Origin of the sequence: Streptomyces sp. NPDC057623 (assembly GCF_042800355.1) — a bacterium.
Taxonomy (GTDB): Bacteria; Actinomycetota; Actinomycetes; order Streptomycetales; family Streptomycetaceae; genus Streptomyces.
This window is the reverse complement of the sequence record NZ_JBHVGZ010000017.1, coordinates 97108-152234: the sequence shown is the minus strand read 5'-3', so window position 1 is coordinate 152234 and position 55127 is coordinate 97108. Positions and strand designations below refer to the sequence as shown.

The window sequence follows — 55127 nt, the reverse complement described above, 5'->3', positions numbered from 1 at the left end:
GCGTTTGTGCAGGAAGCACCCGTGTCCCCCGACGGACAGCGAGCGACCTCCGCGCTATTCGAAGAGGTCCCACTGCCATGCTCAAGAACACCAAGAACCGTCTCAGTCGTACGCTGACCAACCGGCACAAGATCGCGATTGCCGGTGTCGGCACGCTCGGTGCCGCCGCTCTGGCCCTGTCCGCCGTCCCCGGCAACGCCCAGACGACCACGGCCGAAGCCCCCACTGCCAAGGTCGCGTACAGCAATGAGCAGATCAAGGACGTCAAGGGCAACGTCACCGACCAGCTCGCTTCCGCCAGCGTGAAGGCCGAGGAGATCGCGGCGAAGAAGGCGCAGGAGGCCGCGGCCAAGAAGAAGGCCGCCGACGCCGCCGCGAAGAAGAAGGCCGCGGACGCCGCCGCGAAGAAGAAGGCCGCCGCCGAGGCCGCGAAGAAGAAGGCCGAGGCGGCGCGCAAGGCGAAGGAGGCCGCGAGCCGGTCCGCCAAGCGCGTCCAGGTCAAGCAGGTCGCCGCCAAGACCTACGCGAACAACCTCGACGGCTGGATCCGCGAGGCGCTCGACATCATGAAGAAGCACGACATCCCGGGCACGTACAACGGCCTGCACAAGAACATCATCCGGGAGTCCTCGGGTAACCCGAACGCGATCAACAACTGGGACATCAACGCCCAGAACGGCGTTCCGTCGATCGGTCTGCTCCAGGTCATCAAGCCGACCTTCGACGCGTACCACGTCCCGGGCACGGCCTGGAGCCAGTACGACCCGGTCGCCAACCTCACCGCCGCCGCCAACTACGCGGCCGACCGGTACGGCTCGATCGACAACGTCAACAGCGCGTACTGAGCGAGGTAGGCGCGGGCCTCTGATCCGTACGCCGAAGGGCGGCACCCTCCTGACGGGGTGCCGCCCTTCGGGCGTCGTACGACAGCCTCTACTTGCGCATGACCTCGGGCTCGTGGCGGCGCAGGAAGCGGGCCACGAAGAAGCCGCAGATCACGCCCAGGACGATCAGGGCGATCATGTCGAGGCTGTAGGCGCCGACCGTGTGGTCCCACAGCGGGTCGGTGTCGCCGGCCTCCTTGGGCGGGCTGATGTTGTTGAAGTCCAGCGTGGCACCGGCGGCGGCGACCGCCCAGCGCGACGGCATCAGGTACGAGAACTCGTTGACGCCGGGGCTGCCGTGCAGCGCGAAGAGGCAGCCGGTGAAGACGACCTGGACGATCGCGAACATGACCAGCAGCGGCATCGTCTTCTCGGCGGTCTTCACCAGCGAGGAGATGACCAGGCCGAACATCATGGACGTGAAGCCGAGTCCCATGATCGGGACGGAGAGTTCGAGCATCACGGCGAACTTGCCGTCACCGAAGATCAGCGCCTCGTCCGGGATCGTCCGGCTGGAGAACCCGATCGCACCGACCATCGCGCCCTGGAACAGGGTGACCGTGCCGAGGACGATCACCTTGGACATCAGGTACGCCGAGCGGGACAGGCCGGTGGCCCGCTCCCGCTCGTAGATCACCCGTTCCTTGATCAGCTCTCGGACGGAGTTGGCGGCGCCCGCGAAGCACGCGCCCACCGCGAGGATCAGCAGCACCGTGGTGGCGGTGCCGTTCGGGACGGGCAGACCGGTCGCCTTGTTCACCCCCCGCACCAGCAGGTCCTTGTCCGGGTCGATGAGCAGGCTCACCGCGCCGAGGACGGCCGGCAGGAGCACCGTCAGCGCCAGGAATCCCTTGTCCGAGGCGATGACGGAGGTGTAGCGCCGGACCAGGGTGCCGAGCTGGGACATCCAGCCCTGCGGCTTCGGCGGCTTCATCGCCTGCATCGGCGGCATCTGTACGGACTGCGGCGCGACGGCGTCGATGTCCGCGGCGTACATCTGGTAGTGCTGCGAGCCCTTCCAGCGTCCGGCCCAGTCGTAGTCGCGGTAGTTCTCGAAGGCGGAGAAGACGTCGGCCCAGGTGTCGTAGCCGAAGAAGTTCAGCGCCTCCTCCGGCGGGCCGAAGTAGGCGACCGCGCCGCCCGGCGCCATGACGAGGAGCTTGTCGCAGATCGCCAGCTCGGCCACGGAGTGGGTGACGACGAGGACCGTACGGCCGTCGTCGGCGAGGCCGCGCAGCAGCTGCATGACGTCGCGGTCCATGCCCGGGTCGAGGCCGGAGGTCGGCTCGTCCAGGAAGATCAGCGACGGCTTGGTGAGCAGCTCCAGGGCCACCGAGACGCGCTTGCGCTGGCCGCCGGAGAGGGAGGTGACCTTCTTCTCCTTGTGGATGTCCAGCTTCAGCTCGCGCAGCACCTCGTCGATGCGGGCCTCGCGCTCCCTGGCCGTGGTGTCGGCGGGGAAGCGGAGCTTGGCCGCGTACTTGAGAGCCTTCTTGACGGTCAGCTCCTTGTGCAGGATGTCGTCCTGCGGGACCAGACCGATGCGCTGGCGGAGCTCGGCGAACTGCTTGTACAGGTTCCGGTTGTCGTAGAGGACGTCGCCCTGGTTGGCGGGGCGGTAGCCGGTGAGGGCCTTGAGCAGGGTCGACTTGCCGGAGCCTGACGGTCCGATGACCGCGATGAGCGACTTCTCCGGGACACCGAAGGAGACGTCCTTGAGGATCTGCTTGCCGCCGTCGACCGTGACGGTCAGATGGCGGGCGGAGAAGGAGACCTCACCGGTGTCGACGAACTCCTCAAGTCGGTCGCCGACGATCCGGAACGTGGAGTGACCGACGCCGACGACGTCCGCCGGGCCCAGCAGCTGCGAGCCGCCCTTGGCGATCGGCTGGCCGTTGACGTAGGTGCCGTTGTGGGAGCCGAGGTCGCGGATCTCCATGCGGCCGTCGGGCGTCGAGTGGAACTCGGCGTGGTGCCGGGAGACCTGGAGGTCGGAGACGACCAGCTCGTTCTCCAGGGCACGGCCGATGCGCATGACACGGCCGACGGCGAACTGGTGGAACGTGGTGGGGCTGCGGTCGCCGTAGACCGGCGGCGCCCCCGCGCCACCACCGGGGCCCTGCTGCTGCGGGATGTGCGCGGCGGCCTGCTGCGGCTGCTGCCAGCCGGCCTGCGGGGCCTGCTGCGGCTGGGCATGCTGCTGCGGCGCCTGCTGGGCGGGGGCCTGCGGGGCCCAGCCGGGGTTCGCGCCCTGCGCGGCGTACGGCTGCTGCTGCGGCTGGGCCTGCGGCGAGGCGACGCCGGCCGCGCTGCCGGTCAGGCTCAGGCGCGGTCCGTCGGTCGCGTTGCCCAGGTGCACGGCCGCCCCGGGGCCGATCTCCAGGTGGTGGATCCGCTGGCCCTGCACGAACGTGCCGTTGGTGCTGCCGTGATCCTCGATGACCCAACTGCGGCCGCTCCAGCTGATCGTAGCGTGCCGCCAGGACACTCTGGCGTCGTCGAGCACGATGTCACCCTGCGGATCGCGTCCGAGGGCGTAGGGCCTGGACGCGTCGAGCGTCCAGGTCCGTCCATTCAATTCCAGTACGAGTTCCGGCACTCCATGCCCCACTGAGTAGTCCCCCGAGTTACCCCCAACACAGGGAGTCTAGGGATGTCGAACATCGTCGGGAACTATTTCAGGCTCCGCCCCCTGACCGAAAGTCGGGCCTTGTGAGGAGCACGCGTACACGCTTCGACTGGTTCCGTTGACGGGGTTGAAATCAGTCCGGAGAGTGGTAATCCACGCGAGGGGGACATTGCGCGGCGAACAGTCGCCGCGCCGCGGATCGGGGGGTCTGCCATGAGCGCGTCCACGAACATCGAGACCGCGAAGCACGGCACACGGCTGCCGTGGGGGGACATCCTGTTGTCCGCGATCGCCTGCGTGAGCTGGGCTTTGATCGGGATGGCGGGCACGGCGGCCCTCGGACTGCATCTGCTGGAGGCGGACACCACGAGTTCGCTGGGCCCGATGACCGCGGCGGTGGTGGCCCTTGGGGCGGGTGGTTCTGTCACACCGTCCGGCGATGTGTCCGCTTTCGGTCTGACGGGCGCGGAGGCGGCCACCGCCATCGAGATCACGCCACTGGGAGTGAGCCTGGTCGGCGCCGTGCTGCTGTCGTGGTTCTTCCTACGGTCCTTGCGGGGCGCGGGAGTTGTGATCGCGCCGGTCGAACTCCTCGCGCGCGGGGGCGCGGTGGTCACGCTGTTCGTGGCGACCCTGGGCGGACTGGCCTGGGCGGGGCACGACGTCATCACGATCGACGGGAGCTCGCTGGGGCTCGACGACCTGCCGGGAGGCGGTGGGGGCGGCGGGGGCGGTCTGGAGATCCCCGGGGTGGGGGACATCGGGGACATCGGCGGACTGCTGCCCGACCAGATCGGCGACCTCATCGACGCCGAGGCGGCGGTCGGCTTCACGGTGGACACCGCGCCGACGCTGCTCGGCGCCCTGGGTTGGTCCGCCGGCATCCTGCTGATCGCCCTGCTGGCCTCCCGCCGCACCCCTCTGCCGCGCGGCTGGGAAGCCGTGCACCGCGTCGTACGGCCCGCCGTGTCCGCCCTCGTCACGGTGCTGCTGGTGGCGGTCGTGGCCGGCCTCGCGGCGGCTGCCTACGCCGCGTTCGGCGACGCCCACCCCAAGCGGATCGCGGGCGCCGCCCTCCTCGGCGCCCCGAACGGCGTGTGGCTCGGCATCCCGGTCGGCCTGTTCGTACCGTTCGACGGCAAGGCGACGGGGGTGCTGGTGGGCCTGTTGCCGGACCCTCTGGACGACCTGCTGAACAGCGACGCCGACCAGTCCGTGACGCTGGGCGGGCTGGCGGAGCTGGACGGGCGGGTGTGGCTGCTGGGGGTCGCTGCGGCGTTGATGATGCTGCTCGCGGGGGTGCTGACCGCGGTGCGGACGCCGGTGGGAAGCCCGGGGGGCTCCGGGGACGTACGGGATCCGGGCGCCCTCCGCTTCGCCGGCCGGTGTGCGCTGCGGCTCGGGATCGCCACGGCGTTGGCGCTGCCGCTGCTCGCGTGGCTGACGGAGCTGTCCGTGGACGCCTCGCTGTCGGTACTGGGCTTCGACGCGTTCGGCGCCGGGGTGGAACTGCGGGGGAACCTCGGTATGGCGCTGGTTCTCGGGGCGGTATGGGGCGCGGGGGCGGGTGCCCTGGGGGCGCTCCTGGCTTGGGCGACCGGAGCGGCGGGGCAGCGGGCGACGGCACTGGCTCTGGGCACGGCGGTGAGCGCGGGACCGGGTGGGGGCGGAGCGGCGGGGACTACCGGGGTTGCGGGATCTGCGGGACCTGCGGGATCTGCGGCCCAGGGTGCCGGTGCCTCGACGCATGCGAACCTGTCCGGGCCGTACACGCCCGGGACGCCGTACCGGCCGCCGAACCCGGCGACGAACCCGTATCTGCGCGTGCCGGACCGGCTGCGCGAGCCTGAGGACGCGCGGCCGCCCGGCGCGGCGCCGCCTCCCGGAGGTACGCGGCCGCCGGAGGACGCGCCGGCGCCTGATGCGGGACGGGGGCGCGACAGCGCACGACAGCCACGTGACCCACAATCCAGCGGCCCGCGGTCCGCCGAGCCGACGCACGACGAGCCGACGCACGACGAGGTGCCGCCGAGCGCCGGTGGCGACGACATGTACGGCGCTCCCACGGTCGTCCGGCCGATCGGGCCACCCCCGAGGTCGCCCCGGCCTCCTCGGCGGCGTGGGGGCCGGTCCCCCTCCGGAAGGGACGACGGGCCACCACCTCCGCCCCCGCCGCCCCCGCCTCCTCCCCCGCCCCCGGGGAGGCCGAAGGGGCGTTCCTGATCCACGAGCGGGATCCGCGGGCCTGATCCACCAGGGGGACCACAGATGCAGCCGTGGCCGGAGCGTAAGGCTCGCGCCACCGGAGCGACACCCAGTGTTCCGTGTCCGCTAGACGGACCTCAGGGGCGGCAGGCACTGGGTGCCGGATACGGTGGAAGCACCATGAGCGCTTCGCAGACCTCCGACATCCCCACTCTTCTCGTCAAGATCTTCGGGAAGGACAGGCCGGGCATCACGGCCGGCCTCTTCGACACGCTGGCCGCCTACTCCGTCGAGGTGGTCGACATCGAGCAGGTCGTCACCCGTGGCCGGATCACGCTGTGCGCTCTCGTGACGCAGCCTCCGGCCGGCATGGAGGGGGATCTCCGGGCGACCGTCCACAGCTGGGCCGAGTCGATGAAGATGCAGGCGGAGATCATCTCCGGCCTGGGCGACAACCGGCCGCGCGGCCTCGGCCGCTCCCTGGTGACCGTGCTCGGACACCCCCTCACCGCGGAGGCCACGGCGGCGATCGCCGCGAAGATCACGAAGTCGGGCGGCAACATCGACCGTATCTTCCGGCTCGCCAAGTACCCGGTGACGGCGGTGGAGTTCGCGGTGTCCGGCGTGGAGACCGAGCCGCTGCGCACCGCCCTGGTGACCGACGCGGCGGCACTGGGTGTCGACATCGCGGTCGTCGCGGCCGGGCTGCACCGGCGTGCCCAGCGTCTGGTCGTCATGGACGTGGACTCGACCCTCATCCAGGACGAGGTCATCGAGCTCTTCGCGGCGCACGCCGGCTGTGAGGACAAGGTGGCCGAGGTGACGGCGGCCGCGATGCGCGGGGAGCTGGACTTCGAGCAGTCGCTGCACGCGCGCGTGGCGCTGCTGGAGGGGCTCGACGCCTCGGTGGTGGAGAAGGTGCGCAGCGAGGTGCGGCTGACGCCGGGCGCGCGCACGCTGATCCGTACGCTGAAGCGCCTCGGCTACCAAGTGGGGGTCGTCTCGGGTGGGTTCACGCAGGTCACCGATGACCTCCAGGAGCGGCTCGGGCTCGACTTCGCCCAGGCGAACACGCTGGAGATCGTCGACGGGAAGCTGACGGGCCGGGTCACCGGCGAGATCGTGGACCGGGCGGGCAAGGCTCGGCTGCTGCGCCGGTTCGCCGCCGAGGCGGGGCTGCCCCTGTCTCAGACAGTGGCGATCGGTGACGGCGCCAACGACCTGGACATGCTCAACGCGGCCGGCCTGGGGGTCGCCTTCAACGCCAAGCCGGTGGTGCGGGAGGCGGCGCACACGGCGGTGAACGTGCCGTTCCTGGACACGGTCCTGTATCTGCTGGGTGTCACCCGCGAAGAGGTCGAGACGGCGGACAGCCACGACGAGGGCTGACGACCGGCCGCTTTCGCGCCTTACGCGCACAGGGGCCCGGCACCGCGACGGTGCCGGGCCCCTTGGTGTACGTCGGTCACTCGGAAGGGGCCCAGTAGTCGAGCAGGGTCGCCACGCCGGGCTCCAGCGTCTTCCAGCTGCCGCTGAAGGAGAGGACGGCGAAGGCGGCGGCCGGGAAGCCACGGCGGCTCATCCGCTCACGCGCGTCGCCCTCGGCCGAACCGGAGAGGACTTCGGCGAGGCCCTGCACGCCCGGGTTGTGGCCGATCAGCAGGACGTTCTGCGCGTCGTCGGGTGTCTCGTTGAGCACGGCGATCAGCTCGCCGGGCGAGGCCTCGTAGACCCGCTCCTCGTAGATGGTTTTCGGCCGGTGCGGGAACTCGTGGACCGCGAGCTTCCAGGTCTCCCGGGTGCGGGTCGCGGTGGAGCACACGGCCAGATCGAAGGGGACGTGGGTGTCGGCCAGCCTGCGTCCGGCCTCTGCCGCGTCCATTCGGCCCCGGTCAGCGAGCGGCCGCTCGTGGTCGTTCACCTGTGGCCAGTCGGCTTTCGCATGCCGGAAGAGGACAATCCTGCGGGGTTCTGCGACGCTCATGAGATCCAGCTTCGCATGAAACACGCCACGGGGCGCAGGGAGTTGACGGGCGGCCTCCGCGGTGCTCAGCGCGTGATCAGCTGCTGTATGCGCTCGAAGAGCTGCGTGATCGCGGGCTCGGCGGTCGCGGCATGCGCGTCGGCCGGGTTGATGATCAGCGTCAGCAGCGTGACGAAGGCGAGCGTCGGCAGGGCGAGAGCCCACCAGGGCAGCCGGATGTCGGCACGGCCCGTGGACGCCGGGTGGGGCGGGGTGTGCGTGTGGGCCGACATGTCGCCTCCGTGGGCTTCGAGTGTCCGTGTCCGCCTCTCGCGGTCACACTTCGAAGTTACGGACTCCTCGGCCTTCAACCCATCCGGTGATCCACCCAGTTGACCCTGACACTCGCCCCCTAGGGGATGGTGGTGCTAGCCCCACCATCGACAGGACGGCCCGCGTCAGGAGCGGTGCTTCGTCCTGCTCGGCGGCCGGCGGTTCGTCCCGGCGCGGGGACCGGTGACTGTCCCGCCTCAGGGAGCGGCGATCGTCGCCACGATGGCGATGATCACGAAGATGGCGAAGAAGGCCCCGAAGACGAGCAGCATCTTCTTCTGGCCGTTCTGGGGGTTCGGGTCGAGCACTGGCATGCGGCAAGTCTCGCACCCGCCCTCCCCCGCGCGCCCGCCGGGGTGGCCCTCAGCGGGCCGCCTCCTCCTCGACCGTGCGGTCGCGTCCCGCCAGGACGCCCACCGCCATCTGCGGGATCATCAGGCCTGCCATGAGCGCGATCGGCAGTCCCCAGCCGCCGCTGTGCTGGTAGAGCACGCCCACCAGGAGCGGGCCGGGGATGGAGATCAGATAGCCGGTGCTCTGCGCGAAGCCCGACAGCTGGGCCACGCCCGCGCTGCTCCTGGCCCGCATGCCGACCATGGTGAGGGCGAGCGGGAACGAGCAGTTGGAGACGCCCAGCAGCAGGGCCCAGGCCCAGGCGCCGGAGACCGGGGCCAGGTACAGCCCGGCGTACCCGACGAGCCCGCAGGCGCCCAGCGCGAGCACGATCGGCCCCTGGTGCGGCAGCCTGGTGGCGAGGCGCGGGATGACGAAGGCCAGCGGCACGCCCATCACCATGGTGACGGCGAGCAGCAGCCCGGCCGTGCCGGCGTGCACGCCCGCGTCCCGGAAGATCTGCGCCATCCAGCCCATCGTGATGTAGGCGCCGGTGGCCTGGAGCCCGAAGTAGACGGCGAGGGCCCAGGCGGTGCGGCTGCGGGTGATCCGCAGCCGGGGTGCCTCCACGCGCGCGTGGGTCTCCCGAGCGGAGACCGCGGGCGCCGCTCCCCGGTCCCGCACGAAGGGGATCCACGGCAGTACGGCCAATGCCGCGACGGCGGCCCACACCGCGAGCCCGGTCTGCCAACTGCCGCCCAGCACATCGGTCATGGGCACCGTCACCGCCGCCGCTGACGCGGTACCGAGGGCGAGGGCCATCGAGTACAGGCCGGTCATGGAGCCGACCCGGTCCGGGAACCAGCGCTTGACGATGACCGGCATCAAGACGTTGCTGACCGCGATGCCCATGAGGGCGAGCGCGCTGGCGGCCAGGAAACCGGCCGTGCTGCCGACGTACGGGCGCAGGAGCAGGCCGGCGGTGATGGCGACCATGCCGGCGCACACCACAGCGCCGGGGCCGAAGCGGCGGGCGAGCCGGGGGGCCATGACGCCGAAGACGGCGAAGCAGAGCGGGGGCACCGAGGTGAGCAGTCCGGCCAGGGTGCCGCTCATGCCGAGCCCGTCGCGGACCTCTTCGAGGAGGGCGCCCAGACTGGTGATGGCGGGGCGGAGGTTCAGCGCCGTCAGCACGATGGCGAGCACCAGCAGCCGCATCGTCCACACGCGCGTGGCGGGCTGTGTGCGGGTGTCCGCCTCGGCGGTGCGTGCCTCCGGGGTGCGTATGTGCGGGGTGCGTATGTGCGGGGACGTCGCCGTCCGGGTTTCCTCGCATGCCATGAGGCCCATCATAGAATCATGGGATGATTGGTTGTCCACCTCCGGGCCGTCCGGTGCCCGTCCTCCCGTGCGAAGGTGTGCCATGCCCTTGAGCCACCCCCGTCGCTCGGCACTGTCCGAGCAGGTCATCTCGACGCTGCGCAACCAGATCACCTCAGGCGAATGGCCGGTCGGCGCGCGCATCCCGACGGAGCCCGAGCTGGTCGAGCAGCTGGGCGTGGCCCGCAACACGGTCCGCGAGGCCGTCCGCGCGCTCGCGCACAACGGCCTGCTGGACATCCGCCAGGGTTCCGGCACCTATGTGGTGGCCACCAGCGAGCTGGCCGGCGTCATGCACCGCCGCTTCGCCGACGCCGACCCCCGGCACATCGCCGAGCTGCGCTCCACGCTGGAGTCCGCCGCCGCGAAGCTGGCCGCCGAGCGGCGCACGGAGAAGGACCTCAAGCAGCTGGACGCGCTGCTGGTGCAGCGCGAGGAGGCCTGGGAGTCGGGCGACGCGGAGGCGTTCGTGGCGGCCGACGCGACCTTCCACCTGGCGGTGGTGGCGGCCTCCCACAACGACGTGATGACCACGATGTACGCCGACCTGGGCGAGGTGCTGCGGGACTGGCTGCGCGAGGACATCGGCCAGGAGCTGACACCGGAGACGCACATGGACCACGCGCGGCTGGTCGACGCGATCCGCGAGGGCGACGCGACGGAGGCGGCCAGCTATCCGTTCCTGTGCCGTCCGGGGCGCCTCAGCTCTCCTGCCGGTGACTGACCCACACCGAGGCGACCTCTTTCCAGCAGCGCCCGGTCAGCCGCACGGTCTGCGCGGGCCCGGCGTCCACCGCGGAGCCGTCACTGTCGAGGTCCCACCAGCGGGCGCACTCGACGTGCAGGCTCACCCGGTCGGTCTCCGGATAGGGGTTGTGGCAGTACGCGGTCACATGGGAGCCGGTGACGCGGATCCGGCAGGCGGCGCCGAACAGCGCCTCGGGCTCGGCTTCCGCTTCCGCGGCGTGCACGCGTGCGTGGGCTATCGCGTCGTACGAGAGAGGCAGTACGAGAGCGACGGCGACGGTCGTTGAGGCCAGGCGGCGGGACAAGCGCACAAGGGGACCTCCTCGGCCGTGATGGGGAGGGGCTCGCGTAGTGAACGCGTACTCCAGAGTGCGCGGTTGAGTGCCCGGCCCGCCCGGCCGGATAGGCCGAACGGGTGACGCCCCGCTCCCCGCGCGCGGCGGGAAACGGGGCGTCGAACGGCGTACGGGAGATCAGGCGCCGATGGCGTGCAGGCCGCCGTCCACGTGGATGATCTCGCCCGTGGTCTTCGGGAACCAGTCGCTCAGCAGGGCGACGATGCCGCGGCCGGCCGGCTCCGGGTCCTTCAGGTCCCACTCCAGCGGGGAGCGGCTGTCCCAGACGGCGGCCAGGTCGCTGAAGCCGGGGATGGACTTGGCGGCCATCGAGCCGAGCGGGCCCGCCGAGACAAGGTTGCAGCGAATGTTCTGCTTGCCCAGGTCACGGGCCATGTAGCGGCTGGTGGCCTCCAGGGCGGCCTTGGCCGGGCCCATCCAGTCGTACTGCGGCCAGGCGTACTGCGCGTCGAAGGTGAGGCCGACGACCGAGCCGCCGTTCTGCATCAGCGGCAGGCAGGCCATGGTCAGCGACTTCAGGGAGTACGCCGACACGTGCATGGCCGTGGCGACCGACTCGAACGGCGTGTTGAGGAAGTTGCCGCCGAGCGCGTCCTGCGGGGCGAACCCGATGGAGTGCACGACGCCGTCGAGGCCGCCGAGCTCCTCGCCGACGATGTCGGCCAGGCGGCCGAGGTGCTCGTCGTTGGTGACGTCGAGCTCGATGACCTTGGTGGGCTTCGGGAGCTTCTTGGCGATGCGCTCGGTCAGCGTGGGCCGCGGGAACGCGGTGAGGATGACCTCGGCGCCCTGCTCCTGGGCCAGCTTGGCGGCGTGGAAGGCGATGGATGCCTCGGTCAGCACCCCGGTGATCAGGACGCGCTTGCCCTCGAGAATTCCGCTCATGGTGATCAGTGACCCATTCCCAGTCCGCCGTCAACAGGGATGACGGCTCCAGTGATGTACGAGGCGTCGTCCGAGGCGAGGAACCGCACCGTCGCGGCGATCTCCTCCGGCTGCGCGTAACGACCGAGCGGCACCTGCTTCACGATGCCCGCACGCTGCTCGTCGGTGAGCACCTTGGTCATGTCGGTGTCGACGAAGCCGGGCGCGACGACGTTGAAGGTGATGTTGCGCGAGCCCAGCTCACGGGCGAGGGAGCGCGCGAAGCCGACCAGGGCGGCCTTGGAGGCGGCGTAGTTGGCCTGGCCGGGACCGCCGTACAGCCCGACGACCGACGAGATCAGCACCACGCGGCCCTTCTTGGCGCGCAGCATGGCGCGGTTCGCGCGCTTGACCACGCGGAAGGTGCCCGTGAGGTTGGTGTCGATGACCGAGGTGAAGTCCTCCTCGGTCATGCGCATCAGGAGCTGGTCCTTGGTGATGCCGGCGTTGGCGATCAGAACCTCGACCGGGCCGTGCTCGGCCTCGATCTCCTTGTAGGCCTGCTCCACCTGCTCGGTGTCGGTGATGTCGCACTTGACGGCCAGGAAGCCGGCCGGCGGCTCACCCGAGCGGTACGTGATCGCGACCTTGTCGCCGGCGTCGGCGAAGGCGCGGGCGATGGCGAGGCCGATGCCCCGGTTACCTCCGGTGACGAGAACCGAGCGGCTCAACGGATCACCCTTTCGATAGGGGTCTGACACACCCGCCCGAACAGCTGGATGACAGGCGGCTTCTCCGAAAACCTATCGGGCCGGTCCCCTCCGGGGACATTCGGGCACCGACAGTGGCGTACGGGTGTCACTGTCGGGTCCCTACAGAAAGGTGCGGACTCCAGCCGGAAACGTGTGGTCCGCGGCACCACCGGCGCGACATGATCGGTGCCGACAGGCCACGACAGCAGGGAGACCTCCGTGCCTCATACGATCGACGAAGCCTTTACGGCGCTTCCGCTACGCGCCCTGGCCGACGCCGCGCTCGCACGCGCGCGTGCGCTGGGCGCCGAGCACGCGGACTTCCGGTTCGAGCGGGTGCGCAGCGCGTCCTGGCGGCTGCGGGACGCCAAGGTCGCCGGGTCACAGGACACCACCGACCTCGGGTACGCGGTGCGGGTGGTGCACGGCGGCACCTGGGGGTTCGCGTCCGGGGTGGACCTGACGCTGGACGCCGCCGCCAAGGTCGCCTCCCAGGCGGTGGCGATGGCGCAGCTGTCCGCCCAGGTGATCAAGGCCGCCGGGTCGGACGAGCGGGTGGAGCTCGCCTACGAGCCCGTGCACAGCGAGAAGACGTGGATCTCGTCGTACGAGATCGATCCGTTCTCGGTGCCCGACGAGGAGAAGTCGGCGCTGCTGGCGGACTGGAGCGCGCGGCTGCTGGCGGCGGACGGGGTCAATCACGTCGACGCCTCGCTGCTCACGGTCCACGAGAACAAGTTCTACGCCGACACCGCCGGCACCGTGACCACCCAGCAGCGGGTACGGCTGCATCCGCAGCTGACCGCGGTGTCGGTCGACGAGTCGAGCGGCGAGTTCGACTCCATGCGCACCATCGCACCGCCGGTCGGGCGCGGCTGGGAGTACCTGACCGGCACCGGCTGGGACTGGGATTCCGAGCTCGCGCGGATCCCCGAGCTGCTCGCCGAGAAGATGCGCGCGCCGAGCGTCGAGGCGGGCCCGTACGACCTTGTCGTCGACCCCTCCAACCTGTGGCTGACCATCCACGAGTCCATCGGCCACGCCACCGAGCTGGACCGCGCCCTCGGCTACGAGGCCGCCTACGCCGGCACCTCCTTCGCCACCTTCGACCAGCTCGGCAAGCTCAGGTACGGCTCCGACCTGATGAACGTCACCGGTGACCGCACCGCCGAGCACGGCCTCGCGACGATCGGGTACGACGACGAGGGCGTCGCGGGCCAGTCCTGGGACCTGGTGAAGGACGGCACCCTGGTCGGCTACCAGCTCGACCGCCGCATCGCGAAGCTGACCGGGTTCGAGCGCTCCAACGGGTGCGCGTTCGCCGACTCCCCCGGCCATGTGCCGGTGCAGCGCATGGCCAATGTGTCGCTGCAGCCGGATCCGGCCGGGATGTCGACCGAGGATCTGATCGGCAGCGTCGACCGCGGCATCTACGTCGTGGGCGACCGGTCGTGGTCGATCGACATGCAGCGCTACAACTTCCAGTTTACGGGTCAGAGGGCATACATGATCCGGAACGGCCGCCTTGCGGGGCAGGTTCGGGACTTTGCATATCAGGGGGTAACCCCCCAGTTCTGGGGTGCCATGGAAGCTGTTGGAGGCCCCCAGACCTACGTGCTCGGAGGGGCTTTCAACTGCGGAAAGGCCCAACCTGGGCAGGTCGCCGCCGTGTCCCACGGGTGCCCGTCAGCAATGTTCCGGAGTGTGAACATCCTGAACACCACGACCGAGGCGGGCGGCGCCTGAGGCCGAGCCCAATCCGGCCCGAAGTCTGCACCAGGTCGACACGCGATCACAGCGAACCTTCTATGCCACGTCGTCCCAGTCCTCGATGTCGTCCTCCGATGGCGTCAGCGAGGGCGGGACGATGAGGCCCTTGAAGGGCTCCAGCTTCAGCCCCAGGCGGTTGTGCATGGTGCGGGCGCCTCGGTCCATCGCCCGGCGGACCAGATGGCCGTAGACCAGCTCTGTCGTCCTGGTGGTCCGGTGCCCGACCCAAGCCGCGACCTCGAAGAGCGGGATATCGGCGTGGATCGCTTCGGAGACGAAGAAGTGCCGGAAGCTCTTCGGGGTGTACTGCGGAGTCCCCGCCAGCTTGGCCGCCGCCTTGAACTGATCCAGGAACCAGTCATAGGACGGGTGGCGGTCGTTCAGCCGAGGCGACTCGAAGAACCAGCCCCGCTGTCCCCAGGTACCGAACACGTCGATGTGATCGTTGAAGATCTCGTTGATCGACTCGGGCACTGGCGTGCGCCGCGCCTGATCGAACGTCCGGTGCTTCGTACCTCGCTTCACTCCACGCCGGTAGCCGGAGATCTCCTGACTGCCGAATGCCGAGACCTGGTGATCCACGGCGAGGATGCTGCGCTCCCAGTCCATTGACTCGTCAGCCAGCGCCAACGACTCCCCCGGACGCGTCCCACAGCCCGCCATCGCCCAGAAGCCCGCACGGATCAGCTTGGGGGCCTCGGCGATGATCCCCAGCACCTCTTCCATGGTCGGGATGTCGTCGGCGGTTACTGGCGTGACCTGCTGTCCCGAGCGCCGACGGGGGTTCGCCTTCTTGCACGGATTGCGGCCGATGATCTCGGCCGCCACCGCGTAGTTGAAGACGGACGAGAGGACGTTCTTCCGTCCGTTGATGCCGGTCTCCTTGTAGCCCCGTTCCTTCTGGTCCGCCTCCCATTCCTGGATAGTCGTCGGGGTGATGCTGGCGATCGGCTTACTCCCGAAGAACGGGCCGTAGTGGTTGTCGTACACGCTCTGGTAGTTCCTCTTCGAGGACTCTTCGAGCGTTCCCGCCGCAACCCACTCGTTCCAGATCTCGGCGAACGTCCGCTGCCCCGCCTTGGGGTTGATGTACGTCCCGAGGTCCTTGTCCCGCTCGACCTTGACCGCGAACGCTTCCGCGTCTTCGAGCTTCTTGAAGGACACCTGTCGGGGCTTGCCTGCCCTGCCCCCGGGCTCCCGGTACGACACCCGGTACGGCTTGTGGGGGCAGGTGGGCTTCTTGCGCCGGGGGCAGGTGCAGTCTTCCTTCTTGATGGTCGCCACGCTTGTTAATCCTCCACATGTTGATTGGTCAGTGACTGATCGTCAGCCTAACTGTGCTGCATACGCGCCTCAACCCAGTTGTGTAGATCGCGAGTTCGGAAACGGACATGCTTGCCGACCTTGAGGAACGGGATGCCCCAGCGTCGGTACGAGTCCATGAGGACTCTCTTCGTGACACCGAGTTCGGTGGCCGCCTCATCAGGCGTCATGAGCAGGTTGCTTCCGCCTCTCACGACCACTCACCCCATTGCTCTTCGTCCTCTCGTGCTTCGCGGGCCAGTTGGCGGTTTATGGCGATGTCCTCGGCGATTCCGGCGGCGAAGAGGGCGGCGCCGGGGGTGTGGCCGGATCCGGCGTATCGCCAGTTCGACTCTGTGATGACGGCCGGGTTGCCGGTCGGCTCGGGAGTGCCGCGCTGGTATTCGGCTCGCTCCTCGCGCAGTGCGCCGTAAGTGGTGGAGTAGCGGCGGGATTTGGTGAGGATGTGGCCTCGGTAGCCGAGGCTGTGGGCCCAGGAGCGGAGTCGGAGGTGTTCCAGTTCGGGCAGGCCGCCCAGGCGCCAGCAGGTGCCCATCAGGGCGCGTACGTGATGGGTGACGACGGCCGCGTGGATGTCGTCCAGGGTGGTGACGCGGTAGTCGAGCCCGGCGCCGGTTTCGGCGGTTCCCTTGGACACGTACTTGGCCACGTAGGCGGCGACCGCCTCATCGGTAGGCCCCTCGTCGTCGGCGAAGGACCAGATCGGCCGTACCGCCAACTGCCCGCCGAACAAGAGGAGTTCGGTCCCGTAGGCGTCGGATTCCGGGACGCGCACGTTCGCCGCTGCGGCAGCCGCGTGCACGGCGGCGGCGAGCAGTTCGGCCGTGGCCCAGTCCGGGGAGGGGGTGCCGGGACCGGCCGGACCGTCGAGGCGCACCACCGCGTGGAAGTGGATCGCTGCCCGTTTCTGGTACTCGGCGACCTTGGCGAAGGACACCACCAGGTGGTCACGCAGCTTCGAACGGGCTACGCCTCCCGCAGAGGCCAAGTGGCGCCGTACGGCGGTGGTGAACCGGTCCCACAGCCGCCCGGCGTGCGCGTGCCACAGCACATGGCCGACGTAGTCATAGCAGTCCGGGCACAGCGGCAGACCGGCCAGCGGGTCACCCTCGGTGTGCACCAGGCCGCAGCCGAGCCGCCGCCCGTGCTCGCAGCGCGGATCATCCCGGCGGGGTCGGCAGTACTCCCCGTCGCGCACCCGGTGCACCGGACCGAAGGAGGGGGCCGTCAGGGTGACGAACAGGCGGGGCTGCCCCCGCACCGTAGCGGGAACGTTCTTGCCACCGGACAGGCCCGCGCGAATCAGCTGGAAGGTGTCGCCCGCGTGCAGGTAGGCGCACGGCTCGCAGACCGAGGCCCGCCGGTTACGGCAGCGCACAGCCAGCCGTTCACCGGGTTCCCCGGCCGTCGAGTAGGACGAGATCACCTCACCCGTGACGGCATCGCTGGTGACGGTGGAGCCGGACAGGTAGACCGGATGGGCACACCCCCCGATGGCCTTGATCTGCTCTTTCCAGCGCGCGAACAGGGGATCTTTCACCAGGCGGCTGATGTCCCGATCAACGTCGGACATCGTCCGCAGACGCTTCACGCGCTCCAGCTCGGCGGAGCGGTCATGCGACGTGGTCACCTCAGACGAGGAACGGGACACAAGGCACCTCCAGAACACACCCACCGGACCACTTATCCGGATGAATTAGGGGCGGCCAGGATCACCTACCTCGCCCGCCAGGTCAACCACTTATCCGGATGAGTTGCGGGCTGTGCTCGGAGGAGTTACGGGAGCGCAGGTGAACTCCGGTCGAATGCCAGGAACTTGGAGCAGGCACGGAGAGGAGTCGGTGTCGCCTCATCGGGTTGCCAGGGGGACGCTGTCCGACCCGGTTGCGCTCCGGACCATGTGCCCACCGGGAGACGGGAGCGGGCAGCGGTGTGGGGCAGGTGTCGGAATCTGTCTTCACTTTCTCCAGGCGCGCCTTCGGCGCGCCGCCGGATGCGGCTTGCCGCACCCCGGCCCGGCATGCGGCCTTCGGCCGGTCCGGTCCGGGGCGCCGCCGCCCCGGCGCGGACGAGGCGACCTGAGATCGTGCGCCAGCTCCACCACGCCAACCCTGCCCGCCCCTGTTCCGTGGACTATGGCCCGAGGCTCACGGCCTCCAGCGCCCACGGCACCGATACGGCCCCGCGACACTCACCGGCCAGCCTTCGTTCCAGCACCGGCCAGCCTGCCCGCCCTGCGCTGGCGCCCGGCGCACACCCTCTGTGGCTGGGGCCGACGGCCTACGAGGCTTTAGGCAGCCACCATGGGGCGAGCCTCTAAGAACAGGGGGCCGATCGGGCTATTGCGGGCAGGCTCCAAGAGACTGCCCGATCCGCAGGGCAGCGTAAGGCCCCCTGTTCACTCGCCCCATGGCAGCTCCCGCCCAAAGCCCCTACGGCCGGCGGCGTGCCCACACCGCGCCACAACCAGGGCAGAACCCGCCCCCGCCAGGGCTTCTTCAGAGTGGGGGAACACCTCGATTCAACTACATCCGGCGGGGACGGGAGATCTACGGCGCAGTACCGGAAGCAGCAGCCACGCCCAGGACGAAGCCGCACGAGGCCGAGATCATGATGATCATCAGAGGGCCCGTGAAGCGGGCTAACCAGTCCACCGCGCGGCGCATCACGTGTGCCGCCAGGTACGCCATGGCCGGGTGATGATCTCCCGGAAGGTGTGGTGCGACGGGTTCTTGCCGCAGTGCTTCAGCACCCAGCTCTGCCCGTCCGCGAAGTCCTCACTACCGTCCGAGGACTCACCGCACACCGCGCACTTCATCGCGAAGATGGTCGGTTCCGCGTCCGGCTCACGGTCCGGCTCCAGCGTCCACGTCTCCTCAGTGATCACCGACCGCACGCTCACCGGCCCCGCCCCGATCGCACGTTGGCCGCCTTCACACCCGCACTCAGTCGCTCCTCAGGGGTGGCCACACGGATCAGGGCCGGGTCTGCCTGCCACTCACGACCACCACCGACCGGACGCAGCATGGCGTACGGACCGGCTATGTCCCGGTACTCCCCAACCTTGAGGGTCGCCGGGTCGTACATCACCGTTCCGACTTCAGGGGTTGTCGTCTCTGGTGCTCTGCCTTGAGTCGCCATGCCAATGACGCTACGTAGCGAGAGGAACACACCTCAATGGCACTTTGCCGGGGCGCCAGCCCGAAGTGCCACACCGCGTTACAACGGGACGCCGATCGCGTCTGCAAGGCTCCGCATCTCGGGCGTGAGGGTGCGCCGACGTGCAATGACCCGACCGAAGATGTCCCGCGCGTACCGCTGGTTGGGCAGCCACTGAGGGGCGTCCGCCCGGATGCCCTGCAAGACCTCCACCGTCTTCGCGTAGTCACGCGAGCGCACATGTGCCTCTGCCACGTCCAGGAGGTGACGGTTGCGGTTGTTGGACGTGGGTCGCATGCCTCCGGTCGGGATGCGCGCCGAGAGCTTGAGCACGAGGTCCGGCTTGTCGACGATCATCGCGTTCTCGGCACGCTTCAGAGCCACCGTGACCGGCCCGAATGCCTGCAAGAAGTCGTCGCGGGGGGCGAACTCCCGCCCCATCGCAACCGCAGCCGAGTTGGCGTAGCGCAAGGCGTCCTCGGCCTCCCCAGGCCGGTTGTCCCGGATCGCAGCGGCGGAGGAACGCAACAGCAGCCAGCCCCACGCGCTCAGCTCGGCCGGAGTCGCGCGCGAGATACGCGGCTCGACCTCATCCGCCCACCGGGTTGCCAGCTCCCGCGCCTCAGCCAGCCGACCGCGCCGCAGCAACAGCCAGCACTGGGTATTCACCGTCGCTGCCGCCTGAAGCCGGTCCGAGGACTCCTCCAAGGACCGGGACAGCGCAGTGTCGGCTGCCTCAAACTGCCGAGTCTGGGTGAGCAGCCAACCGGTGAGCTGCGAGAGCCGGACGCGTACGGCCCGCCCTTCTGGGCCATGCTCGGCCACGAGATCAGCGTCGCGCAGCAAGGGCGGAAGGATCACGCTCAGCTCTGCGAAACGATCACCGGAGAAGAGCGGCAGTGCCGATTCCACGGCGTCTCGTACACCATCCACGGTCGGCTCCTCGGCCAGCCCCTCCGCCCGGACCGGAGCCACAAGCGCCCGACGGACAGCCTCCCAACGATCATCAGCCCCAGGCGCCGCCTGTCGCTCCTCCTCATGTCCAGCGATGAGGTACGTCGTCGGTACTCGCAGGGCCAGCGCCAGTCGGCGCACAGTCTCCAGCCGCGTGTCTGCCCGCTCCCCCTGCTCCAGCTTCCGGATCAAGGACAGGGACACGCCGGATTCGCTAGCTAGCTGACGCTGCGTCATGCCGCGCCGCTTGCGCACTTCCTGAAGCCGCTTGCCAATGTCGGCACTCATGATTCGAGCGTACGGCGCACGCCGCCCGTCCGTGCGACCTTCTGCGCCCATCACTCCCCCGAGAGGTGATCTCATAAGACCGCCGAGAGCTCAGGTCAGGGCGATATTTCGCATCCCCGTCCGGGCGACCGATGGGTAGTCTCTGATCCGATCAGGGACCAGCCTCCAGGACCCGCGTCAGCCAGTCCCGAAGCAGGCCCCGGAGGTCGACACCAGGTCATCACCAGACCCCGTACCGTCCGGTTTCAACCCGTGTGAACAGGGATTGAGGGTAGACCGTGAATAACCGCCTGACCTGCACAAACGCCGATCAGAGAGGTATGCCCCCTGACCCTACGGAGAACTTCCAGTTCACCGGGCAGCGCTTCTTCAAGATCGAGAACGGGCGGATCACCGGCCAGCTGCGGGACGTGGCCTACCAGGCGACGACCACGGACTTCTGGGGCTCGATGGCGGCCGTCGGTGGTCCCCAGACGTATGTGCTCGGCGGCGCCTTCAACTGCGGCAAGGCCCAGCCGGGCCAGGTCGCGGCGGTCTCGCACGGCTGCCCGTCCGCCCTGTTCAAGGGAGTCAACATCCTCAACACCACGCAGGAGGCCGGTCGATGAGCGCTCACTCCACCAAGGCGCACAAGCCGCACGAGATCGTCGAGCGGGCTTTGGAGCTGTCCCGGGCCGACGGGTGTGTCGTCATCGCCGACGAGCAGTCGACCGCCAATCTGCGCTGGGCGGGCAACGCGCTGACCACGAACGGCGTCACGCGCGGGCGGACGCTCACCGTCGTCGCGACCGTGGACGGCAAGGAGGGCACGGCCTCGGGGGTCGTGTCGCGGTCGGCCGTCACCCTGGACGAGCTGGAGCCGCTGGTCCGGGCCGCCGAGGCCGCCGCGCGGGGCGCCGGGCCCGCCGAGGACGCGCAGCCGCTCGTGCCGGACGCACCGGCGTCACCGGACTTCACGGACACCCCGGGCGAGACGTCGTCCCACGTGTTCGCCGACTTCGCCCCGGCGCTCGGTGAGGCGTTCGCACGCGCGCGTGCGGGCGGGCGGGAGCTGTACGGCTTCGCCAACCACGAGCTGGTGTCGACGTACGTGGGCACGTCCACCGGGTTGCGGCTGCGGCACGACCAGCCCAACGGCACGCTGGAGCTGAACGCCAAGTCGCCGGACCGTACGCGTTCGGCCTGGGCGGGGCGCTCCACACGGGACTTCAAGGACGTGGACCCGACCGTGCTGGACGCCGAGCTGGCCGTACGCCTCGGCTGGGCCGAGCGGCGCCTGGAGCTGCCGGCGGGCCGCTACGAGACGCTGCTGCCGCCCACCGCCGTGGCCGACCTGCTGATCTACCAGATGTGGTCGGCGTCGGGGCGGGACGCGGTCGAGGGCCGGACGGTGTTCTCCAAGCCCGGCGGCAAGACGCGTGTCGGCGAGAAGCTGAGCGAGCTGCCGCTGACGCTGCGCAGCGACCCGAACGAGCCGGGTCTGGAATCCGCGCCCTTCGTGATCGCGCACTCCTCCGGCGGCGACCAGTCGGTGTTCGACAACGGGTTGCCGATCACGGCCACCGAGTGGATGCGCGAGGGCGAGCTGAAGCACCTCATGACCACTCGCCACAGCGCCGGGCTGACGGGGCTGCCCGTGGCACCCGGCGTCGACAACCTGATCCTGGACGGCGGCGAGGACCGCTCGCTGGAGGAGATGGTCGCGAACACCGAGCGCGGGCTGCTGCTGACCTGCCTCTGGTACATCCGCGAGGTCGACCCGGCGACGCTGCTGCTCACCGGCCTGACCCGGGACGGCGTCTACCTCGTCGAGAACGGTGAGGTGACCGGCGAGGTCAACAACTTCCGGTTCAACGAGTCGCCGGTCGGCCTGCTGGGGCGGGCGACGGAGGCGGGACGGACCGAGAAGACGCTGCCGAGGGAGTGGAGCGACTGGTTCACCAGGGCGGCGATGCCGGCGCTGCGCGTCCCCGATTTCAACATGAGCTCTGTCAGTCAGGGCGTATAACCTCGTAGGCGGCTGTCACCCGACTGCCCGAGATCATCAAGGAGACACGAGAACCGTGACGGACATCGTCGACGAGCTGAAGTGGCGTGGCGTGATCGCCCTGTCCACTGACGAGGACGCATTGCGCAAGGCGCTCGCGGACGGTCCCGTCACGTTCTATTGCGGTTTCGACCCGACCGCGGCCAGCCTGCACGTCGGCCACCTGGTCCAGGTGCTCACCATGCGTCGCCTCCAGCAGGCGGGCCTGCGCCCGCTGGCGCTGGTGGGCGGGGCGACGGGCCAGATCGGCGACCCGCGCCCCACGGCCGAGCGCACGCTGAACGACCCGGAGACGGTCGCGAACTGGGTGAACCGTCTGCGCGGGCAGATCCAGCCGTTCCTGTCCTTCGAGGGCGAGAACGCCGCCGTGATGGTGAACAACCTGGACTGGACGGCCGGCCTGTCCGCCATCGAGTTCCTGCGGGACATCGGCAAGCACTTCCGCGTCAACAAGATGCTGACCAAGGACTCGGTCGCCCGCCGTCTCCAGTCCGAAGAGGGCATCAGCTACACGGAGTTCAGCTACCAGCTGCTCCAGGGCATGGACTTCCTGGAGCTGTACCGGCGGCACGGCTGCACGCTCCAGCAGGGCGGCAGCGACCAGTGGGGCAACCTCACGGCGGGTCTGGACCTGATCCACCGGCTGGAGCCGCACGCGGGTGTGCACGCGCTGGCGACCCCGCTGATGACCAAGGCGGACGGCACCAAGTTCGGCAAGACCGAGGGCGGCGCGATCTGGCTCGACCCGGAGATGACGACGCCGTACGCCTTCTACCAGTTCTGGCTGAACGCGGACGACCGGGACATCTCGACGTACATGCGCATCCTGTCCTTCAAGTCCCGTGTGGAACTGGAGGAGCTGGAGAAGCAGACGGAGGAGCGTCCGCAGGCCCGTGCCGCGCAGCGTGCGCTGGCCGAGGAGCTGACGACGCTGGTGCACGGTGCCGACCAGACGGCCGCCGTGATCGCCGCGTCCAAGGCCCTCTTCGGCCAGGGTGAGCTGGCGGAGCTGGACGACCGGACGCTGGCGGCGGCCCTTTCCGAGGTGCCGCACATCCGGGTCGAGCAGCTCGGCCCGGTCGTCGACCTCCTCGCCGAGGTCGGCCTGGTCGCCAGCAAGTCCGCGGCCCGGCGCACCGTGAAGGAGGGCGGCGCCTACGTGAACAACGTCAAGGTGGCCGGCGAGGACGCGGTGCCCGCGAAGGAGGACCTGCTGCACGGGCGATGGCTGGTGCTGCGGCGCGGGAAGAAGAACCTGGCGGCTGTGGAGGTCACAGGGGCCTAGCGTTTTCGGGATTCGCCGTAGGGGTGCGGTGATCTGCGGGGTACGGCTGCGTTGTGGCTGGTCGCGCAGTTCCCCGCGCCCCTTCAGAAGGCGTCCGACGAGGGCGCTGATCGCTCACGTCCGCTGCTTCCTCTTGCCCAGCGTCGACATGTACAGCATGTCCCCCGCGTACACGATGATCACCGCGGCGACGACCTGGAAGATGTGCCGGCTCCAGTCGATGCCGCTGGTCTCCTCGACGCCGAACCCGCGGGCGACGGCGTTGCCGACGACGGCGCCCAGCATGCCGAAGATGGTGGTCAGCCAGAGGGGGCTGTGCTGCTTGCCGGGGATGATCGCCTTCGCGAGCAGACCCAGCACGAATCCGACGATGATCGCCCACAACCAGCCCATGGCTGCCTCCTCGTACGGCTCGGGGTGAGCAGTACGCCCAGTCTTCGCGCGGGCGCGGTACGCCGCATGTCGGGTACGGCCGTACGCGTTAGGGCTCACAGCGTTCCCCCAGGTGGCAGGGGCCCCGGTCTCGTAGGCGGCGGAGGCGAGGCGTACCGTGGGAGATGTCCCGGCCCGGGGCCCCGACCGGGGGCGGGCCGGTGCGGGCGGGGGAGAGTCCGATGCGGGCGGATGGTGGAATGTGATGCGGAAGCTGCACGCGAGCGGCAACACCGAGGTGTTCCGGATCACCGGAGCCCGGGCGGGTCTTCAGGACGATGTGCGTTCCCGGCAGCGCCGGTACATCATCTCGATGTCGGTCCGCACGGTGTCGGTGATCCTCGCGGCCACACTGTGGAACGTCGAACGGCACGTCGCGATCGTGGCGTTGGTGCTCGGTGGGATCCTGCCGTATATCGCGGTGGTGATCGCCAACGCGGGGCGGGAGAACGCGCCATCGCTGCCGTCGACGTTCGTGAGCGCGCCGACGCGGCCGATGATCACGCCGCCGCGCACGAATGACGGTTTCGCGGAATCGGCCCCGGAAGATGTCGCGGGCGACTCCGCGCCCGGCGCACAAGGCAAACCTCGCGACGGGGCGTGATTCCGCGGACCGGTGCCCTCCGGAAGCCGACTCCGCGCCAAGCTCAGGAAAAGCTCAGATCAATAGTGTTGTTCCGGTGCCGGGCGACGGGTTACCCGTGACATACTTCGTAAGCGCTCCGCATCCCCCGTCGGAGCGACGGACCGACGCCGGGCAGCTCCCCCCGTGGCTGCTCGGCGTCGCCTTTTTGTGCGCACCTCTGTGAGACGAACCTGTGAGTGACACGCCCATCTGTTCTGCAAAGGGTTGCCGTGCCGACGCCGTGTGGGTGCTGGCGTGGAACAACCCGAAGATTCATACGCTGGAGCGGCGCAAGACGTGGCTCGCCTGCGAGGAGCATCGCGAGCATTTGTCGCAGTTTCTCGGGGTGCGCGGGTTTTTGAAGGACGTGGTCCCGCTGAAGGAATGGGAAGAGGCTTCTTCAGCCACCGATGGCTGACATCGGGCGGTCCGGCTGCACAAAGGACGGGTCGTCCAGGCCGGCTCCCGCCTTCTTGCCCCACATCGCCAGGCGCCAGATGCGGGCGATCTCCTCGTCGGGGGCTCCCGAGCGCAGGGCCGCTCGCAGGTCCGTCTCCTCCGTGGCGAAGAGGCAGGTGCGTACCTGACCGTCGGCCGTCAGGCGGGTGCGGTCGCAGGCCGCGCAGAACGGGCGGGTGACGGAGGCGATGACGCCCACCACATGCGGGCCGCCGTCGACCAGCCAGCGCTCCGCGGGGGCCGAGCCGCGCTTCTCCTCACCCTCGGCGGTCAGCTCGAAGCGGGTGCGCAGCGAGGTCAGGATGTCCCCGGCGGTGATCATGCCGTCGCGCTTCCAGCCGTGCTGGGCGTCCAGGGGCATCTGCTCGATGAAGCGCAGTTCGTAGTCGTGCTCCACGGCCCAGGCGAGGAGGTCGGGGGCCTCGTCGTCGTTGAGACCCGGCATCAGCACCGAGTTGACCTTGACCGGGGTCAGGCCGGCGTCACGGGCGGCGTGCAGGCCCTCGATGACGTCCTTGTGGCGGTCACGGCGGGTGAGGGTCTTGAAGACGTCGGGGCGCAGGGTGTCCAGCGAGACGTTGACCCGGTCCAGGCCCGCCGCCTTCAGGGCGGACGCGGTGCGCCGCAGGCCGATGCCGTTCGTCGTCAGGGACATCTGGGGCCGGGGCTCCAGGGCCGCGACCCGCTCCACTATGCCGACCAGTCCGGGGCGCAGCAAGGGCTCACCGCCGGTGAAGCGGACTTCGTCGATGCCGAGGGAGGTCACGGCGATGTCGATCAGGCGGACGATCTCGTCGTCGTTGAGCAGGTCGGGCTTGGCCAGCCACTGCAAGCCCTCCTCGGGCATGCAGTAGGTGCACCGCAGGTTGCAGCGGTCGGTCAGCGAGACCCTCAGGTCGGTGGCCACGCGGCCGTAGGTGTCGATGAGCACTGGGCCCCCTCCCTCGTCACGACCAGATTCGACTTCTGTCACCTGTGAGCCTACGTGACCGCACTGACAGCGACACCGACCCGATCCCACGACGTACGACGCGGCCGCGTCGTAGATCCCTACGACGCGGCCGCTCGGTGGATGTGCCCGGTGGGCGTGCTCAGTGGGCGCCGGTGCCGGTCAGGGACCGGACCTCCAGCTCCGCGTACTTGCCCGCGTCGGGCTCTTCCTTCGACAGGACCGTGCCGAGCCAGCCCATGAGGAAGCCGAACGGGATGGAGATGATGCCCGGGTTCTTCAGCGGGAACCAGGCGAAGTCGACGTCGGGGAACATCGCCTTCGGGTCGCCGGAGACGACCGGCGAGAACAGCACCAGGCCGACGGCGACGATCAGGCCGCCGTAGATCGACCACAGTGCGCCCTGGGTGGTGAACCTCTTCCAGAACAGGCTGTAGAGGATCGTCGGCAGGTTGGCGGAGGCCGCGACCGCGAAGGCCAGGGCGACCAGGCCGGCGACGTTCAGGTCGCGGGCGAGGGCGCCCAGGAGGATGGAGACGGCGCCGATGCCGATGGTGGCGAGGCGGGCGGCCCGGATCTCCTCCTTCTCGGTGGCCTGGCCCTTCTTGATCACGTTCGCGTAGATGTCGTGCGCGAACGACGAGGACGAGGCCAGCGTCAGGCCGGCGACGACCGCAAGGATCGTCGCGAAGGCCACCGCCGAGATCGTGGCGAGCAGGATCGCGCCCCAGGCCGAGTCCACGCCGCCGAGGTGCAGGGCGAGCAGGGGTGCCGCCGTGTTGCCGGACGGGTTGGAGGCGATGATCTCGTCCTGGGAGATGAGCGCCGCGGCGCCGAAGCCCAGGGCGATGGTCATCAGGTAGAAGCCGCCGATGATGCCGATCGCCCAGTTCACGGACTTCCGTGCGGCCTTGGCGTTGGGCACCGTGTAGAAGCGGATCAGGATGTGCGGCAGGCCGGCGGTGCCCAGGACCAGGGCGATGCCGAGGGAGATGAAGTCCAGCTTGGAGGTGCCGGTGGCGCCGTACTGCAGGCCGGGCTCCAGGAAGGCGGCGCCCTTGCCGCTGTTCTCGGCGGCCTTGCCGAGCAGGTCGGAGATGTTGAAGTTGAACTTCAGCAGGACCAGGAAGGTGATCAGGATGGTGCCGGTGATGAGCAGCACGGCCTTGACCATCTGGACCCAGGTCGTGCCCTTCATGCCGCCGATCGAGACGTACACGATCATCAGGACGCCGACGAGGCCGACGATGAGGATCTTGCCCGCGTCGGAGGTGATGCCGAGCAGCAGCGAGACGAGGACGCCCGCGCCCGCCATCTGGGCCAGCAGGTAGAAGATCGACACGACGATCGTCGAGGTGCCGGCGGCCGTGCGCACCGGGCGCTGGCGCATGCGGTACGCGAGGACGTCACCCATCGTGTAGCGGCCGGAGTTCCTGAGCGGCTCGGCCACCAGGAGCAGGGCGACCAGCCAGGCGACGAGGAAGCCGATGGAGTAGAGGAAGCCGTCGTATCCGAAGAGGGCGATGGCGCCGGCGATGCCGAGGAAGGACGCGGCGGACATGTAGTCGCCGGAGACGGCGAGTCCGTTCTGGAAGGCGCTGAAGGACCGGCCGCCCGCGTAGAAGTCGGCGGCGTCCTTGGTCTGGCGGCCCGCCCAGACGGTGATGAAGAGGGTCGCGACCACGAAGAGCGCGAACAGGGTGATGATCAGTGGCCGGTGCTCGCTGGCCTCGTTGGCGGCGAGCTGCACCTGGGTCATCGCGGGGCTCATGCGCCGCCCTCCATACGGGTCTTGATGGCCTCGGCCTTGGGGTCGAGCTTGGCACCGGCGTGCCGCGCGTACCACCAGGCGATGAGGAACGTGGTGACGAACTGGGCGATACCGAAGACGAACGCGATGTTGATGTTGCCGAACAGCTTGGTGCCCATGAAGTCGCCCGCGTAGTTGGAGAGCAGGACGTACAGCAGGTACCAGAGGATGAAGGCGATGGTCAGCGGAAAGGCGAAGGAGCGGTAGGAGCGGCGCAGTTCAACGAACTCCGCGCTCTTCTGCACCTCCGTGAACTCCTCGGTGGAGGGGAGTTTGTGTGTCTCTTTCGAGGGGGGCGGTGCGTCGGTAGCCACGGAGTCTCCTCGCGTTGCGGGCGCTGTTGCGACGGTGGACGGGGACGGTTGGGGGGTTGGGGACGGGTCGGTCGGGGACGGATCGGATACGGGCATGACGGCTCTGTTCCTCGTGGTGACGTGGATCACTTGAGCCGGCTGGCGATGTTAGGGCCCCGGCGCGTGATCCGACAGGGGGCTCGATCGTGCTCGCGCCTCCTGACGAAGGTCACGGCGCCACGCGTGGACCGGTTCAACTCCCTGGGCATCTTTCCGAAGTCGCCCGGATCAGCGATTGCTGACCAGTGGGTTCGGGGTTAGCTTCGCCCCACTGCACCACGCGTCATGCACCTGCCCGAGCGCCCCTCCGCGGCTCGGGCGGTCTCGTTCCGGATGATGTGGAGTTCCCATGACTCATCTGCGTTCCAGACGCCGGCTGGGTCTCGCCGTCCCCCTCGCTCTGTCGTTGACGGCCTCGCTCGGCCTCCTGCCGGCGGTGGCCTCGGCCGGGCCGCCGGCGGAGCACGTCGCCCGGGCCGTGGACGCGCCGGCCCTCGCGTACGTCGTCAACACCACCCGACCGGACCACCGCACGATCGGGTCGGTGAGGAAGGCGATCGCCGCGGCCGGCGGCACGGTCGTGGTCGTGTACGAGCGGATCGGCGTGATCGTCGTCCACTCGGCGCAGCCCGGCTTCGCGAAGGCGATACGTGCGGTGCGCGGCGTCCGGTCGGCGGGTGCGACGCGTACGGCGCCCCTGACCGCCGCCGGTTCGACGGACGAGGGCCCGGTCCAGCTCATGTCGGAGCGGCAGGCGGCACGGACGAGGGGCGCGTCCGCCGGTGCGGCCGGCAGTGAGCCCCTGGAGGCCGACCAGTGGAATCTGCGCGCGATCGGCGCCGACCGGGCCGCGAAGATCAACCCGGGCAGCGGCAGGGTGACCGTGGCCGTGATCGACAACGGGGTCGACGACACCCATCCCGACCTCGCGCCGAACTTCTCCGCCGCCCAGTCCGCGAACTGCGCCGGCGGCAAGGCCGACACCAGGGCGGGCGCCTGGCGGCCGTACACGAGCGCCGACTCCCACGGCACCCATGTGGCGGGCGAGATCGCCGCGCCCCGCAACGGCGTCGGTATCGCCGGTGTCGCCCCCGGCGTCAAGGTCTCCGCCATCAAGGTGAGCGACCCGGTCAACGGTCGCTACTACCCCGAAAGTGTCGTGTGCGCCTTCGTGTTCGCGGCCGACCACGGCGTCGAGATCACCAACAACAGCTACTTCGTCGACCCTTGGCTGTACAACTGCATGGACGATCCGGACCAGCGAGCGGTCGTCCATGCGGTCAACAGGGCCCAGCTGTACGCCCAGCACAAGGGTGCGCTCAACGTGGCGTCGTCCGGCAACTCCAACCACGACCTGGACTCCGACGCGATCGTCGACGACACCGGCCCCAACGACTCGACGCCCGTCGAGCAGACCGTCGACCCGCACGAGTGCTTCGACGTGCCGACGCAGCTGCCGGGTGTCGTCACGGTCGGCGCGACGGGCGTGCAGAACGTCAAGTCGTACTACTCCTCGTACGGTTACGGCGTCGTCGATGTCGCGGCCCCCGGCGGCGACCGGCTCTACCAGGTCCCGCAGACCCCGTCGAGGAACGGCCGGATCCTCTCCACGCTCCCGGGCGGCGCGTACGGCTTCCTTCAGGGCACGTCGATGGCCGCCCCGCACGCGGCGGGCGTCGCCGCGCTGCTGAAGTCGCGGTACCCGCACGCCGCTCCGGACCAGCTGCGCGCGCTGCTGAAGGCCCTGGCGGACAACCCGGGCTGCCCGGACTCGTACGACTTGAACGGCGACGGCACGCAGGATGCCGTGTGCGAGGGCGGTAGGCGGCTCAACGGCTTCTACGGGTTCGGCATCGTCAATGCGCTGGACGCGGTTGATTGATCGGGGGGCGCATGTACGGCGGCGCTCGATATGTTGATTGGATCAATACTGCATAGTGCAGTCATGACTGGAATCAAGTTCGCCTGGTCCGCGGTGGGCGGGGATCCCGCCCTCCTCCCGCGGGTGTCGACCGTGGCACGGGAGAGTGCGCTTCATGCGCACCTCCCCGTACGGGAGTTGGCGCGCTCCTGTGTGGGTGCGTGCGCCCTGGCCGCCGCCGAGCTGGGGGCGCGGCGGGCCGAACTCTCCGAGGTGCCCCGGGTGACGCTGGACGACGGGGCGATCGCGACGGCGTTCGTGAGCGAACGGCATCTGCTGGTCGACGGGCGCGCGCCCGTCATGTTCGCACCGCTGTCGCGGTTCTGGCGGACGGCGGACGGCTGGGTGCGGACGCATGCGAACTATCCGCATCACCGGAGCCGGCTCCTGACCGCCCTGGGGCTGACCGCGGAGGGTCCCGACGCCGTGGGGACGGCCCTCGCCGAGCGTTCCTCGCGGGACGTGGAGGAGGCCGTGTACGCGGCCGGCGGGCTGGCCGTGGCGCTGCGCACCCCCGAGGAGTGGGCGGTACACGAACAGGCGGCCGCGGTGGCCCGGCGGCCACTCGTCGAACACGAGCGGTCGGACACGGCACGCGCGCGTGCGCTCCCCTCGCTCGACGGCACTCCCCTGCTGCCCGCCGCCGGAGTGCGCGTGCTGGACCTGACGCGGGTCATCGCGGGACCGGTCGCCACCCGCACGCTCGCGCTGCTCGGCGCGGACGTCCTGCGCGTGGACGCGCCGCAGTCGCCCGAACTGGCCGACCAGCACACCGACACGGGCTTCGGGAAGCGCTCGGCGACGCTGGACCTGGCGGCGGACCGGCGCGCCTTCGAGGAACTGCTCGCGGCGGCGGACGTCGTCGTCACGGGGTACCGGCCGGGCGCCCTGGAGCGGTTCGGGCTGTCGGCACGGGCGCTGACCGAGCGGCGGCCCGGGCTGGTCGTGGCGGAGCTGTCGGCCTGGGGGGCGTACGGGCCGTGGCGTGAGCGGCGCGGGTTCGACAGCCTGGTGCAGGCCGCCACCGGAATCGCCGCGCTGGAGGGATCCCCGTCCGACGGACCGGCCGGGCGGCCCGGCGCACTGCCCGCGCAGGCCCTGGACCACGGGACGGGGTATCTGCTCGCGGCGGCCGTGCTACGGGCGCTGACCGAGCAGCTGGCGGACGGGCGGGGGCAGGGCCGGTGCGTACGGCTGTCGTTGGCACGCACGGCGGAGTGGCTGGTGCACGGAATGCGGCCGGGCTCGAAGGAGCACCTGGCATACGACACGGCCGACACGCACGAGACAGCCGGCGCGTACGACGCGCCCGGCCCCTGGCTCACCGAGCGGAGCAGCGCGCTCGGCCGACTGCGGTACGCCCTGCCGCCGGTGTCGTTCGCGGGCGGTCCGGTCGACTGGGCGCGGCCGCCGGGGGTTTGGGGCGCCGATCCGGCGCGGTGGGCCTGAGCGCCGGGGCCGGCCGGGCCGTATCCCCGTACGGAATGCCGCACCCTCACTTGTTTTCCGGTACTTGCCCGAGTCTGTAATCTTTTGTGAAGATCTTGAGGTGACGTTGACAAGACCCTCCCTTGGCGCGGCCGACGGGAGTGAGCCCAGATCGCACCCCGGCGTCAGCCGGGCCGTCGCCGTTCTCGTCCTGGTGGCGCTGGCGGCGCTGATCCCGCTGCTCGGGCCGTCGGCCGCGCTGCACGGCACCGGGGAGGCCGCCGCGCCCGGCACCGCCGGCATCGCGCTGCTGCGTGCGGTGCTGTTCGCGGCGCTGTGCGTCCCGGTGGGCGAGCTGTTCGTGAACCGGCTGGCCCGGTCCGTGCCCGGCGCTCCCACGGCCATGCCCCGCAGCTGGGCCGCGTACGCGGCCGCGGCCGGTTTCGTCGCCGCCCTCGGTCTCGCCTCCGTCGTCTCCACGGGCAACCTCGTGCCGAACAGCCCCGCGGACCTCGACGTCGGCGGCCTCTACGCTTCGCGCGAGGGCAAGCTCGCGCTGCTGGAGGTCAACGCCTTCGCCGTGGCCGGGCTGTGCGCGCTCTCACGCCGGCCGGCCACCCAGCTCTGGCCGCTGGCCGCGGTCGTGATCGCCGAGGCACTGCGTGCGCACCCCACGACCGAGCACAGCCCGCTGCTGGGTGCCGGGCTGACGCTGGTGCACCTGACCTGCGGGGCGCTGTGGGCCGGCGGGCTGTTGTACGCCCTTCGGACCCTGCGCGGATGGGGCGTCAGGGCGGCGGGCGCTGCCCTGCTGGGCCTCTACGCGCGCGTGGCGGCCGTACTGCTCGCCGCCATCACGGCGACCGGTGTGTGGAGTTCACTGCGCCGGATGCCGTCGGAGACGATCCTGGAGCAGCTCACCGAGACGGCGTACGGGCGCGCCCTGCTGGCCAAGGTGCTCCTCATGGTGGCCGTGGCCGCGCTCGCCCTGTGGGCGCGGATCCGGCTGCGCCGGGCGGTCGACCCGCTGACCGCCTGCTCCCCCGCGCGGGCGGAGGTCGCCGTCCTGGGCGTGGTCGTCGCCGTGTCGGGGCTGCTGACGGCGCTGCCGGTGCCGATCCGCTGGTGACGCCTTCGGGGCCGTCCCGCTGGATCCTTCCGTCGGCCGTCCGCTCCCTCAGCCGGTGACCAGGACCTTGAGCGCGGTGCGCTGGTCCATCGCCTTGTAGCCCGCGGGGACGTCCTCCAGGCCGATCGTCAGGTCGAAGACGGGCGAGGGGTCGATCGTGCCGTCCAGGACCCCGGGCAGCAGCTCGGGGATGTACGCGCGGACGGGTGCGACTGCGCCGCGCAGCGCGATGTTGCCGTCGAACATGACGCCGAGGTCGAGACCCGTGCCTCCCCAGTGCCCTAATGGCCTGTGGGACCCCCAGCCGTGCGGCACGGCACGAAGCCGATGGCGCCGCCGTAGCGGGTGACGTCGACGGCCGTAGGCATGGACTGTTCGGTGCCGACCCTTGGGGAGCTGGGCGAGGGCGGGACCTCGGATGTGCCGCTGACCGGCGCCGACGTGGCCCGTGCCGACATCGCGACCGGTGTGGGGCCGTGGGCGGGTGCTATACGCCCGCCACGTCCAGCAGCGACCCGGCCGCGTAGGTGACGCCCATGGCCAGTGCCCCGCCCGCCATGTTGCGCAGCACCGCGCGGTCGGGGGCGGCGCCGCCCAGGCGGGCGCTGCTCCAGCCGGTCACGGCGAGGGCGGCCAGGACGGAGGCGACGGTGACGGCGAGCCGCCAGTCCGCCGGCGGCAGCACCATCGCCAGCAGCGGCAGCAGCGCCCCGGCCGTGAATGCCAGAAAGCTCGCCCACGCCGCGTGCCACGGGTTGGTCAGCGCGTCCGGGTCGATACCGAGCTCCACGCGCGCGTGTGCCTTCAGCGCGTCCCGTTCCGTCAGCTGGACCGCCGCCGCCCCGGCCACGTCCCGGGTGAGCCCCCGCCGTTCGAGCAGCTCCGTCAGCTCCTCCAGCTCCGCCTCGGGCCGCTCCCGCAGCTCCCGCTTCTCCTGGGCCAACGCAGCCTTCTCGGCGTCGCGTTGCGTGGAGACCGAGACGTACTCCCCCGCCGCCATCGACATCGACCCGGCGAGCAGCCCGGCCAGCCCGGCCGTGATCAGGGCCGGGCGGTCGTCCGTCGCGCCGGCCACGCCGACGACGAGGCCCGCGGTGGACACGATGCCGTCGTTCGCCCCGAGCACGGCCGCCCGCAGCCAGTTCAGCCGCTCGCCCAGCGCGCCGCCGTGGGCCTCGTCATGCGTCGATTCGGTCACATGCGGAGCATCGCACCGAGGGGGACATCCGGGACGTACCGACGCTCCTGGGCAGGCATCGGACTCACGGGGGGTGCGGCAACGCCCGGCGCTCGCCCACCGGTTGACGTGCCGGTTGCCGCGCTGACGTTCGTGGCGCTCGAACGGGCGGGCGGCGCAAGGCACCTGACGGCCAGGAGTGTCAGTCCTGGCCCGTATCCTCAGTGACCATGCTCGAAGACCGTGCGACCGCAGCGTCCTCCCCCACAGCATGGCCGACCGTGTATCCCGAGGGATACGCGGTCGTTGACGTGGAGACCACGGGCCTGGCCCGGGACGACCGGATAATCTCCGCGGCCGTCTACCGACTGGACGCGCGCGGCGAGGTCGAGGACCACTGGTACACGCTGGTCAATCCGGAGCGGGACCCGGGCCCGGTGTGGATCCACGGTCTGACGAGCGAGGCACTGGAGGGCGCTCCCCTCTTCACGGACATCGCCGAGGAGTTCTCGTCCCGGCTGGACGGACGGGTGCTCGTCGCGCACAACGCCGTCTTCGACTGGCAGATGATCGCGCGGGAGTACGCGCGCGCGGAGCGCGAGGCCCCGGTGCGGCAGCGGCTGTGCACCATCGCGCTCTCCAAGGAGCTGGGCCTGCCGCTGCCCAACCACAAGCTGGAGTCGCTGGCCGCCCACTTCGGCGTCGTACAGCAGCGGGCGCACCACGCGCTGGACGACGCGCGTGTGCTCGCGGAGGCGTTCCGGCCCAGTCTGCGGGCCGCGGCGGCGGGCAGCGTGCGACTGCCGCTGCAGGAGTGCCGGCCGCTGACCGAGTGGCGGGACACGACCACGCCCCGGATCGGGCAGCAGGCGGGCGGAGGCGGTTTCGGCGGCGGCAGTGGCGGTTACAGCTATCGGCCGACCAGTTGGCGTCCGTCCCGCAAGCGGCCCGCTTGCCCCTATCCCAACCCGGGCCGCTACGAAGAGGGCAAAAGGCTCAAGCAGGGCATGCGGGTCGCCTTCTCCGGCGACACGTCGATCGAGCGCGACCTGCTGGAGGACCGCGCGATCGAGGCCGGGCTGCATGTGGCGACGAGCCTGTCCCGGCTGACCAGCCTGCTCGTCACGAACGACCCGGACGCGGGCACGTCGAAGGTGGTCAAGGCCCGCCAGTTCGGGACGCCGGTGATCGACGAGGCGGCCTTCGGGCAACTCCTCAGGGACGTGGAGCCGGCGTCGCAGCGGTGACCGTACGGACGGGTGATTGCCGCGCGACTCGCCCGGAGCGCTCTCGCCCGGACCGCGGTGACGGCTCACCCTGTGGCGCATGGCGACATGTGAAGTGTGCGGAAACGACTACGGCATGAGCTTCGAGGTGCACGCGCAGGGCGCGGTGCACGTCTTCGACTGTTTCTCCTGCGCCATCCACCGCATGGCACCCGTCTGTGAACACTGCCGCGTCCAGATCATCGGGCAGGGCGTCGAGGTCGAGGGCCAGTGGTACTGCGGCGCCCACTGCGCCCGCGCGGAGGGAAAGGTGGGCATCGTCGACAAGGTGTGACCGGCCAGGACCCGTACCCGCCTGAAAGCACCCCACGACCGAGTTGTACGGTCGTGGGGTGTACCGCTTCCTGTTGTCCCGGCAGTGGGTGATCCTCACGCTGGTCGCCCTGCTCCTCATCCCCACGATGATCAGGCTGGGCATCTGGCAGATGCACCGCTACGAGGAGCGCCACGCCCGGAACCAGCTGGTCGCCGAGGCGCTGGGTGCCAAGGCGGTGCCGGTGGAGCAGCTGACCTCCGCGGGGCACACCGTCACCGCCAAGGAGCGGTACCGCACCGTGAGCGCGGTGGGCCGCTTCGACACCGAGGACGAGATCGTCGTCAGGCGGCGCGTCAACTCCGACGAAGAGGTCGGCTTCCACGTCCTCACCCCGTTCGTCCTGGCGGACGGCAGGGTGCTGCTGGTCAATCGCGGCTGGATCCCCGCGGACGGGCCCACCCAGACGGCCTTCCCCAGGATCCCGGCGCCGCCGAGCGGACAGGTCACCGTCACCGGGCGGCTGATGCCCGACGAGACGACCGAGGCGAGCGGCATCAAGAACCTCAAGGGTCTGCCCGACCGGCAGGTCATGCTGATCAACAGCGAGCAGGAGGCGTCCCGCCTGGACGCGCCGGTGCTCGGCGGGTACGTCGTGCTGACGACGCCGGAACCGAAGGGCGACACGCCGGAGCTGATCGGGAAGCCCGGCGAGGAGAACGCCCCGCTGAACTACGCCTACGCCCTTCAGTGGTGGCTGTTCGCGGCGGGTGTCCCGCTCGGCTGGTTCGTCCTGGCCCGCCGCGAGGCACGGGACCGGGCTCAGGCCGCCGTGCCGGACGAGTCGGAGACCACGCCGGCCCCGGTGTAGTTCCCGGGCGCGGCCCGCGCCGTGGTCGCGCCGCTCACTTGCGGCTGCGGCCGGTCAGCTGGTCCCGCCAGTACAGGAAGGTGCGTTCCGGCTCGGGCAGCAGGTCCCACGGGTGGTGGGTCATGTGGCGGCCGATGCGCTGGAACACCTGGCCCGCCTCGGCCGGGCGGTGGGCGCGGGTCAGCGCGAAGGCGAGGACGTTGAGGTCGATGACGGCTTCGGCGTGCGGTGTGGCGGCGCTGTGGAACCAGCGGGAGAGGGCCGTGTCGATCTCCCGTACCGCCGCGGGTTCGGTCCAGTGGCCGCTCGCGCCGAGCTCGGCGAGACCCGTCCGGCCCTGGCGGTGGGCGGCGAGTTCCGCGCGGGCCGCCACCGGGAGCAGGGCGATCGGGGATCCGTGCGGTGCCTGGAACGCGGCCTGCCAGGCGAAGTCCATCATGTCGGGGACCGCGCCGTGTCCGCGCGGGGACAGGTACCGCAGCATCAGGTCGTAGGCGGTCCGGTGCCAGGGCGCTCGGGTCACGGCCTGGGTCCACACCGGCACGGCGTCCCGCACCGGCACCGCACCGGAATGCATCAGGGACAGGAGCGCCAGCCAGGGCGTCGGGTCCTCCGGGCAGGCCGCGGCGGCGCGCAGACACGCCTGCTCGGTCCGGCGGAACGCGGCAGGCCCCTCGGCCGGGGCGCGGGCCGACTGGACGTAGGCACGCAGGACCAGGGCGTCGCCGTCGTCGGGCCGGTCGGCGGCCCATCTCTCGGAGACGGCGGCCGGCAGGTGCCGGGCGAGGACGGAGACCCGGTGGACCCGGCGGTCCCAGTCACGTCCGGTGGTGCGGAGCAGTTCGGCCACGGAGGCCCATGCGGGGCTTGTGCGGCCGGCTCCGAGGCCGTGGAGCTGTTGGGTGGGGCGGAGTTCGAGCAGGGTTCTGTGCAGGGGGTCGTCGTCCAGTTCGGGGCGTATCAGGGGGGATGTTCGGCGTCTCAGCATGTGGGTGGGTGTCTCGCCGTAGGGGGTGTGCTTTGTGGGCGGCTGCGGGTGGTCGGTGTGGCTGGTCCACGAACCACCCGCAGCCGCCCGTTGACGTGGAGCGGCAGTCAGCAGCAGCGGCTCTGCGGCCGCTGCTCCCGGGTCCGCGTGCGCAGTGCGTCGTACTCCCGTCGGGTCGGCACCGGGGCGTGCGGGTGGTGGCGCCGGTGCCGGTCGCAGTAGCGGTCGTACTCCGCCGCTCCGGTCAGCTCACGCGCGTACCAGCGCAGCACCCCCAGCACCTTCCTGACGGTCCTCATGAGCGCGCCCCCACCAGCGGTTCGGCGGGCCCTTCCGACGCGTCGATACGGGACTCGACGTACGGCGCCTCAGTGGTCGGCAGCGGCTGCGGGGCCCGGACGGCGCGGACGCACACCACCGCGCAGTTGACCAGGACGGTGAGGACCAGCAGCAGGAAGACGGCCATGAGCACACCGTCGACCGTGTTGTTGAGCACGATGGTGTGCATGTCGTCCAGGTCCGTGGCCCCCGGCAGGAGCTGACCGTTCTCGATGGCCTGCGCGTACTTGTCCCGCAGGGCGAAGAAGCCGATCGCCGGGTTGTCCGAGAAGATCTTCTGCCAGCCGGCGGTGTAGGTGACGGCGACGTCCCAGGCCAGCGGGATGCCGGTGACCCAGGCCCAGCGCAGCTTGCCGGACTTGATCAGCACGGTGGTGGTGACGGCCAGGGCCACCGCGGCCAGCAGCTGGTTGGCGATGCCGAACAGCGGGAACAGCTGCTTGATCCCGCCGAGGGGGTCGGTGACACCGGCGTAGAGGAAGTAGCCCCAGGCGCCGACGACCAGGGCGCTGGTGAGCCAGATGCCGGGCTTCCAGGTGACCCGGCCGATCGGCTTCCAGACGTTGCCGAGCATGTCCTGGAGCATGAAGCGGCCGACCCGGGTGCCGGCGTCGACCGTGGTGAGGATGAACAGCGCCTCGAACATGATCGCGAAGTGGTACCAGAAGGCCTTCATCCCGGCGCCGCCGAGCACCCCGGCGAAGATCTCCGACATGCCGACCGCCAGCGTGGGCGCCCCACCGGAGCGGCCGACCAGCGTCTCCTCCTCGACCGCCTTGGCGGCCGCGGTGAGCTGGTCCGGGGTGATGGTGAAGCCGAGGTTCTTCACGGCCTCGGCGGCGGTGTCCACGGTCGGGCCGAGCAGCGCGGCCGGGGAGTTCATGGCGTAGAAGAGGCCCGGTTCGAGCACACAGGCGGCGATCAGCGCCATGACGGCGACGAAGGACTCCGTGAGCATGGAGCCGTAGCCGATCACGCGGACCTGGGACTCCTTCTGGATCAGCTTGGGCGTGGTGCCGGAGGAGACCAGGGCGTGGAAGCCGGACAGCGCGCCGCAGGCGATGGTGATGAACAGGAACGGGAAGAGGGAACCGGCGAACACCGGTCCGGCGCCGGTCGACGCGAACTCGGTCACCGGCTCGGCCTTGAGGTTCGGGGCGGCGACCACCACGCCGACGGCCATCAGGGCGATGGTGCCGACCTTCATGAAGGTCGACAGGTAGTCACGGGGCGCCAGCAGCATCCACACCGGCAGCACCGAGGCGAAGAAGCCGTAGCCGACCAGACAGAAGACCAGGGTCTCAGGGCTCCAGACGAAGTACTCGGCCAGTGAGGAGTCCTGGATCCAGCCGCCGCCGAGGATGGCGAGCAGCAGCAGTGCCACGCCGATGAAGCTGGTCTCCACGACCCGGCCGGGCCGCAGGTAGCGCAGGTAGAAGCCCATGAAGAGGGCGATGGGGATGGTCATGGAGACCGAGAAGGTGCCCCACGCGGACTCCGCCAGCGCGTTGACGACGACCATGGCGAGGACGGCCAGCAGGATGATCATGATGGCGAAGACGCCGATCAGCGCGGCGGCCCCGCCGACCTTGCCGATCTCGTCCCGGGCCATCTGGCCGAGGCTCTTGCCGTCCCGGCGCATGGAGAGGAACAGGACGATCATGTCCTGCACCGCGCCGGCGAAGATCACGCCCGCGATGATCCAGACGGTGCCCGGCAGATAGCCCATCTGGGCGGCCAGGACCGGGCCGACCAGCGGGCCGGCGCCGGCGATCGCCGCGAAGTGGTGGCCGAACAGCACCCGCTTGTCGGTGGGGTGGTAGTCGACGCCATCCTCCAGGCGTTCGGCCGGGGTGGCGCGGGTGTCGTCGACCTGGAGGACCTTGCGGGCGATGAAGCGCGAGTAGAAGCGGTAGGCGATCGCGTACGAGCCGAGGGCCGCCACAACGAGCCAGACGGCCGAGATCTCCTCACCCCGGGACAGGGCGAGCACGGCCCAGCCGAGGGCGCCGACGAGGGCGACGGCGCTCCAGATCGCGACCGACTTAGGCGACATTCGTGATTTTTCCGGCGCCTCGCGGCCGGATTCGGGCATGGCTGATGTGGGCATGACGGCTCCTGACCTGAACAGGTGGGCAAAGCAGGTGTGCGGACAGAACGAGATGAGGTGCGGCAGCAGGAAGTGCGGCAGTGAGGGAAGTGCGGCTCAGCGATCTCGATGTCGGTCCGACAGCGCGTACGCCGCGAGCAGGCAGAGGCCGCACCCCGGCACCCAGGCGAGCTGGTACCAGTAGAAGAACGGCGTCCCTGCCAGCCGCGGTTCGGCACCGGCGTACCAGGGGACCCACAGCAGACCCGAGGCGGGCGCGAGAAGCAGTACGGCGATCGCGACGCGCCGTAGCCGGTGATGACCGGTCCGTGCCATGACCTGCGCTCCTCTCCCCCTCGCTGTCGGTCTGTGCAAGAGTTGCCCACTCCCTCGAACCGGTTGACAGCGAATTTCCAGGAAATTTCCCGCCGGTTCCCTGTCCTCCGTTCGGGGGGCCCGCGCAACTCTCGCGTAGGTCCTGCCGACGGGAAGCGGACGGCAGGGCCTGAGGGCACAGGCACACCAAGGACGGTGACCCATGGCCGATGGCGCCATGACCGCGACGTTTCTCGCCGTGATCGGCGGAGCGTCGCTGCTCGCCGTGACCGCGCGACGCCTGCGCCCGAGCGACAGGCTGCCGTCCCTGGAGGGCTGGGCGCTGGCCGACCGCAGCCTCGGCCCCGTGTGGACCTGGCTGCTGCTCGGCGGCACGATCTTCACCGCGTACACCTTCGCCGCGATACCGGGCCTGGCGTACGGCAACGGCGCGCCCGCCTTCTTCGCGGTGCCGTACACGGTGATCGTCTGCCCCATCGCCTTCGTGCTGCTGAGCCGTCTGTGGACCGTGGCCCGTCGGCACGGCTACGTCACGGCGGCCGACTTCGTGCGCGGCCGCTACGGCTCGCCGCCGCTGGCCCTGGTCGTCGCGCTGACCGGGATCCTCGCGACCATGCCGTATCTCGCGCTCCAGCTGCTCGGCATCCGGGCGGTGCTGGCGGCCGGAGGCGTGTATCCGCGGGGCGCGGCCGGTGATCTGGTGATGGTGGCGCTGTTCGCCGGGCTGGCGGTCGCCACCTACCGGCACGGGCTGCGCGCCCCCACCGTCATCTCCGCGCTCAAGGCCGTGGCCGTCTTCGTCTCACTGACCGCGGTGACCTGGCTGGTCCTGGACCGGCTCGGCGGCCCGGGTGCCGTCTTCGACGGTGCGGCCGAGCGCCTGGGCGGCCCGGCCCTGCTCCTCTCCCCCGAGCAGCAGCCCGCCTACGCCACCCTCGCCTTCGGTTCCGCGCTCGCGCTGCTGATGTACCCGCATGTGCTCACCGCCGGTTTCGCCGCCGACGGCCCGCGCACCCTGCGCAAGGTGTCCGTGGCGCTGCCCGCCTGGACCGGGCTGCTCGCCCTCTTCGGCTTCCTCGGCATCGCGGCCCTCGCGACGGGCGTCCGCGCCCCGGCGGGCGGCGCCGAGGCCGCCGTACCGATGTTGGTCGACCGGCTGATGCCGGCCCCGCTGGCCGGACTGGTCTTCGGGGCGATCACCGTGGGGGCGATGGTCCCGGCCGCGGTGATGTCGATCGCGGCCGCCACGAGCTTCGTACGCAATGTGTATGTCGAGTACGTCCATCCGACGGCCACGCCCAAGCGGCAGGTGCGCATCGCCAAGGCGGTGTCGCTCACCGCGAAGGTGGGCGCGGTGGCGTTCGTGTTCGGGCTGCGCGACCAGGACGCCATCAACCTCCAGCTCCTCGGCGGTGTCTGGATCCTGCAGATCTTCCCGGCCGTCGCGGTGGGGCTGTTCACCGGGCGGCTGCATCCGCGGGCGCTGCTCGCCGGGTGGGGCGTGGGCATGGTCGCGGGGACCTTCATGGTCGTACGGGAGGGGTTCTCGTCGGTCGTGTCCCTCGGCGGCGGGCCGGAGATCTACGCCGGGCTCGCCGCCCTGTTCCTCAACCTGATCGTGGCCGTGGCCGGGACCGCGGTGCTGCACCACCTCGGCGTCCCACGCGGCGCCGACCTCACCGACCTGCCGTCACGCCTGAGCATCGGACGGCGCCCCGAGACGGGAGCGAGCAACCCGTGAGACAGCATCGAGAAGCACTGCACCTGCCCGCGGCCGCGCCACCCGGCGCCGCCGCGGTACCGGCCGTGCCCCTCGCCCCCGCGGCGAGCGACCCAGCGGACCTGGAGCGCGAGGCCGGCCTGGCCCGCCTGTTCGAGCTGCACTACTCCTCGATGCTGCGCCTCGCCGTCCTGCTAGGGGCCGACGACCCGGAGAACGTGGTCGCCGAGGCCTACTACCAGATCTACCGGAAGTGGCGGCGCCTCAGGGACATCGAGGCGGCGGAGGCGTATCTGCGCTCCACGGTGTGCAATCTGACACGGATGCGGATACGGCATCTCCAGGTGGCGCGCAAGCACGTCGAGAAGTCGGCGGACGAACTCGTCGCCTCCGCCGAGAGCACCGCGCTCCTGCACGACGACCAGCGTGTGCTGATCGACGCGCTCCAGCAGCTGCCGGCCCGGCAGCGTGAGGCGCTGGTGCTGCGGCACTGGCTCGGACTGAAGGAGAGCGAGATCGCCGCGGCGATGGGAATCTCCTGCGGATCCGTCAAGACCCATACGGCGCGCGGTCTCGCCGCCCTGACCCAGGCGATGGAGGCCCGGCGATGACGTATCGAGACGCGACTTCGTCAAGTGACACCGGTGCGGACCGCACGGAGCGGGAGCTGCGCGAGGCGCTCTCCGCGCTCGCCGACGGGGTGCGGGCGGCGCCCGACGCCTATCGCACGGCGCGCGGCGAGTGGCTGCGCCGGGAACGCCGGCGCCGGCTCGTCCTCGCCGTCCTGATCGCGGTCGTGTTCGCCCTGGCCACCCTGATCGGCCTCTGGGTCCTGAACCGGACCCCGGCGGATCCCGGCGTGATCTTCTCCGGCACGGGGACCCACGCGGGCGCCTCGCTGACCGGGTCCCCCGGCGACCTGCCCCCGACCGGATCCCCGGCAGGCTGATCACTCCCACGGCCCCACCCCTGATTGGCCCACCGGCCCCTGGGGAACCCGCAATTGCGTGCACCCGCGCATCGAGGACTACGCCCTCATCGGCGACGAGCAGACGGCCGCCCTGGTCGGCAGGGACGGTTCCGTCGACTGGCTGTGTCTGCCCCGCTTCGACTCGGCGGCCTGCTTCGCCAAGCTGCTCGGCGACAGAGACAACGGCCACTGGCGCATCGCCCCGAAACATGTGAAGGGCCCCTGCACCCGCCGCGCCTACCGCCCCGACACCCTGGTCCTGGACACCGAGTGGGAGACCGACGAGGGCGCGATCCGGGTCACCGATCTGATGCCCCAACGCGACCGCGCCCCCGACCTCGTGCGCATCGTCGAGGGCCTCAGCGGCCGGGTCACCGTGCGCAGCACCCTGCGGATCCGCTTCGACTACGGCTCGGTCGTACCCTGGGTGCGCGAGTCCGACGGACAGCGGGTGGCCGTGGCGGGCCCCGACTCGGTCTGGCTGCGCAGCGAACCCGAGGTGCCCACCTGGGGCGAGAACTTCGGTACGCACTCGGAGTTCACGGTCGAGAAGGGCGAGAAGGTCGCGTTCGTCCTCACCTGGCACCCCTCGCACGAGCCGCGCCCGCCGCTCGTCGACGCGTACAAGGCGTTGCACGGCAGCGTCCGGGACTGGCGGCACTGGGTACGGCACTGCAGCTACGACGGCCCGCACCGCGATGCCGTGATCCGCTCCCTGATCACCCTCAAGGCCCTCACCTACCGGCCGACCGGTGGCATCGTCGCCGCCCCGACCACCTCGCTCCCCGAGGAGGTGGGGGGCGTCCGCAACTGGGACTACCGCTACTGCTGGCTGCGCGACTCCACCCTCACCCTGAACGTGGGCCTGTCGGCGGGCTACCGGGAGGAGGCCGAGGCGTGGCGCGACTGGCTGCTGCGCGCGGTCGCCGGTGACCCGGCCGACCTGCAGATCATGTACGGCCTGGCGGGCGAGCGGCGGCTGCCCGAGTTCGAGGTGCCGTGGCTGTCCGGCTTCGCCGGCTCCAGGCCCGTACGCATCGGCAACCTGGCCGTGAACCAGCTGCAGTTGGACGTCTACGGCGAGGTCATGGACTCGCTGGCGCTGGCCCGGGACGCGGGACTGCCGACCAAGCCGCACATCTGGGCGCTCCAGACCGCCCTCATGGACTGGCTGCGCGAGGCGTGGCGACAGCCCGACGAAGGGCTGTGGGAGGTGCGCGGCGGGCGCCGTCACTTCGTGCACTCGAAGGTGATGGTGTGGGTGGCCGCGGACCGTGCCGTGCGCACCCTGGAGAAGAACCCGAAGCTCCAGGGCGACCTGGACGGCTGGCGGGCGATGCGCGACGAGGTGCACCGCGAGGTGTGCGCGAAGGGGTTCGACGCCGAGCGGAACACCTTCACCCAGTCCTACGGCTCCCGTGAACTCGACGCCGCCCTGCTGCTCATCCCGCGCGTCGGCTTCCTGCCGCCGGACGACCCCCGCGTCATCGGCACCATCGACGCGGTCCGCGCCGAGCTCGGTCACAACGGCCTGCTGCGCCGCTACAGCACCGACGAGACGGCCGTCGACGGACTGCCGGGCGGCGAGGGCACCTTCCTGGCCTGCTCGTTCTGGCTCGCGGAGGCGCTGCACATGACGGGGCGTCCGCAGGAGGCACGTGAGCTGTTCGACCGCCTGGTGGGGCTCACGAACGACGTGGGCCTGCTGTCCGAGGAGTACGACCCGATGGCCGACCGCCAGCTCGGCAACTTCCCGCAGGCCTTCAGTCACATCGGCCTGGTGAACACCGCCCTCGCCCTGTTCGGTGGCGACGGGGCAGGATAGGGACCATGGATCTTGGACTGAAGGACCGGGTGTACGTCGTCACGGGAGCCACCCGCGGGCTGGGCAACGCGGCGGCGCGTGAGCTGGTGGCCGACGGGGCGAAGGTCGTCCTGACCGGCAGGGACGAGAAGCGCACCGCCGACGCCGCGGCCGAACTGGGGCCGAACGCCGTCGGGGTGGCCGTCGACAACGCCGACGCGGACGCGCCGACGCGGCTCATCGCCGCCGCGCGGGAGGCCTTCGGCGGGTTCGACGGCATTCTCGTGAGCGTGGGCGGGCCGCCGGCCGGTTTCCTCGCGGACAACACGGACGACCAGTGGCAGGCGGCTTTCGAGTCGGTGTTCCTGGGGGCCGTGCGGCTTGCCCGGGCGGCAGCGGCGGAACTCGACGAGGGCGGGGTCATCGGATTCGTGCTGTCGGCCTCGGTGCACGAGCCGATCGGGGGTCTGACCATTTCCAATGGGCTGCGGCCGGGACTCGCCGGGTTCGCCAAGTCCCTCGCGGACGAATTGGGACCGCGCGGAATTCGGGTCGTCGGGCTGCTTCCGGCTCGTATCGACACCGACCGGGTGAAGGAGCTGGACGGGATGTCCGCGGACCCGGAGGCCACCCGGGCCGCGCACGAAGCGCGCATTCCGCTGCGGCGATACGGGGCTCCGGAGGAATTCGGGCGTGCGGCCGCGTTCTTCCTGTCCCCGGCGGCCTCCTATCTGACCGGGATCATGCTGCCGGTGGACGGCGGCAGCCGGCACGGGTTCTAACTGACCCTTTCAGCACGGTGTTTGACGCCCCGCAAGCGGGCTTCCGCCGGCAATTGAGCCAAGCCCGCTGAATTGCGGGCGTGAGCCAAGGCCACCGTGGTGAGGTCGTTCAGTGCCGTCCCGGGGTCCACGTGCGGTTCCAGCTGGAGACGTACACGGGCCCGGGGGGTACTGCGCCGGCCCGTCAGGTGGACACGGGCGCGCTGGACGCCCTCCTGTTCCGCCGCCTCGCCCTCCAGGACGCCCTCCAGGGCCCGGCCCCGCAGCAGCGCGCCCTCGCCGTCGCCGGTATCGACCAGGACCTCGGTGAGGCGGTGCCGGCGCAGGACCGAGCTCAGCCACCACAGCGCGAGCAGGACCAGGACGGCCAGCACGGCGATCACGGTCGGCCACCACCAGCCGTCGTCCCGCCAGCGCGTCCGCTCGACGTCGCTGAGCAGGACGTCGTGCCGGCTGTCGTGGATCCACCAGGACGGGGGGTCCAGCCCGAGCCCCACGGCCAGCACGGAACCACCGATCACGAGCAGCACCAGCCCGACGAGCCCGATCAGCACCCGGTTGACCACTCTGAGCACGGCCCTCACCCCTTCCGCCCCAGCCGCCGCACATGCACCGACAGCGAGGGCGGGCGGGACAGCCCCAGGCCCCTGATCGCGTCGGCGAGCGTGGCGTCCAGGTCGGCGCGTACGTCGTCCAGTTCACGGAAGTGCGACACGGCTCGGACATCGGCCTTGGCCCGGCGCATCCGTACCCGGACCGACTGGACGCCGGAGACCTCCATGGCCCGGTCGCGCAGGACCAGGGCGGCCAGGTCGCGGTGCAGCCCGGCGCGTACGTCGGGGTGGGTACGCCGCATCGGCAGGACGGAGCGCAGGCCGGGCGTGACGGCGAGGACGAGCAGCCAGAGGCCGAGGACGGCGGCGGCGCCCGCGCCGAGCAGCACCCAGATGTCGTCGAGGGGGCGCTCGGCCAGCTGGTGGGCCAGTTCCCGGCGCCAGCTCATGGCCGGCCGGTCGGCGCGTACGGCGGCGATGTCGTACAGGAAGAATCCCGCCGCGAGCAGGAGCACGAGCGCCGTGATCGCGGCCGGGACCCGGCGCGCGGACCAGACGCGGCGCTCGCCACCGCCCTTGTCGTCGACCGGGGGCGGGGGCTCGTAGGCGGCCGCCGACGCCGACTGGTCGAGGGGGTCGGGCCCGGTCTCCTTCTCGATGACCGGCAGTCTCTGTGTGGTGCCTTCGGAACCCTGGGACTCGCTCATCGCGTCCTCCCTGCCGCGCCCTGCCCGCGCGCCGGGTGCAGCCGCTCCACGTGCACGGCGACCTCCGGCACCTGCATGCCCACCAACGCGCCTACCCGTTCCACGACATGCCGACGCACGGCCGCGCACCGGGAGCCGATGTCGCAGGGGTAGTCGAGTTCGAGATGGACGAGGACCCGTGCGGCGTCGCCGAGGGCTCCTTCCGCGACCTGGGAGCGGACGACGACGTCGGCGTACGGCCGGGCGGCGTCCGCGGGCAGCTTTCCGACCGCCTCGCGCGCCGCCTGTGAGGCGATCTTCGCGACGACCCGGTCGGCGATCCGGGTCGCCCCGCGCTCACCGGGCGGGACGGTGAACGGCGCTCCGTGGAGTTCCATGGCCCCACCGCTCACCGACGTCACCGCCGCCGTTCGTCACGCTGCCGGAAGAAGTCACCCAGCTCCCAGTCGCCCTCCAGGAACCGTCCGGCTACGAACCCGACGGCGCCCAGGGCCGCCACCAGAAGGAAGGCCCCGAATCCGCCGAAATACCCGGCGAAGCCCAGTGCCATGCCGGCGATCATGCCGACCACGGCCATGCTCATGGTGCGCTCCTCAGCTCCTCGGCGACTCCCCGCCACTGCGTCCTCGGGTCACCGGCACATCACTGGATCCGGCGCTCCGGCTCTTCTTCCTCTTCCTCGGGCAGCTTCACATCACTCACCGCGATGTTGACCTCGACGACTTCGAGGCCGGTCATCCGTTCGACGGCGGTGATCACGTTCTCGCGCACGTCCCGCGTCACGTCGGCGATCGACACGCCGTACTCGACGACGATCTCCAGGTCGAGCGCGGCCTGTACCTCGCCGACCTCGGCCTTCACTCCCCGTGTCACCGACTTCGTCGTCCCGCCCGGCACCCGGTCGCGCACGGCCCCGAAGGTGCGCGACAGCCCGCTGCCCATGGCGTGTACGCCGTCCACATCGCGTGTGGCCATTCCGGCGATCTTCTCCACGACGCCGTCCGCGATGGTCGTCCGGCCCCTGGCGCCGGGGTCTCCCGCACCGCGCTTGGTCACCTGGGTCCTGCGGGGAGTGGGGGCCTCGGCCTCCGTCCCGCGGTTCTGCTCCGTCGTGTCAGTCATGGCCGTTCGTCCTTTTCGGTTGTCGTCCTTCGACCACCGTAAGCACGATTACGCGATCCCGCGCCAGGGATGGGGCAGGCTGGAGGAATGACGACGGCGGACAGGTGGACACAGGCGGTCCGGCACCAACTGGGACTCGGCAGGCTGCTGCCCCTGGGCACTGCCGGCGACGGGGCGTGGATCGCCGAGAGAGCGGCCGAGGCAGTGCTGCGGCGCGCGGCCGAGGACATGCGCGGGGTACGGCTGGACGCGCTCCGGATCGGCCTCGCCGACCCGGAGGACACGTACGAGGCGGCCGTACCGCCTCCGCCGAGCGCCGTGCCACCGGGGCCTCTGCGGGTGACGGCGGACTTCGCGGCGACGGCCGCCGAAGCGCTGCCCGTGACGGCGGACAGGCTGCGCGCACTGCTGGCCACCGCGGCCACGGACCTCCTCGGTCTGACGGTGGCCGACGTGGACCTGCGGGTGACGGCCCTGCTCGGCGAGGACGCCGAACCCGAACCCGAAGCGCGGCCCGCTCCGGTCCGGCAGCCGGAGCCGGCGCCGGCCGCCGAGCCCGGGAACCCCGACGAGGAGCGCATCGCGGCCGTGGCTCTGGCGGTCCCGGGGGTGACCCGGCTGACGGGCACCCTGGGCGGGGCGAGCCGCGCGGTGCACATCGAGAAACGGCAGGACGGGGCCGCCCTGCCGCACCGGCACGTGCGCGTGGAGCTCGCGGTGAGCGCGGACCACCGGGCCGTGGAAGTGGCCCGGGAGGTCCGTAAGAGGGTGCGGAACGCGCTGGTGGATCACCCGACGGTGGCGGTACTGGTCACCGCCGTCAGTTGATCAGTGCATGCCTCACTCGCCGAGGCCGGCCAGATCCCGCAGCCGTCGCGCCTGCGCGGCACGCTCGGCACCGCGCTGCTCGTCGTAGGTGCGGTCCACGGCACCACGCAGCAGTGCCTTGGTCTCGATCACCGCATCCCGCGGCGCGGCCACGATCGCCCCGGCCAGATCCCGCACGGCGTCGTCGAGCTGGTCGGCGGGCACCGCGAGGTTGGCCAGTCCGCTGCTGACGGCCTCCTCGGCCAGCACGAAGCGCCCCGTGACGCAGATCTCCAGCGCACGGCCGTATCCGACCAGCCCGACCAGCGGGTGCGTGCCCGTCAGGTCCGGCACCAGCCCGAGGCTGGTCTCACGCATGGCGAACTGCACGTCGTCCGCGACGACGCGCACGTCACAGGCGAGCGCGAGCTGGAAGCCCGCCCCGATGGCATGCCCCTGTACGGCGGCGATGGACACGACGTCGTTACGCCGCCACCAGGTGAAGCCCTCCTGGAACTCGGCGATGGCAGCGTCGAGTTCGCCGTCGCTGCTGCGCGCGAGTTCGATGAACGAGGGCTCGCCCTCGATCCCGTCGGGCGTGAACATCTGCCGGTCGAGCCCGGCGGAGAAGGACTTGCCCTCACCGCGCAGCACGACCACCCGCACACTGCCCGGCACGGCGCGCCCGGCCTCGGCGAGCGTCCGCCACATGGCGGGGCTCTGCACATTGCGCTTGGTCGGGTTGGTCAGCGTCACCGTGGCGATCGCGCCGTCAACGGTGAGCCGTACGCCGTTCTTGTCGAGCAGGGGTGCGTGTTCCTGGTCGGGCGAAGCCATGGGGCGCCTCCGATGAGTGCGGTCATCATGGGATGCCCGGAAGGCACCCCCTAAGTGACTGCACAGTAACCACCCGGCCGATCAGTCGACCGACCGGGTGGCCACCATCGAAGCCGATGGGCCGCCCGCGATCAGCCTGCGGCCTTCTTGCCTCGTGTCGCGCCGCCACGCCCACGAAGCGTGACGCCCGACTCGCTGAGCATCCGGTGTACGAAGCCATACGAGCGACCGGTTTCCTCGGCCAGCGCTCGAATGCTCGCACCGGAGTCGTACTTCTTCTTCAGGTCTGCCGCGAGCTTGTCGCGCGCGGCGCCGGTTACCCGGCTGCCCTTCTTCAGAGTCTCGGCCACCCGTGCCTCCTCATGGGAAGTGCGCTCTGGTCTCCTCATGATCACCCCTCCGGGCCTTCATGGCCACCCATTCGGCAAGGTCCGTGAGACACGGTTTTGACGACAGGAGCACATCCCCACAAGGGGAATCTGTGATTCCGCAGAGAGTTGTCCGTACGGCCGAACGGGTTCTTTTACGAAGTCCCAGGTCAGAGTCGTACAGCGGCCGAGCCCTTGTCGATAAAGGACTCGGCCGCGAAATCGATGTAGTACACACTTCGGTACGAGGAGATCTCACACAGATGATGGATCACCGATGGGCCGAATGATCCATACGCTGTTGATCACGCATTCGATCAAGCCAGGGCGACGAGATCCGCGTAGTCGGCGCCCCACAGATCCTCCACGCCGTCCGGCAGCAGAATGATCCGCTCCGGCTGGAGCGCCTCCACGGCGCCCTCGTCGTGGGTGACGAGCACGACCGCGCCCTTGTAGGTGCGCAGCGCGCCGAGGATCTCCTCGCGGCTGGCCGGGTCGAGGTTGTTGGTCGGCTCGTCGAGGAGCAGGACGTTCGCCGACGAGACCACGAGGGTGGCGAGGGCGAGACGGGTCTTCTCGCCGCCGGAGAGGACACCGGCGGGCTTGTCGACGTCGTCGCCGGAGAACAGGAACGAGCCGAGCACCTTGCGGACCTCGACGAGGTCCAGGTCAGGGGCGGACGAGCGCATGTTCTCCAGGACCGAGCGCTCCGGGTCGAGGGTCTCGTGCTCCTGGGCGTAGTAGCCGATCTTGAGGCCGTGGCCGGGGATGACGGCGCCGGTGTCCGGCTGCTCGGCACCGCCGAGGAGCCGGAGCAGGGTGGTCTTGCCGGCGCCGTTGAGGCCGAGGATGACGACCCGGGAGCCCTTGTCGACGGCCAGGTCGACGTCGGTGAAGATCTCCAGGGAGCCGTACGACTTCGACAGGCCCTCCGCGGTCAGCGGGGTCTTTCCGCAGGGCGCGGGCTCCGGGAAGCGGAGCTTGGCGACCTTGTCGGAGACCCGTGCCGCTTCGAGCCCGGCGAGCAGCCGGTCGGCGCGCTTGGCCATGTTCTGCGCGGCGACGGTCTTGGTCGCCTTGGCGCGCATCTTGTCGGCCTGCGAGTGCAGCGCCGCGGCCTTCTTCTCGGCGTTCTGCCGCTCGCGCTTGCGGCGCTTCTCGTCGGCCTCGCGCTGCTGCTGGTAGAGCTTCCAGCCCATGTTGTAGACATCGATCTGGGCGCGGTTGGCGTCCAGGTAGAACACCTTGTTGACGACCGTCTCGACCAGGTCGACGTCGTGGGAGATCACGATGAAGCCGCCGCGATAGCTCTTCAGGTAGTCGCGCAGCCAGACGATGGAGTCGGCGTCGAGGTGGTTCGTGGGCTCGTCGAGCAGGAGGGTGTCCGCGTCCGAGAACAGGATGCGGGCGAGCTCGATACGGCGGCGCTGACCACCGGAGAGCGTGTGCAGGGGCTGGCCGAGCACGCGGTCGGGCAGGTTCAGGGCGGCGGCGATGGTGGCGGCCTCGGCCTCGGCGGCGTACCCGCCCTTGGTGAGGAACTCCGTCTCCTGGCGCTCGTACTGCCTCAGCGCCTTCTCGCGGGTCGCGCCCTGGCCGTTGGCGATGCGCTGCTCGTTGTCGCGCATCTTGCGGATCAGCACGTCCAGGCCGCGCGCGGAGAGGACGCGGTCACGGGCGAGCACGTCGAGGTCGCCGGTACGGGGGTCCTGCGGGAGGTAGCCGACCTCGCCGGAGCGGGTGATGTTGCCGCCGGCGGGGATGCCCTCGCCGGCGAGGCACTTGGTGAGGGTCGTCTTGCCGGCGCCGTTGCGGCCGACGAGGCCGATGCGGTCACCCTTGGCGACGCGGAAGGTCGCGGACTCGATGAGAACGCGCGCACCGGCGCGCAGCTCGATACCGGAGGCGGAGATCACGGACAGACTCCAGGGCGGGGGTAGGTGGCGGGATGGGCGGCTGAGGACGTTCCCGCCGTCTAATGCGCGAGGAGAATGGCCATGAGGCCAGTCTAACGGGGCCGTGCAAGCACTTTTTCTGGGTTCGGGTGTTCGATCCGGGGCGACCCCGGCGATGAGCTGGGCGGTCCCGGCAGCGGGGAGCGCCCGCCGTGATGTACGGCACGTTCGTCCGGGCCCGCTGCCAGGAGCCCGGCACGACCGGCCGTTGTCAGTGGTCGCTGCGAGACTGGGCGCTGGGTGGGATTCCCGGCCATTGGCGGCAATTGATCACATGGGTCACAAAGGAGTGATCGGCATGGCAGACACGAGCGGTGGGCGTCCGAGCATCTACCCGACGCTGCTGTACACGGACGCGAAGGCGGCGATCAAGCAGCTCACGGAGGCCTTCGGGTTCACGGCGCTGGCGGTGTACGAGGGCGAGGACGGCTCGGTGGCCCACGCCGAGCTGGCGCAGGGCAACGGCGCGGTGATGCTCGGTTCGAAGGGCACCGGCAGCGCCTTCGACAAGGTGATGCGGGACGCGGGTACGACCGGGGTGTACGTCGTCGTGGACGACGTGGACGCACACCACCGGCGGGCCGTGGAGCACGGCGCGCAGATCCTGATGCCCCCGACGGACCAGGACTACGGCTCGCGGGACTACATGGCCCGGGACGTCGAGGGCAATGTGTGGAGCTTCGGCACCTACGCCCCCGAGATCAAGGGCTGAGCACCGGCCGCGCTCAGCTCCCCCCGGTGTGCACCTGGAAGGCGGCACGGCGTACGGCCTTGGCGAGGGCGGGGTCGGGATGGGCGGCGGCCAGCGCGACCAGGACCTGCACGGTGCGGGGGTGGCCCACGGCGCGCACCTCGTCCAGGAGCATCGGCACCGTCGGCTGCACCGCGGACTCCAGGTGCCGTACGAGCATCGGGGCCTCGCCGTGGTCGGCGACGGCGGCGGCGGTGTCGACCCAGAGCCAGGTGGCCTCTTCCCGGGTGAGCGCCTCGTGCGCGTCCTCGGGGTCGATGCCGTCGTGCTCGGCGAGCCACAGCAGGGCGTACGGCCGCAGGGTCGGCTGGTCGGCGACGGCGCGTACGTCGGGCTCGGCGGGGGCGCCGACGACGCGCAGCGCCTCGAAGGCGAGGCCGCGCAGCAGGGCGTCCTCGCCCCGGGCGGCGGCGAGCAGTTCGGTGACGGCGCTGCCGACGGGGCGGGCGGCGAGCCAGGCGCGGTATTCGTCCCGGGCGGCGTTCGGGCGGAGCTGGGCGCAGCCGCGGAGCATGTCCTCGGCGGCCCGCTCGATGTTCCCTGCGGGGCTCTGGGCGGCGACGCAGATCTGCTCCAGCTTGACCCAGACCGCCCAGCTGCCGAGCGGGGTGAGGGTGGCCTGTCCGTCGCCGCAGGTGAGGGCGCCGACCGAGGCGAGGGCGTGCAGGGCCCAGTCGAGGAGCGGGGCGAGAGGCGTGTCCTCGGCGGGCGTCGCGTCGGGGAGCCGCTCGGGGTCGGAAGGGGCGGTGCGAAGCGCCTCTTCATAAGGGTGGTGGGCGACGGGTGGGACGTAGGGGATCTCGCAGCGTTCGGTGCGCAGTTCGGTGACCCGCTGCTCCAGCAGGTCCAGGAGCTGCTCGACGGGGACGGGCCCGGCGGACAGCTGGAGGAAGGAGAGCACCTGGGGCAGGGCCGAGACGACGTCGGCCACGGCGCCGTGGGCGTGCTGCTCCGGTTCCGGGTGGGCGAGCGACCAGGCGTCGAAGAGGGCGACCCAGCCGCGCAGCACGGCGCTGTCGTCGCGGTCCCAGGCACGCAGCCGCCAGCCGGGGCGGGCGCTGTCGCCGTGCACCTCGATGAGGCCGGCGAGTCGCGCGGTGTCCCAGTCGGCGCGGACCTGAGCCGTGGTCAGGCCGAGGTCCCGGGCCGCGCGTTCGGCGGTCGCGTCGGAGAGGGTGCCTTTGCCGTCGGGGCTGGCGCCGTCCCGGCCGGGGCGCAGCGCGGCGTCCGCCCAGTGGGCGACACGGGCCGCTGCGGCCAGTCCTGAGCGAGCCATTCTGGCCAGCTCCGCCCGGGCCGGTGTGCCCTCCGGGGGGCGCGGCGCAGGGCGGCGTGGGCGCCGCTGGTTCACGGCTCTGGGGGCGGCGGCCAGGGGTCGCGGGCGGACGAGTCGAAGCCTGGAGTCGCGCGGGATACGGGACGTCACGGGTGCAGTCTTCCGGTTGACGGTCCGAAAACCCAAACGGAATGTCACGAGGGGCTACGGGGATGGCCAACGCACGGGTTCCTGCGGGCGCCGAGGGGCGCATAACAGGCCACTGGTACGGGGTTAAACGGAACCCGAGGGACCGGTGTTGCCGAGGCGCCGGAAGGGGTGCCTGGGCGGCGTCACATGAGCGGTGTCATGAAGCGGCGCAGCGACTCCTGGTAGGACTCGGGGTCGGCGTTCCACATGGCGGCGTGCGGGGCGCCCTCGACCGTGCGCAGGGCTACCAGGTTGGGGTGGGTGTCGGCGAGGCGACGTGAGAGGGCCCAGGGGGCCACCCGGTCGTCGGGGCCGTGGAAGATCAGGGTCGGCACGGTGAGCCGGCCGGCGGCACCGTCGCCGGTGAAGCGGTCGGCGCTCAGGCCCGTCCGGCCCTGTGCCGCGCGCACCGCGAGCGGCAGCAGCGCGCTCGGTGTGTGGCGGGCCCTGGCGAGGGCCCGCAGGGTGGCTTCCCAGTCGAGGACCGGGGAGTCCAGCACGAGGCCCGAGACCCGGTCACGGAGACCGGAGCGCTCGGCGGCGCGCAGCGCCATCGTGGCTCCGGTGGACCAGCCGAGCAGCACGAGTTGCTGGGCGCCGTACCGGACGGCGTAGCGCATCGCGGCGTCCAGGTCGCGCCACTCGGTCTCACCGAGGTGGTTCAGCCCGTCCGGCGGGCGGGGTGCGCCCAGGTCGCCGCGGTAGGCGAGGGCGAGCACCGGGAAGTGGCGGCCGCTGAGGAACTCCATGACGTTCATGGCCTGTTCGCGGGTGGCGCCGAGGCCGTGTACCGCGATGACCCAGGTGTCCCGCGCGCCGGGGACGAACCACGCGGGCAGGGAGCCGAGTTCGCCCGGGATGTCGACGTCGGCGTGGTCGAGGCCGAGGGCGGCGCTGGGGTTGCCGACGTACACGTTCGGGGTGAGCCAGACGCTGTCGCCGGGCTCCAGCGTGCCGTGTGTGACACGTTCCAGACGGCGTACGACGGTGTCGGCGGAGTGCTTCGCCGTGGCGAGCACGGGGCCGACGACCGCGTGCGAGCCGTCGCCGGAGAGACCGTAGGTGCCCGGCCGCAGGGTGGCGAGGTCGCGGGTGAGGGCGATCTGGCCGGCGGCCGTGGCGTGCACGGTGAGCCGGGGTTCGGTGGGCAGGGGCCGGCCGGCGGGCGCCGTCAGCGCGGCGCCACTGGCGAACCGCCCGGCGGCGACGCTCGCGGCGCCGGCGGCCAGAGCCACGGTGACGGCAGCGGCCGTCGCTTTGACTGTGCGCACCTGTCCAGTGTCCGGGCGGACGGGGGGAGCGGCCAGTGGGAGGGACTCCGTCGGCTGAACGGAGCCACCGGGCGCCGCGGATTCCCGGCACCGGCGTGGCTGCCGGCCCCGCTGGGGGCTGCCGCCCCCAGCCCCCCGCTTCGGCCCTGAAGGGGCCTCGTCCTCAAACGCCGGACGGGCTGAAAGACCGGGACCGGCCTCATGAGGCCAAGCCCCCAGCGGGTGGGTGGGGGTTCGGGACGGCGGTGGCCTCGCCCTCGAACGCCGGACAGCCCGAAAGATCCGGACCGGCGCCGA

The 55127-nt window shown here is 70.7% G+C and carries 54 protein-coding genes and 2 pseudogenes; 23 read left to right on the top strand and 33 right to left on the bottom strand.

All coding sequences use genetic code 11. The annotated features are described in order from the left end of the window. The first annotated feature begins 77 nt into the window (after positions 1–77). Positions 78–845: a transglycosylase SLT domain-containing protein gene (locus ACFU95_RS19990; protein ID WP_383829012.1), complete on the top strand. Its 768-nt coding sequence runs from the start codon at positions 78–80 to the stop codon at positions 843–845. An 88-nt stretch (positions 846–933) separates the two neighbouring features. Here the strand turns inward: ACFU95_RS19990 and ACFU95_RS19985 are convergent, their stop codons facing one another. Beyond that, entirely contained in the window at positions 934–3483 is a 2550-nt protein-coding gene (locus ACFU95_RS19985; protein WP_383829010.1) for an FHA domain-containing protein, read from the bottom strand. A 243-nt stretch (positions 3484–3726) separates the two neighbouring features. Here ACFU95_RS19985 and ACFU95_RS19980 point away from each other — a divergent pair, with 243 nt between their 5' ends. Both ACFU95_RS19980 and serB read left to right on the top strand, forming a co-directional pair. After that, positions 3727–5736, top strand: a complete 2010-nt coding sequence (locus ACFU95_RS19980; RefSeq protein ID WP_383829008.1) for a streptophobe family protein — start codon at positions 3727–3729, stop codon at positions 5734–5736. Positions 5737–5898: 162 nt separating this feature from the next. Next, entirely contained in the window at positions 5899–7107 is a 1209-nt protein-coding gene (serB, locus tag ACFU95_RS19975) for a phosphoserine phosphatase SerB (protein ID WP_383829006.1), read from the top strand. Between the two features lie 76 nt (positions 7108–7183). On the opposite strand, the gene ACFU95_RS19970 is transcribed toward serB, so the two are convergent. The 4 genes from ACFU95_RS19970 to ACFU95_RS19955 all read right to left on the bottom strand — a co-directional run bounded on the left by ACFU95_RS19970 (position 7184) and on the right by ACFU95_RS19955 (position 9688). Further along, positions 7184–7702 (bottom strand): SixA phosphatase family protein, encoded by a 519-nt coding sequence (locus ACFU95_RS19970; protein ID WP_383829004.1) that lies wholly within the window; start codon positions 7700–7702, stop codon positions 7184–7186. A 65-nt stretch (positions 7703–7767) separates the two neighbouring features. After that, entirely contained in the window at positions 7768–7974 is a 207-nt protein-coding gene (locus ACFU95_RS19965; protein WP_383829002.1) for a hypothetical protein, read from the bottom strand. Between the two features lie 237 nt (positions 7975–8211). Further along, positions 8212–8328, bottom strand: coding sequence for an SGM_5486 family transporter-associated protein (locus ACFU95_RS19960; protein ID WP_107083970.1), 117 nt, complete (start codon positions 8326–8328; stop codon positions 8212–8214). A gap of 49 nt (positions 8329–8377) precedes the next feature. Beyond that, complete coding sequence (locus ACFU95_RS19955) at positions 8378–9688, bottom strand: CynX/NimT family MFS transporter (protein WP_383829000.1); 1311 nt, start codon at positions 9686–9688, stop codon at positions 8378–8380. Between the two features lie 82 nt (positions 9689–9770). On the opposite strand from ACFU95_RS19955, the gene ACFU95_RS19950 reads away from it, so the two are divergent. Next, positions 9771–10451, top strand: coding sequence for a FadR/GntR family transcriptional regulator (locus tag ACFU95_RS19950; protein WP_383828998.1), 681 nt, complete (start codon positions 9771–9773; stop codon positions 10449–10451). Here the strand turns inward: ACFU95_RS19950 and ACFU95_RS19945 are convergent. From ACFU95_RS19945 to fabG, 3 genes are all read right to left on the bottom strand, one after another. Continuing rightward, on the bottom strand, positions 10429–10785 hold the full coding sequence (locus ACFU95_RS19945) for a hypothetical protein (protein ID WP_383828996.1): 357 nt from the start codon (positions 10783–10785) through the stop codon (positions 10429–10431). The two genes, ACFU95_RS19950 and ACFU95_RS19945, sit on opposite strands and share 23 nt — an antisense overlap. 162 nt (positions 10786–10947) lie before the next feature. Further along, the gene (gene fabI, locus ACFU95_RS19940) at positions 10948–11715 is read right to left on the bottom strand and encodes an enoyl-ACP reductase FabI (protein ID WP_383828994.1); all 768 of its coding nucleotides are present in this window, start codon (positions 11713–11715) and stop codon (positions 10948–10950) included. Between the two features lie 5 nt (positions 11716–11720). Beyond that, positions 11721–12425 (bottom strand): 3-oxoacyl-[acyl-carrier-protein] reductase, encoded by a 705-nt coding sequence (gene fabG, locus ACFU95_RS19935; RefSeq protein WP_383828992.1) that lies wholly within the window; start codon positions 12423–12425, stop codon positions 11721–11723. Positions 12426–12665: 240 nt separating this feature from the next. On the opposite strand from fabG, the gene ACFU95_RS19930 reads away from it, so the two are divergent. Further along, complete coding sequence (locus tag ACFU95_RS19930) at positions 12666–14192, top strand: TldD/PmbA family protein (RefSeq protein ID WP_383828990.1); 1527 nt, start codon at positions 12666–12668, stop codon at positions 14190–14192. A 60-nt stretch (positions 14193–14252) separates the two neighbouring features. Here ACFU95_RS19930 and ACFU95_RS19925 read toward each other — a convergent pair whose 3' ends face one another. The 5 genes from ACFU95_RS19925 to ACFU95_RS19905 all read right to left on the bottom strand — a co-directional run bounded on the left by ACFU95_RS19925 (position 14253) and on the right by ACFU95_RS19905 (position 19940). Next, a complete protein-coding gene (locus ACFU95_RS19925; RefSeq protein WP_383828988.1) occupies positions 14253–15500 on the bottom strand; it encodes a tyrosine-type recombinase/integrase in 1248 nt (415 codons plus the stop codon). A gap of 47 nt (positions 15501–15547) precedes the next feature. Continuing rightward, complete coding sequence (locus ACFU95_RS19920; RefSeq protein WP_383829049.1) at positions 15548–15709, bottom strand: helix-turn-helix domain-containing protein; 162 nt, start codon at positions 15707–15709, stop codon at positions 15548–15550. A 20-nt stretch (positions 15710–15729) separates the two neighbouring features. Beyond that, positions 15730–17112: a replication initiator gene (locus ACFU95_RS19915; RefSeq protein ID WP_383829047.1), complete on the bottom strand. Its 1383-nt coding sequence runs from the start codon at positions 17110–17112 to the stop codon at positions 15730–15732. A gap of 1092 nt (positions 17113–18204) precedes the next feature. Continuing rightward, positions 18205–18426 (bottom strand): hypothetical protein, encoded by a 222-nt coding sequence (locus ACFU95_RS19910; RefSeq protein ID WP_383828986.1) that lies wholly within the window; start codon positions 18424–18426, stop codon positions 18205–18207. A gap of 332 nt (positions 18427–18758) precedes the next feature. After that, a complete protein-coding gene (locus ACFU95_RS19905; RefSeq protein WP_383828984.1) occupies positions 18759–19940 on the bottom strand; it encodes a helix-turn-helix domain-containing protein in 1182 nt (393 codons plus the stop codon). A gap of 341 nt (positions 19941–20281) precedes the next feature. Here ACFU95_RS19905 and ACFU95_RS19900 point away from each other — a divergent pair. From ACFU95_RS19900 to tyrS, 3 genes and pseudogenes are all read left to right on the top strand, one after another. Beyond that, a pseudogene (locus ACFU95_RS19900) lies at positions 20282–20548 on the top strand (metallopeptidase TldD-related protein); the annotation flags it as partial. Then, the gene (locus tag ACFU95_RS19895) at positions 20545–21948 is read left to right on the top strand and encodes a metallopeptidase TldD-related protein (protein WP_383828982.1); all 1404 of its coding nucleotides are present in this window, start codon (positions 20545–20547) and stop codon (positions 21946–21948) included. The pseudogene ACFU95_RS19900 and the gene ACFU95_RS19895, both read left to right, overlap by 4 nt. Positions 21949–22003: 55 nt before the next feature. Then, the gene (gene tyrS, locus ACFU95_RS19890) at positions 22004–23272 is read left to right on the top strand and encodes a tyrosine--tRNA ligase (protein WP_383828980.1); all 1269 of its coding nucleotides are present in this window, start codon (positions 22004–22006) and stop codon (positions 23270–23272) included. Positions 23273–23386: 114 nt separating this feature from the next. On the opposite strand, the gene ACFU95_RS19885 is transcribed toward tyrS, so the two are convergent. Further along, positions 23387–23665, bottom strand: coding sequence for a GlsB/YeaQ/YmgE family stress response membrane protein (locus ACFU95_RS19885; RefSeq protein ID WP_383828978.1), 279 nt, complete (start codon positions 23663–23665; stop codon positions 23387–23389). 244 nt (positions 23666–23909) lie between these two features. Between ACFU95_RS19885 and ACFU95_RS19880 the strand changes: the two genes are divergently transcribed. Then, positions 23910–24308 (top strand): DUF3099 domain-containing protein, encoded by a 399-nt coding sequence (locus tag ACFU95_RS19880; RefSeq protein ID WP_383828976.1) that lies wholly within the window; start codon positions 23910–23912, stop codon positions 24306–24308. Between the two features lie 214 nt (positions 24309–24522). Beyond that, on the top strand, positions 24523–24747 hold the full coding sequence (locus ACFU95_RS19875) for a hypothetical protein (RefSeq protein WP_383828974.1): 225 nt from the start codon (positions 24523–24525) through the stop codon (positions 24745–24747). Here the strand turns inward: ACFU95_RS19875 and moaA are convergent. From moaA to ACFU95_RS19860, 3 genes are all read right to left on the bottom strand, one after another. Continuing rightward, entirely contained in the window at positions 24730–25719 is a 990-nt protein-coding gene (moaA, locus tag ACFU95_RS19870) for a GTP 3',8-cyclase MoaA (RefSeq protein ID WP_383828972.1), read from the bottom strand. The genes ACFU95_RS19875 and moaA overlap by 18 nt on opposite strands. A 160-nt stretch (positions 25720–25879) precedes the next feature. Further along, a complete protein-coding gene (locus ACFU95_RS19865) occupies positions 25880–27508 on the bottom strand; it encodes a cation acetate symporter (RefSeq protein ID WP_383828970.1) in 1629 nt (542 codons plus the stop codon). Then, entirely contained in the window at positions 27505–27861 is a 357-nt protein-coding gene (locus ACFU95_RS19860; RefSeq protein WP_383828968.1) for a DUF485 domain-containing protein, read from the bottom strand. Before ACFU95_RS19860 ends, ACFU95_RS19865 begins: the two co-directional genes overlap by 4 nt. A gap of 388 nt (positions 27862–28249) precedes the next feature. Between ACFU95_RS19860 and ACFU95_RS19855 the strand changes: the two genes are divergently transcribed. From ACFU95_RS19855 to ACFU95_RS19845, 3 genes are all read left to right on the top strand, one after another. Next, positions 28250–29782 (top strand): S8 family serine peptidase, encoded by a 1533-nt coding sequence (locus tag ACFU95_RS19855; RefSeq protein WP_383828966.1) that lies wholly within the window; start codon positions 28250–28252, stop codon positions 29780–29782. A 63-nt stretch (positions 29783–29845) separates the two neighbouring features. After that, a complete protein-coding gene (locus ACFU95_RS19850; RefSeq protein ID WP_383828964.1) occupies positions 29846–31270 on the top strand; it encodes a CoA transferase in 1425 nt (474 codons plus the stop codon). A 100-nt stretch (positions 31271–31370) separates the two neighbouring features. Next, positions 31371–32378, top strand: coding sequence for a CopD family protein (locus ACFU95_RS19845; protein ID WP_383828962.1), 1008 nt, complete (start codon positions 31371–31373; stop codon positions 32376–32378). A gap of 48 nt (positions 32379–32426) precedes the next feature. Here ACFU95_RS19845 and ACFU95_RS19840 read toward each other — a convergent pair. Both ACFU95_RS19840 and ACFU95_RS19835 read right to left on the bottom strand, forming a co-directional pair. Then, positions 32427–32764, bottom strand: a pseudogene (locus ACFU95_RS19840) (IMP dehydrogenase); the annotation flags it as partial. A gap of 101 nt (positions 32765–32865) precedes the next feature. Beyond that, positions 32866–33576, bottom strand: coding sequence for a VIT family protein (locus ACFU95_RS19835; protein ID WP_383828960.1), 711 nt, complete (start codon positions 33574–33576; stop codon positions 32866–32868). A 209-nt stretch (positions 33577–33785) separates the two neighbouring features. Between ACFU95_RS19835 and ACFU95_RS19830 the strand changes: the two genes are divergently transcribed. The 3 genes from ACFU95_RS19830 to ACFU95_RS19820 all read left to right on the top strand — a co-directional run bounded on the left by ACFU95_RS19830 (position 33786) and on the right by ACFU95_RS19820 (position 35965). Beyond that, entirely contained in the window at positions 33786–34802 is a 1017-nt protein-coding gene (locus ACFU95_RS19830; protein ID WP_383828958.1) for a DEDDh family exonuclease, read from the top strand. Between the two features lie 79 nt (positions 34803–34881). After that, the gene (locus tag ACFU95_RS19825) at positions 34882–35115 is read left to right on the top strand and encodes a hypothetical protein (protein WP_383828956.1); all 234 of its coding nucleotides are present in this window, start codon (positions 34882–34884) and stop codon (positions 35113–35115) included. Between the two features lie 58 nt (positions 35116–35173). Beyond that, positions 35174–35965, top strand: coding sequence for an SURF1 family protein (locus tag ACFU95_RS19820; protein ID WP_383828954.1), 792 nt, complete (start codon positions 35174–35176; stop codon positions 35963–35965). 34 nt (positions 35966–35999) lie between these two features. Here the strand turns inward: ACFU95_RS19820 and ACFU95_RS19815 are convergent, their stop codons facing one another. The 4 genes from ACFU95_RS19815 to ACFU95_RS19800 all read right to left on the bottom strand — a co-directional run bounded on the left by ACFU95_RS19815 (position 36000) and on the right by ACFU95_RS19800 (position 39717). Continuing rightward, entirely contained in the window at positions 36000–36953 is a 954-nt protein-coding gene (locus ACFU95_RS19815; RefSeq protein WP_383828952.1) for a hypothetical protein, read from the bottom strand. Between the two features lie 107 nt (positions 36954–37060). Continuing rightward, complete coding sequence (locus tag ACFU95_RS19810; RefSeq protein ID WP_383828950.1) at positions 37061–37252, bottom strand: CstA-like transporter-associated (seleno)protein; 192 nt, start codon at positions 37250–37252, stop codon at positions 37061–37063. Continuing rightward, on the bottom strand, positions 37249–39402 hold the full coding sequence (locus tag ACFU95_RS19805; protein WP_383828948.1) for a carbon starvation CstA family protein: 2154 nt from the start codon (positions 39400–39402) through the stop codon (positions 37249–37251). Before ACFU95_RS19805 ends, ACFU95_RS19810 begins: the two co-directional genes overlap by 4 nt. Before the next feature lie 96 nt (positions 39403–39498). Continuing rightward, positions 39499–39717: a DUF3311 domain-containing protein gene (locus ACFU95_RS19800; protein WP_383828946.1), complete on the bottom strand. Its 219-nt coding sequence runs from the start codon at positions 39715–39717 to the stop codon at positions 39499–39501. Positions 39718–39919: 202 nt separating this feature from the next. Between ACFU95_RS19800 and ACFU95_RS19795 the strand changes: the two genes are divergently transcribed. Genes ACFU95_RS19795 through ACFU95_RS19775 form a run of 5 tightly spaced genes read left to right on the top strand, consistent with a single transcriptional unit; the run spans position 39920 to position 44993 of the window. After that, positions 39920–41458 carry a sodium:solute symporter gene (locus ACFU95_RS19795; RefSeq protein ID WP_383828944.1) on the top strand — a complete coding sequence of 513 codons (1539 nt, stop codon included), beginning with the start codon at positions 39920–39922 and terminating at the stop codon, positions 41456–41458. Positions 41459–41475: 17 nt separating this feature from the next. Then, a complete protein-coding gene (locus tag ACFU95_RS19790; protein WP_383829045.1) occupies positions 41476–42048 on the top strand; it encodes a sigma-70 family RNA polymerase sigma factor in 573 nt (190 codons plus the stop codon). Next, positions 42045–42386 (top strand): hypothetical protein, encoded by a 342-nt coding sequence (locus ACFU95_RS19785; RefSeq protein ID WP_383828942.1) that lies wholly within the window; start codon positions 42045–42047, stop codon positions 42384–42386. The genes ACFU95_RS19790 and ACFU95_RS19785 overlap by 4 nt, the downstream gene beginning before the upstream one ends. Positions 42387–42444: 58 nt before the next feature. Next, positions 42445–44232: a glycoside hydrolase family 15 protein gene (locus tag ACFU95_RS19780; RefSeq protein WP_383828940.1), complete on the top strand. Its 1788-nt coding sequence runs from the start codon at positions 42445–42447 to the stop codon at positions 44230–44232. Between the two features lie 5 nt (positions 44233–44237). Continuing rightward, complete coding sequence (locus ACFU95_RS19775) at positions 44238–44993, top strand: SDR family oxidoreductase (RefSeq protein WP_383828938.1); 756 nt, start codon at positions 44238–44240, stop codon at positions 44991–44993. Here ACFU95_RS19775 and amaP read toward each other — a convergent pair. The 5 genes from amaP to ACFU95_RS19750 are packed head-to-tail and all read right to left on the bottom strand — an operon-like array spanning position 44990 to position 47376. Next, positions 44990–45577: an alkaline shock response membrane anchor protein AmaP gene (gene amaP, locus ACFU95_RS19770; RefSeq protein WP_383828936.1), complete on the bottom strand. Its 588-nt coding sequence runs from the start codon at positions 45575–45577 to the stop codon at positions 44990–44992. The two genes, ACFU95_RS19775 and amaP, sit on opposite strands and share 4 nt — an antisense overlap. After that, on the bottom strand, positions 45574–46254 hold the full coding sequence (locus ACFU95_RS19765) for a DUF6286 domain-containing protein (protein ID WP_383828934.1): 681 nt from the start codon (positions 46252–46254) through the stop codon (positions 45574–45576). The genes amaP and ACFU95_RS19765 overlap by 4 nt, the downstream gene beginning before the upstream one ends. After that, the gene (locus ACFU95_RS19760) at positions 46251–46631 is read right to left on the bottom strand and encodes an Asp23/Gls24 family envelope stress response protein (protein ID WP_383828932.1); all 381 of its coding nucleotides are present in this window, start codon (positions 46629–46631) and stop codon (positions 46251–46253) included. The genes ACFU95_RS19765 and ACFU95_RS19760 overlap by 4 nt, the downstream gene beginning before the upstream one ends. A 20-nt stretch (positions 46632–46651) precedes the next feature. Then, the gene (locus ACFU95_RS19755) at positions 46652–46837 is read right to left on the bottom strand and encodes a hypothetical protein (protein WP_030054863.1); all 186 of its coding nucleotides are present in this window, start codon (positions 46835–46837) and stop codon (positions 46652–46654) included. A 59-nt stretch (positions 46838–46896) separates the two neighbouring features. Next, positions 46897–47376 carry an Asp23/Gls24 family envelope stress response protein gene (locus tag ACFU95_RS19750; protein WP_383828929.1) on the bottom strand — a complete coding sequence of 160 codons (480 nt, stop codon included), beginning with the start codon at positions 47374–47376 and terminating at the stop codon, positions 46897–46899. An 87-nt stretch (positions 47377–47463) separates the two neighbouring features. On the opposite strand from ACFU95_RS19750, the gene ACFU95_RS19745 reads away from it, so the two are divergent. Next, on the top strand, positions 47464–48204 hold the full coding sequence (locus ACFU95_RS19745; RefSeq protein WP_383828927.1) for a nucleopolyhedrovirus P10 family protein: 741 nt from the start codon (positions 47464–47466) through the stop codon (positions 48202–48204). Positions 48205–48216: 12 nt separating this feature from the next. Here ACFU95_RS19745 and ACFU95_RS19740 read toward each other — a convergent pair whose 3' ends face one another. The 3 genes from ACFU95_RS19740 to ACFU95_RS19730 form a co-directional block, all read right to left on the bottom strand. Next, positions 48217–49020, bottom strand: a complete 804-nt coding sequence (locus tag ACFU95_RS19740) for an enoyl-CoA hydratase/isomerase family protein (protein ID WP_383828925.1) — start codon at positions 49018–49020, stop codon at positions 48217–48219. Positions 49021–49151: 131 nt separating this feature from the next. Further along, a complete protein-coding gene (locus tag ACFU95_RS19735) occupies positions 49152–49370 on the bottom strand; it encodes a helix-turn-helix domain-containing protein (RefSeq protein WP_019758351.1) in 219 nt (72 codons plus the stop codon). A gap of 335 nt (positions 49371–49705) precedes the next feature. Beyond that, entirely contained in the window at positions 49706–51304 is a 1599-nt protein-coding gene (locus ACFU95_RS19730) for an ABC-F family ATP-binding cassette domain-containing protein (RefSeq protein WP_383828923.1), read from the bottom strand. Positions 51305–51641: 337 nt separating this feature from the next. Between ACFU95_RS19730 and ACFU95_RS19725 the strand changes: the two genes are divergently transcribed. Then, complete coding sequence (locus tag ACFU95_RS19725; protein WP_383828921.1) at positions 51642–52055, top strand: VOC family protein; 414 nt, start codon at positions 51642–51644, stop codon at positions 52053–52055. Positions 52056–52068: 13 nt separating this feature from the next. Here the strand turns inward: ACFU95_RS19725 and ACFU95_RS19720 are convergent, their stop codons facing one another. Both ACFU95_RS19720 and ACFU95_RS19715 read right to left on the bottom strand, forming a co-directional pair. After that, the gene (locus tag ACFU95_RS19720; RefSeq protein WP_383828919.1) at positions 52069–53520 is read right to left on the bottom strand and encodes a hypothetical protein; all 1452 of its coding nucleotides are present in this window, start codon (positions 53518–53520) and stop codon (positions 52069–52071) included. Positions 53521–53702: 182 nt separating this feature from the next. Beyond that, positions 53703–54830: an alpha/beta hydrolase gene (locus ACFU95_RS19715; protein ID WP_383828917.1), complete on the bottom strand. Its 1128-nt coding sequence runs from the start codon at positions 54828–54830 to the stop codon at positions 53703–53705. Positions 54831–55127 lie beyond the last annotated feature (297 nt).

What these genes read in the sequence shown, in the direction of transcription:
- ACFU95_RS19740 (WP_383828925.1), bottom strand. Translation starts at nt 49,020, where the DNA reads ATGGCTTCGCCCGACCAGGAACACGCACCCCTGCTCGACAAGAACGGC.
- ACFU95_RS19750 (WP_383828929.1), bottom strand. Translation starts at nt 47,376, where the DNA reads ATGACTGACACGACGGAGCAGAACCGCGGGACGGAGGCCGAGGCCCCC.
- ACFU95_RS19920 (WP_383829049.1), bottom strand. Translation starts at nt 15,709, where the DNA reads ATGACGCCTGATGAGGCGGCCACCGAACTCGGTGTCACGAAGAGAGTC.
- ACFU95_RS19895 (WP_383828982.1), top strand. Translation starts at nt 20,545, where the DNA reads ATGAGCGCTCACTCCACCAAGGCGCACAAGCCGCACGAGATCGTCGAG.
- serB (WP_383829006.1), top strand. Translation starts at nt 5,899, where the DNA reads ATGAGCGCTTCGCAGACCTCCGACATCCCCACTCTTCTCGTCAAGATC.
- ACFU95_RS19865 (WP_383828970.1), bottom strand. Translation starts at nt 27,508, where the DNA reads ATGAGCCCCGCGATGACCCAGGTGCAGCTCGCCGCCAACGAGGCCAGC.
- ACFU95_RS19795 (WP_383828944.1), top strand. Translation starts at nt 39,920, where the DNA reads ATGGCCGATGGCGCCATGACCGCGACGTTTCTCGCCGTGATCGGCGGA.
- ACFU95_RS19990 (WP_383829012.1), top strand. Translation starts at nt 78, where the DNA reads ATGCTCAAGAACACCAAGAACCGTCTCAGTCGTACGCTGACCAACCGG.
- ACFU95_RS19760 (WP_383828932.1), bottom strand. Translation starts at nt 46,631, where the DNA reads ATGGAACTCCACGGAGCGCCGTTCACCGTCCCGCCCGGTGAGCGCGGG.
- ACFU95_RS19905 (WP_383828984.1), bottom strand. Translation starts at nt 19,940, where the DNA reads ATGAGTGCCGACATTGGCAAGCGGCTTCAGGAAGTGCGCAAGCGGCGC.
- ACFU95_RS19825 (WP_383828956.1), top strand. Translation starts at nt 34,882, where the DNA reads ATGGCGACATGTGAAGTGTGCGGAAACGACTACGGCATGAGCTTCGAG.
- ACFU95_RS19785 (WP_383828942.1), top strand. Translation starts at nt 42,045, where the DNA reads ATGACGTATCGAGACGCGACTTCGTCAAGTGACACCGGTGCGGACCGC.
- ACFU95_RS19805 (WP_383828948.1), bottom strand. Translation starts at nt 39,402, where the DNA reads ATGCCCACATCAGCCATGCCCGAATCCGGCCGCGAGGCGCCGGAAAAA.
- fabI (WP_383828994.1), bottom strand. Translation starts at nt 11,715, where the DNA reads ATGAGCGGAATTCTCGAGGGCAAGCGCGTCCTGATCACCGGGGTGCTG.
- ACFU95_RS19960 (WP_107083970.1), bottom strand. Translation starts at nt 8,328, where the DNA reads ATGCCAGTGCTCGACCCGAACCCCCAGAACGGCCAGAAGAAGATGCTG.
- ACFU95_RS19850 (WP_383828964.1), top strand. Translation starts at nt 29,846, where the DNA reads ATGACTGGAATCAAGTTCGCCTGGTCCGCGGTGGGCGGGGATCCCGCC.
- ACFU95_RS19855 (WP_383828966.1), top strand. Translation starts at nt 28,250, where the DNA reads ATGACTCATCTGCGTTCCAGACGCCGGCTGGGTCTCGCCGTCCCCCTC.
- ACFU95_RS19765 (WP_383828934.1), bottom strand. Translation starts at nt 46,254, where the DNA reads ATGAGCGAGTCCCAGGGTTCCGAAGGCACCACACAGAGACTGCCGGTC.
- ACFU95_RS19885 (WP_383828978.1), bottom strand. Translation starts at nt 23,665, where the DNA reads ATGGGCTGGTTGTGGGCGATCATCGTCGGATTCGTGCTGGGTCTGCTC.
- ACFU95_RS19775 (WP_383828938.1), top strand. Translation starts at nt 44,238, where the DNA reads ATGGATCTTGGACTGAAGGACCGGGTGTACGTCGTCACGGGAGCCACC.
- ACFU95_RS19880 (WP_383828976.1), top strand. Translation starts at nt 23,910, where the DNA reads ATGCGGAAGCTGCACGCGAGCGGCAACACCGAGGTGTTCCGGATCACC.
- ACFU95_RS19970 (WP_383829004.1), bottom strand. Translation starts at nt 7,702, where the DNA reads ATGAGCGTCGCAGAACCCCGCAGGATTGTCCTCTTCCGGCATGCGAAA.
- ACFU95_RS19980 (WP_383829008.1), top strand. Translation starts at nt 3,727, where the DNA reads ATGAGCGCGTCCACGAACATCGAGACCGCGAAGCACGGCACACGGCTG.
- ACFU95_RS19755 (WP_030054863.1), bottom strand. Translation starts at nt 46,837, where the DNA reads ATGAGCATGGCCGTGGTCGGCATGATCGCCGGCATGGCACTGGGCTTC.
- ACFU95_RS19810 (WP_383828950.1), bottom strand. Translation starts at nt 37,252, where the DNA reads ATGAGGACCGTCAGGAAGGTGCTGGGGGTGCTGCGCTGGTACGCGCGT.
- ACFU95_RS19950 (WP_383828998.1), top strand. Translation starts at nt 9,771, where the DNA reads ATGCCCTTGAGCCACCCCCGTCGCTCGGCACTGTCCGAGCAGGTCATC.
- ACFU95_RS19965 (WP_383829002.1), bottom strand. Translation starts at nt 7,974, where the DNA reads ATGTCGGCCCACACGCACACCCCGCCCCACCCGGCGTCCACGGGCCGT.
- ACFU95_RS19725 (WP_383828921.1), top strand. Translation starts at nt 51,642, where the DNA reads ATGGCAGACACGAGCGGTGGGCGTCCGAGCATCTACCCGACGCTGCTG.
- ACFU95_RS19955 (WP_383829000.1), bottom strand. Translation starts at nt 9,688, where the DNA reads ATGGCATGCGAGGAAACCCGGACGGCGACGTCCCCGCACATACGCACC.
- ACFU95_RS19830 (WP_383828958.1), top strand. Translation starts at nt 33,786, where the DNA reads ATGCTCGAAGACCGTGCGACCGCAGCGTCCTCCCCCACAGCATGGCCG.
- ACFU95_RS19800 (WP_383828946.1), bottom strand. Translation starts at nt 39,717, where the DNA reads ATGGCACGGACCGGTCATCACCGGCTACGGCGCGTCGCGATCGCCGTA.
- ACFU95_RS19745 (WP_383828927.1), top strand. Translation starts at nt 47,464, where the DNA reads ATGACGACGGCGGACAGGTGGACACAGGCGGTCCGGCACCAACTGGGA.
- ACFU95_RS19815 (WP_383828952.1), bottom strand. Translation starts at nt 36,953, where the DNA reads ATGCTGAGACGCCGAACATCCCCCCTGATACGCCCCGAACTGGACGAC.
- ACFU95_RS19915 (WP_383829047.1), bottom strand. Translation starts at nt 17,112, where the DNA reads ATGTCCGACGTTGATCGGGACATCAGCCGCCTGGTGAAAGATCCCCTG.